45 protein-coding genes and 3 pseudogenes (1 of these 48 running past the window's edge) are annotated in these 56,565 nt (G+C 72.7%); 27 read left to right on the forward strand and 21 right to left on the reverse strand.

Going from position 1 to position 56,565, the window contains the following annotated elements; translation table 11 throughout:
• Positions 1 to 106 precede the first annotated feature (106 nt).
• Positions 107 to 538, reverse strand: a complete 432-nt coding sequence (locus AB0J21_RS25725; RefSeq protein WP_363148473.1) for a MarR family transcriptional regulator — start codon at positions 536 to 538, stop codon at positions 107 to 109.
• A gap of 222 nt (positions 539 to 760) precedes the next feature.
• Here AB0J21_RS25725 and AB0J21_RS25730 point away from each other — a divergent pair, with 222 nt between their 5' ends.
• Positions 761 to 1,594: a lysozyme gene (locus tag AB0J21_RS25730; RefSeq protein ID WP_363148474.1), complete on the forward strand. Its 834-nt coding sequence runs from the start codon at positions 761 to 763 to the stop codon at positions 1,592 to 1,594.
• A gap of 142 nt (positions 1,595 to 1,736) precedes the next feature.
• Here the strand turns inward: AB0J21_RS25730 and lon are convergent, their stop codons facing one another.
• On the reverse strand, positions 1,737 to 4,157 hold the full coding sequence (lon, locus tag AB0J21_RS25735) for an endopeptidase La (protein ID WP_363148475.1): 2,421 nt from the start codon (positions 4,155 to 4,157) through the stop codon (positions 1,737 to 1,739).
• 153 nt (positions 4,158 to 4,310) lie between these two features.
• Here lon and AB0J21_RS25740 point away from each other — a divergent pair, with 153 nt between their 5' ends.
• The gene (locus tag AB0J21_RS25740; protein WP_363148476.1) at positions 4,311 to 5,126 is read left to right on the forward strand and encodes a nucleotidyltransferase domain-containing protein; all 816 of its coding nucleotides are present in this window, start codon (positions 4,311 to 4,313) and stop codon (positions 5,124 to 5,126) included.
• Between the two features lie 247 nt (positions 5,127 to 5,373).
• Here AB0J21_RS25740 and AB0J21_RS25745 read toward each other — a convergent pair whose 3' ends face one another.
• Complete coding sequence (locus AB0J21_RS25745) at positions 5,374 to 6,150, reverse strand: class II aldolase/adducin family protein (RefSeq protein WP_363148547.1); 777 nt, start codon at positions 6,148 to 6,150, stop codon at positions 5,374 to 5,376.
• A gap of 486 nt (positions 6,151 to 6,636) precedes the next feature.
• Between AB0J21_RS25745 and AB0J21_RS25750 the strand changes: the two genes are divergently transcribed.
• The 9 genes from AB0J21_RS25750 to AB0J21_RS25790 all read left to right on the forward strand — a co-directional run bounded on the left by AB0J21_RS25750 (position 6,637) and on the right by AB0J21_RS25790 (position 18,106).
• Entirely contained in the window at positions 6,637 to 7,215 is a 579-nt protein-coding gene (locus AB0J21_RS25750; RefSeq protein ID WP_363148477.1) for an RNA polymerase sigma factor, read from the forward strand.
• Positions 7,212 to 8,210, forward strand: a complete 999-nt coding sequence (locus AB0J21_RS25755) for a zf-HC2 domain-containing protein (RefSeq protein WP_363148478.1) — start codon at positions 7,212 to 7,214, stop codon at positions 8,208 to 8,210. Before AB0J21_RS25750 ends, AB0J21_RS25755 begins: the two co-directional genes overlap by 4 nt.
• Positions 8,211 to 8,361: 151 nt before the next feature.
• Positions 8,362 to 9,141 carry an ABC transporter ATP-binding protein gene (locus AB0J21_RS25760; protein ID WP_363148479.1) on the forward strand — a complete coding sequence of 260 codons (780 nt, stop codon included), beginning with the start codon at positions 8,362 to 8,364 and terminating at the stop codon, positions 9,139 to 9,141.
• Positions 9,138 to 10,481, forward strand: coding sequence for a hypothetical protein (locus AB0J21_RS25765; protein ID WP_363148480.1), 1,344 nt, complete (start codon positions 9,138 to 9,140; stop codon positions 10,479 to 10,481). Before AB0J21_RS25760 ends, AB0J21_RS25765 begins: the two co-directional genes overlap by 4 nt.
• Positions 10,478 to 11,146: a hypothetical protein gene (locus tag AB0J21_RS25770; RefSeq protein WP_363148481.1), complete on the forward strand. Its 669-nt coding sequence runs from the start codon at positions 10,478 to 10,480 to the stop codon at positions 11,144 to 11,146. The genes AB0J21_RS25765 and AB0J21_RS25770 overlap by 4 nt, the downstream gene beginning before the upstream one ends.
• 131 nt (positions 11,147 to 11,277) lie before the next feature.
• Entirely contained in the window at positions 11,278 to 11,961 is a 684-nt protein-coding gene (locus AB0J21_RS25775) for a spermidine synthase (protein ID WP_363148482.1), read from the forward strand.
• Positions 11,962 to 12,135: 174 nt separating this feature from the next.
• Positions 12,136 to 12,873, forward strand: coding sequence for a response regulator transcription factor (locus tag AB0J21_RS25780; RefSeq protein WP_363148483.1), 738 nt, complete (start codon positions 12,136 to 12,138; stop codon positions 12,871 to 12,873).
• Positions 12,874 to 12,913: 40 nt separating this feature from the next.
• Entirely contained in the window at positions 12,914 to 14,005 is a 1,092-nt protein-coding gene (locus AB0J21_RS25785) for a HAMP domain-containing sensor histidine kinase (RefSeq protein WP_363148484.1), read from the forward strand.
• A gap of 267 nt (positions 14,006 to 14,272) precedes the next feature.
• The gene (locus AB0J21_RS25790) at positions 14,273 to 18,106 is read left to right on the forward strand and encodes a multifunctional oxoglutarate decarboxylase/oxoglutarate dehydrogenase thiamine pyrophosphate-binding subunit/dihydrolipoyllysine-residue succinyltransferase subunit (RefSeq protein ID WP_363148485.1); all 3,834 of its coding nucleotides are present in this window, start codon (positions 14,273 to 14,275) and stop codon (positions 18,104 to 18,106) included.
• A gap of 275 nt (positions 18,107 to 18,381) precedes the next feature.
• Here AB0J21_RS25790 and AB0J21_RS25795 read toward each other — a convergent pair whose 3' ends face one another.
• From AB0J21_RS25795 to AB0J21_RS25830, 8 genes are all read right to left on the reverse strand, one after another.
• Positions 18,382 to 18,786, reverse strand: coding sequence for a CU044_2847 family protein (locus tag AB0J21_RS25795; RefSeq protein WP_363148486.1), 405 nt, complete (start codon positions 18,784 to 18,786; stop codon positions 18,382 to 18,384).
• A gap of 136 nt (positions 18,787 to 18,922) precedes the next feature.
• Complete coding sequence (gene fxsT / locus AB0J21_RS25800; RefSeq protein ID WP_363148487.1) at positions 18,923 to 21,931, reverse strand: FxSxx-COOH system tetratricopeptide repeat protein; 3,009 nt, start codon at positions 21,929 to 21,931, stop codon at positions 18,923 to 18,925.
• A gap of 291 nt (positions 21,932 to 22,222) precedes the next feature.
• The gene (locus tag AB0J21_RS25805) at positions 22,223 to 23,626 is read right to left on the reverse strand and encodes an HEXXH motif-containing putative peptide modification protein (RefSeq protein ID WP_363148488.1); all 1,404 of its coding nucleotides are present in this window, start codon (positions 23,624 to 23,626) and stop codon (positions 22,223 to 22,225) included.
• Positions 23,623 to 24,816, reverse strand: a complete 1,194-nt coding sequence (locus AB0J21_RS25810; protein WP_363148548.1) for an FxsB family cyclophane-forming radical SAM/SPASM peptide maturase — start codon at positions 24,814 to 24,816, stop codon at positions 23,623 to 23,625. Before AB0J21_RS25810 ends, AB0J21_RS25805 begins: the two co-directional genes overlap by 4 nt.
• A gap of 310 nt (positions 24,817 to 25,126) precedes the next feature.
• Positions 25,127 to 25,330, reverse strand: a complete 204-nt coding sequence (fxsA, locus tag AB0J21_RS25815) for an FxSxx-COOH cyclophane-containing RiPP peptide (RefSeq protein ID WP_363148489.1) — start codon at positions 25,328 to 25,330, stop codon at positions 25,127 to 25,129.
• Between the two features lie 133 nt (positions 25,331 to 25,463).
• Positions 25,464 to 28,889: an SAV_2336 N-terminal domain-related protein gene (locus tag AB0J21_RS25820; RefSeq protein ID WP_363148490.1), complete on the reverse strand. Its 3,426-nt coding sequence runs from the start codon at positions 28,887 to 28,889 to the stop codon at positions 25,464 to 25,466.
• Positions 28,890 to 28,895: 6 nt separating this feature from the next.
• The gene (locus AB0J21_RS25825; RefSeq protein ID WP_363148491.1) at positions 28,896 to 30,029 is read right to left on the reverse strand and encodes a MoxR family ATPase; all 1,134 of its coding nucleotides are present in this window, start codon (positions 30,027 to 30,029) and stop codon (positions 28,896 to 28,898) included.
• A gap of 258 nt (positions 30,030 to 30,287) precedes the next feature.
• Complete coding sequence (locus AB0J21_RS25830; RefSeq protein ID WP_363148492.1) at positions 30,288 to 32,846, reverse strand: trypsin-like peptidase domain-containing protein; 2,559 nt, start codon at positions 32,844 to 32,846, stop codon at positions 30,288 to 30,290.
• 489 nt (positions 32,847 to 33,335) lie between these two features.
• Between AB0J21_RS25830 and AB0J21_RS25835 the strand changes: the two genes are divergently transcribed.
• A complete protein-coding gene (locus AB0J21_RS25835) occupies positions 33,336 to 33,518 on the forward strand; it encodes a DUF6104 family protein (RefSeq protein ID WP_363148493.1) in 183 nt (60 codons plus the stop codon).
• Between the two features lie 146 nt (positions 33,519 to 33,664).
• On the opposite strand, the gene AB0J21_RS25840 is transcribed toward AB0J21_RS25835, so the two are convergent.
• Positions 33,665 to 34,621, reverse strand: coding sequence for a hypothetical protein (locus AB0J21_RS25840; protein WP_363148494.1), 957 nt, complete (start codon positions 34,619 to 34,621; stop codon positions 33,665 to 33,667).
• Positions 34,622 to 34,870: 249 nt separating this feature from the next.
• On the opposite strand from AB0J21_RS25840, the gene AB0J21_RS25845 reads away from it, so the two are divergent.
• Entirely contained in the window at positions 34,871 to 35,776 is a 906-nt protein-coding gene (locus tag AB0J21_RS25845) for a DUF4097 family beta strand repeat-containing protein (protein ID WP_363148495.1), read from the forward strand.
• A 1-nt stretch (position 35,777) separates the two neighbouring features.
• Positions 35,778 to 36,908: a helix-turn-helix transcriptional regulator gene (locus AB0J21_RS25850; protein WP_363148496.1), complete on the forward strand. Its 1,131-nt coding sequence runs from the start codon at positions 35,778 to 35,780 to the stop codon at positions 36,906 to 36,908.
• A 332-nt stretch (positions 36,909 to 37,240) separates the two neighbouring features.
• Here AB0J21_RS25850 and AB0J21_RS25855 read toward each other — a convergent pair whose 3' ends face one another.
• The 4 genes and pseudogenes from AB0J21_RS25855 to AB0J21_RS25870 form a co-directional block, all read right to left on the reverse strand.
• Positions 37,241 to 37,849 carry a Clp protease N-terminal domain-containing protein gene (locus tag AB0J21_RS25855; RefSeq protein ID WP_363148497.1) on the reverse strand — a complete coding sequence of 203 codons (609 nt, stop codon included), beginning with the start codon at positions 37,847 to 37,849 and terminating at the stop codon, positions 37,241 to 37,243.
• Positions 37,849 to 38,058, reverse strand: a complete 210-nt coding sequence (locus tag AB0J21_RS25860; RefSeq protein ID WP_363148498.1) for a helix-turn-helix domain-containing protein — start codon at positions 38,056 to 38,058, stop codon at positions 37,849 to 37,851. The genes AB0J21_RS25855 and AB0J21_RS25860 overlap by 1 nt, the downstream gene beginning before the upstream one ends.
• Before the next feature lie 70 nt (positions 38,059 to 38,128).
• The gene (locus AB0J21_RS25865; RefSeq protein ID WP_363148499.1) at positions 38,129 to 39,091 is read right to left on the reverse strand and encodes a zinc-binding dehydrogenase; all 963 of its coding nucleotides are present in this window, start codon (positions 39,089 to 39,091) and stop codon (positions 38,129 to 38,131) included.
• 163 nt (positions 39,092 to 39,254) lie between these two features.
• Positions 39,255 to 40,400 (reverse strand): annotated as a pseudogene (locus AB0J21_RS25870) (NADP-dependent malic enzyme); the annotation flags it as partial.
• Positions 40,401 to 41,256: 856 nt separating this feature from the next.
• On the opposite strand from AB0J21_RS25870, the gene AB0J21_RS25875 reads away from it, so the two are divergent.
• The 3 genes from AB0J21_RS25875 (at position 41,257) to AB0J21_RS25885 (ending at position 44,291) form a co-directional block, all read left to right on the forward strand.
• On the forward strand, positions 41,257 to 42,228 hold the full coding sequence (locus AB0J21_RS25875) for an ABC transporter substrate-binding protein (protein ID WP_363148500.1): 972 nt from the start codon (positions 41,257 to 41,259) through the stop codon (positions 42,226 to 42,228).
• Positions 42,229 to 42,552: 324 nt separating this feature from the next.
• The gene (locus AB0J21_RS25880; RefSeq protein ID WP_363148501.1) at positions 42,553 to 43,491 is read left to right on the forward strand and encodes an amino acid ABC transporter permease; all 939 of its coding nucleotides are present in this window, start codon (positions 42,553 to 42,555) and stop codon (positions 43,489 to 43,491) included.
• A 47-nt stretch (positions 43,492 to 43,538) separates the two neighbouring features.
• A complete protein-coding gene (locus tag AB0J21_RS25885) occupies positions 43,539 to 44,291 on the forward strand; it encodes an amino acid ABC transporter ATP-binding protein (RefSeq protein ID WP_363148549.1) in 753 nt (250 codons plus the stop codon).
• A 207-nt stretch (positions 44,292 to 44,498) separates the two neighbouring features.
• Here the strand turns inward: AB0J21_RS25885 and AB0J21_RS25890 are convergent, their stop codons facing one another.
• Complete coding sequence (locus tag AB0J21_RS25890; RefSeq protein WP_363148502.1) at positions 44,499 to 45,269, reverse strand: class I SAM-dependent methyltransferase; 771 nt, start codon at positions 45,267 to 45,269, stop codon at positions 44,499 to 44,501.
• Positions 45,270 to 45,432: 163 nt separating this feature from the next.
• Here AB0J21_RS25890 and AB0J21_RS25895 point away from each other — a divergent pair, with 163 nt between their 5' ends.
• On the forward strand, positions 45,433 to 46,119 hold the full coding sequence (locus tag AB0J21_RS25895) for a CGNR zinc finger domain-containing protein (RefSeq protein WP_363148503.1): 687 nt from the start codon (positions 45,433 to 45,435) through the stop codon (positions 46,117 to 46,119).
• Positions 46,120 to 46,241: 122 nt separating this feature from the next.
• On the opposite strand, the pseudogene sodX reads toward AB0J21_RS25895, so the two are convergent.
• A pseudogene (gene sodX / locus AB0J21_RS25900) lies at positions 46,242 to 46,571 on the reverse strand (nickel-type superoxide dismutase maturation protease); the annotation flags it as partial.
• Between the two features lie 167 nt (positions 46,572 to 46,738).
• Here sodX and sodN point away from each other — a divergent pair.
• Positions 46,739 to 47,134, forward strand: coding sequence for a superoxide dismutase, Ni (sodN, locus tag AB0J21_RS25905; RefSeq protein WP_363148504.1), 396 nt, complete (start codon positions 46,739 to 46,741; stop codon positions 47,132 to 47,134).
• A gap of 7 nt (positions 47,135 to 47,141) precedes the next feature.
• On the opposite strand, the pseudogene AB0J21_RS25910 reads toward sodN, so the two are convergent.
• Positions 47,142 to 48,012 (reverse strand): annotated as a pseudogene (locus AB0J21_RS25910) (site-specific integrase); the annotation flags it as partial.
• Between the two features lie 70 nt (positions 48,013 to 48,082).
• Here AB0J21_RS25910 and AB0J21_RS25915 point away from each other — a divergent pair.
• Positions 48,083 to 49,111: a hypothetical protein gene (locus tag AB0J21_RS25915; protein ID WP_363148505.1), complete on the forward strand. Its 1,029-nt coding sequence runs from the start codon at positions 48,083 to 48,085 to the stop codon at positions 49,109 to 49,111.
• Positions 49,112 to 49,433: 322 nt separating this feature from the next.
• Positions 49,434 to 49,973, forward strand: a complete 540-nt coding sequence (locus AB0J21_RS25920; protein ID WP_030730888.1) for an NUDIX domain-containing protein — start codon at positions 49,434 to 49,436, stop codon at positions 49,971 to 49,973.
• Positions 49,974 to 49,977: 4 nt separating this feature from the next.
• On the opposite strand, the gene AB0J21_RS25925 is transcribed toward AB0J21_RS25920, so the two are convergent.
• Positions 49,978 to 51,288, reverse strand: a complete 1,311-nt coding sequence (locus AB0J21_RS25925; protein WP_363148506.1) for a helix-turn-helix domain-containing protein — start codon at positions 51,286 to 51,288, stop codon at positions 49,978 to 49,980.
• A 149-nt stretch (positions 51,289 to 51,437) separates the two neighbouring features.
• On the opposite strand from AB0J21_RS25925, the gene AB0J21_RS25930 reads away from it, so the two are divergent.
• The 6 genes from AB0J21_RS25930 to AB0J21_RS25955 all read left to right on the forward strand — a co-directional run bounded on the left by AB0J21_RS25930 (position 51,438) and on the right by AB0J21_RS25955 (position 54,714).
• Positions 51,438 to 51,890 carry an ATP-binding protein gene (locus AB0J21_RS25930; protein WP_363148507.1) on the forward strand — a complete coding sequence of 151 codons (453 nt, stop codon included), beginning with the start codon at positions 51,438 to 51,440 and terminating at the stop codon, positions 51,888 to 51,890.
• Positions 51,878 to 52,804: a radical SAM protein gene (locus tag AB0J21_RS25935; RefSeq protein WP_363148508.1), complete on the forward strand. Its 927-nt coding sequence runs from the start codon at positions 51,878 to 51,880 to the stop codon at positions 52,802 to 52,804. Before AB0J21_RS25930 ends, AB0J21_RS25935 begins: the two co-directional genes overlap by 13 nt.
• Complete coding sequence (locus AB0J21_RS25940) at positions 52,801 to 52,989, forward strand: hypothetical protein (RefSeq protein WP_363148509.1); 189 nt, start codon at positions 52,801 to 52,803, stop codon at positions 52,987 to 52,989. The genes AB0J21_RS25935 and AB0J21_RS25940 overlap by 4 nt, the downstream gene beginning before the upstream one ends.
• Positions 52,990 to 52,992: 3 nt before the next feature.
• A complete protein-coding gene (locus tag AB0J21_RS25945) occupies positions 52,993 to 53,130 on the forward strand; it encodes a hypothetical protein (RefSeq protein ID WP_167398098.1) in 138 nt (45 codons plus the stop codon).
• A gap of 77 nt (positions 53,131 to 53,207) precedes the next feature.
• Positions 53,208 to 54,017 carry an aminoglycoside phosphotransferase gene (locus AB0J21_RS25950; protein WP_363148510.1) on the forward strand — a complete coding sequence of 270 codons (810 nt, stop codon included), beginning with the start codon at positions 53,208 to 53,210 and terminating at the stop codon, positions 54,015 to 54,017.
• A gap of 169 nt (positions 54,018 to 54,186) precedes the next feature.
• Positions 54,187 to 54,714 carry an NUDIX domain-containing protein gene (locus AB0J21_RS25955; protein ID WP_363148511.1) on the forward strand — a complete coding sequence of 176 codons (528 nt, stop codon included), beginning with the start codon at positions 54,187 to 54,189 and terminating at the stop codon, positions 54,712 to 54,714.
• Between the two features lie 43 nt (positions 54,715 to 54,757).
• Here AB0J21_RS25955 and AB0J21_RS25960 read toward each other — a convergent pair whose 3' ends face one another.
• Positions 54,758 to 56,565, reverse strand: partial view of a GDSL-type esterase/lipase family protein gene (locus AB0J21_RS25960; protein ID WP_363148512.1) — the end only. Its footprint extends 2,248 nt past the window's final position; only the last 1,808 of its 4,056 coding nucleotides appear in the window; its start codon lies beyond the right edge, outside the window; it ends in the stop codon at positions 54,758 to 54,760.

Here is a 56,565-nt window from a genome sequence, read left to right on the forward strand (position 1 = left end):
GGTGACCGATCCCGCTGGCCGGTCTTCGCGTTGAGCCTCCACAGAAGCCGGGCGAGCCCGTCAGCCGGTCTCCGCGTTGAGCCTCCACAGAAGCCGGGCGAGCCCGTCAGCCGGTCTCCGCGTTGAGCCTCCGCAGAAGCCGGGCGAGCTCGGCGACCTCCCCTCGGTCCCAGTCCGCGAGCTGGCGGACGTAGCGGGCCCGCCGTGCCTCCCGGACCGCCCGGAAACGGCCCCGCCCCTCCTCCGTCAGCCGCAGGAGCCAGGCGCGGCCGTCGGCGGGGTCGGGTTCCCGGGTGACCAGGCCCAGGACCTCCAGCGCGTGCAGTTGCCGGCTCATCGTCGCTTTGCCGACACCGATGTAGCCCGCGAGTTCGGTGGCCCGCTGGGGGCCGGACTCGTCGAGCCGGACGAGCAGCCCGTAGGCCGCCGGTTCCAGATCCGGGTGCACCTCTCTGGCCATCTCCCCGGACGTGGCCCGCGCACGACGCAGGAACAGGGTCAGCTCGCGTTCGAGCGAGAGGAATTCGAGATCGCTCATCAGGGCCTTCCGGTCCGGGCAGGCTGAAAAACGCCGTTCCCCATTCGGTGGAACCGCAGCTTGGACAGTATTTCGCAGGACTGGACCAGTGGTGGCGAGAAGCTGCCCTACCCACCTGCGCTTCTACTCGCGTAGCGTGCGCCGCTGACATGGACACGGCGCCCAACCCGGCCGTGTCGCGCCATCAGGTTCCCCCCACTCAGGACCTCACGGAGGCACGCTATGCACGTGCACAGAACCGGATCGGCCCGTCGCTCGCGACTCAGAGCGGCCGGAAGCCTGCTCGCAGCCCTGTCCCTTCTCCTCGCCCTGCCGGTTGCCGCTCAGGCCGCCGACGAGGGCTCCGTGCCCGAACGTGGCAACGCCTACCTCGGTATGGGGGTCGCCTCCCACGACGGGGTCGACTCCCTGCCTCGCGACAACCGCGCCGCCCAGACCGAGGGCGTGGACGTCTCCAGCCACCAGGGAAGCGTCAACTGGACCTCGCTGTGGAACAGCGGCGTCAAGTGGGCGTACGCAAAAGCAACCGAAGGAACGTCCTACACCAACCCCTCCTTCGCCCAGCAGTACAACGGTTCGTACAACGTCGGCATGATCCGGGGGGCGTACCACTTCGCCACTCCGGACACGTCGAGCGGCGCCGCCCAGGCCAACTACTTCGCGGACCACGGGGGCGGCTGGTCCAAGGACGGCAAGACCCTGCCGGGCGTCCTCGACATCGAGTGGAACCCGTACGGCGCCCAGTGCTACGGGAAGTCCGCCTCCGCGATGGTCAGCTGGATCCGCGACTTCGTGAACACCTACCGGGCCAGGACCGGCCGGGACGCCGTCATCTACACGGCGACCAGCTGGTGGCAGAGCTGCACCGGCAACTCCTCCGCCTTCGGTTCCACCAACCCGCTGTGGGTGGCCCGGTACGCCTCCGCGGCCGGCGCGCTTCCGGCCGGCTGGGGCTTCTACACGATCTGGCAGTACACCTCGACCGGCCCGGTCGTGGGGGACCACAACAAGTTCAACGGGGCCCTGGACCGCGTCCAGGCCCTCGCCAACGGCTGACGCCCCACCACGACCCGCCTCCCGCACGGCCCTCACGGCCCTCAGGCCCGGCGCCCCGCATCGCGCGGGACGCCGGGCCGTCGGTTCCGGGTCGGCGGTCGTGGCTCCGCGCGTGGGCCCGGAGCCACGACCGCCCCCGTCCTCAGGCCGCCGCGGGAACCGGCACCTGTGCCGTGGTGCCGGCCGGGGTGAGAGCGATCTCCAGGACCTGGCGGACGTCCGTGACGGGGTGGACCTCCAGCTTCTCCAGGACCTCGGCGGGCACCTCGTCCAGATCGGGCTCGTTGCGCTTGGGGATGACGACGGTGGTGATCCCCGCGCGCTGGGCGGCCAGCAGCTTCTGCTTGAGGCCGCCGATGGGCAGGACCCGGCCGGTGAGGGAGACCTCCCCGGTCATCGCGACGTCCGTGCGCACGAGCCGTCCGCTGAGCAGTGAGGCGAGCGCGGTGGTCATCGTGATGCCGGCGCTCGGCCCGTCCTTCGGTACCGCCCCGGCCGGGAAGTGGATGTGCACGCCCCGGTCCTTCAGGTCACCGACCGGCAGCTCCAGTTCGGCGCCGTGCGAACGGAGGAAGGACAGCGCGATCTGCGCGGACTCCTTCATGACGTCCCCGAGCTGTCCGGTCAGGGTCAGCCCCGAGCCACCGGTCTCCGCGTCGGCGAGGGATGCCTCGACGAACAGGACGTCGCCGCCCGCCCCGGTGACCGCGAGGCCGGTCGCCACCCCGGGTACGGAGGTACGCCGTTCGGCCGGGTCCTGTGCCGACTCGGGGACGAAGTGCGGCCGCCCGATCAGCTCGCGCAGCTCGGTGCCGGTGACGGTGAAGGGGAGTTCCCGCTCGCCCAGTTCGTGCTGGGCGGCCACCTTGCGCAGCAGCCGGGCCACCGAGCGCTCCAGATTGCGGACCCCGGCCTCGCGGGTGTACTCCCCGGCCAGCTTGCGCAGCGCCGACTCGTCCACGGTCAGCTCGCCGGGCTCCAGGCCCGCGCGCTCCAGCTGACGCGGGAGCAGGTGGTCCCGGGCGATGACGACCTTCTCGTCCTCGGTGTAGCCGTCGAGCCGGACGAGTTCCATCCGGTCGAGCAGTGCCTCCGGGATCGCTTCGAGGACGTTGGCCGTGGCGAGGAAGACGACGTCGCTGAGGTCGAGCTCCACCTCCAGGTAGTGGTCGCGGAAGGTGTGGTTCTGGGCGGGGTCGAGGACTTCGAGCAGCGCGGCGGCCGGATCGCCCCGGAAGTCGGAGCCGACCTTGTCGATCTCGTCCAGCAGGACGACCGGGTTCATCGATCCGGCCTCCTTGACGGCCCGCACGATGCGGCCCGGCATGGCCCCGACGTAGGTGCGGCGGTGGCCCCGGATCTCGGCCTCGTCCCGCACCCCGCCCAGGGCGACGCGGACGAACTCGCGGCCCATGGCGTGGGCCACGGACTCGCCGAGGCTGGTCTTGCCGACGCCGGGCGGGCCGACGAGCGCGAGCACCGCGCCCCCGCGCCGGCCGCCGACCACGCCGAGGCCCCGGTCGGCACGCCGCTTGCGTACCGCGAGGTACTCGGTGATGCGGTCCTTCACGTCGGCGAGGCCCGCGTGCTCGGCGTCCAGCACCTCGCGGGCGCCCGCGATGTCGTAGGCGTCCTCGCTGCGCTCGTTCCACGGCATGCCGAGGACGGTGTCGAGCCAGGTCCTGATCCAGGAACCCTCGGGGCTCTGATCGCTGGAGCGCTCCAGCTTCTCGACCTCCTTGAGGGCCGCCTCGCGGACCTTCTCGGGCAGGTCGGCGGCCTCGACCCGGGCCCGGTAGTCGTCCGACTCGTCCTCGCCGTCCTGTCCGCTCAGCTCGCGCAGTTCCTTGCGGACCGCCTCCAGCTGACGGCGCAGCAGAAACTCGCGCTGCTGCTTGTCGACGCCTTCCTGGACGTCCTTCGCGATGGCCTCGGCCACGTCCTGCTCGGCGAGGTGCTCGCGCAACTGGAGGGTGGCGAGCTTGAGCCGGGAGACCGGGTCGGCGGTCTCCAGGAGTTCGATCTTCTGAGCGGTCGTGAGGAACGGGGAGTACCCCGAGTTGTCGGCGAGCGCGCCGACGCCCTCGATCTGCTGGACGCGGTCCACGACCTGCCAGGCACCGCGCTTCTTGAGCCATTCGGTGGCGAGCGCCTTGTACTCGGTGACGAGTTCGCTCACCGCGCCGGGCAGTGGTTCGGGGACGGCCTCCTCGACCTTGGTTCCCTCGACCCACAGGGCCGCGCCGGGCCCGGTGGTGCCGGCGCCGATGCGGACCCGGCCGCGCCCCTTGATGAGTGCGCCGGGATCGCCGTCGGCGAGCCGGCCGACCTGTTCGACGGTGCCGAGCACGCCGGTGCCCGCGTAGTTGCCGTCGACGCGCGGCACGAGCAGCACCTCGGGCTTGCCCGCCGCGCCACCGGACCGCGCGGCGGCCTGCGCGGCCTCGACCGCGGCGCGCACCTCGCTGTCCGAGAGGTCGAGCGGCACGACCATGCCGGGCAGGACGACCTCGTCATCCAGCGGCAGCACGGGCAGGGTGAGCGGTGCGGACGTCAAAGCCATGATCTCCCCTTCGGCATTCAAGTTGAGCTGTATCGACTCAATGCATGGGGAGTGCCGGATGTTCCCGTACGCGTGTTCGCTCTGAGCGATCATGGGGAAAAGGAGGCCGGGGCCGCCCGTTCACGGCCCCGGCGCATCCCTCACAGTTGTCGCATGGAACCCACTGGTATCGCTCCTGACGGCACGTTTCTGCGCGAGGGGTCCCCGGACCGCGTACGGCCGGAGTTCGCCCCGGTGGTGGCGGCGGCGCGGCAGCGGATCGCGGGGGCCTTCGGTGACCGGCTGCACGGCGCCTACCTGTACGGGAGCGTGCCGCGCGGCACGGCCCGGCCGGGGCGTTCGGATCTCGACCTGCTGATCGCGCTGCGTTCCCGGCCCACCGAGGAGGACCGCCACGCGGTGCACGCGCTGGAGTCCGGGCTCGACGCGGAGTTCCCCGAGGTGGACGGGGTCGGCGCGCTGCTGTGGGACGAGGCCACCCTGCTGAGCGAGCTGGAGCGCTGGGACATGGGCTTCTTCGTGGCGGTCCTGTGCACCCCGCTGCTCGGCGAGGACCTCGCCGGGCGGTTGCCGGCGTACCGGCCGGGCACGCTCCTGGCCCGCGAGCTGAACGGCGATCTCGACGCGGCCCTGTCCCGCTGGCTGGCGCGGGCCGCCGCCTCGCGCGCCGCCGGGGACGAACGGGACCTGCGCGCCCTGGCCAGGGTGGCCGGCCGCAAGCTCGTGCGCACCGGTTTCACGCTGGTCATGCCGGAGTGGGGCGGCTGGACGAGCGACCTCCAGGAGATGGCGGAGGTGTTCGGGACGTACTACCCGGAGCGGGGCGGACAGATGCGCGCGGCCTCCCGGTCCGCCCGGCGTCCCAACCCGGACACGCTGCCGCTGCTCCTCGACGACCTCGGGCCTTGGCTCGCCGGGGAGTACGCGCGCGTGCACGGGGTGAAGGCGCCGCGGCCCTACCCGAGCTGAGCGGCGCGTGGGCCGCCTCCGGCCGCGAGCCCCCGCCCACCGACAGCGCGCCTTCCCGCGGGCGGGGCCGCGCGGCGGCGCGCCGTCCCCTCCCCCGCGTCTCCTCCCTCCGCTCGTTCCCCTCGGTGTCCGGCCTCGCGCCTCGCCGTAGTTACCTCAGCCCTCGTACCTCGCGGTGTTCCCCTCAGCTCTCGCCGCGGTGGCTCCGCGCGTCTCGGGCCCTCGCGCGGTCCGCTGTCGCCGCGGCTCAGTCCTTGTAGTCCGGTGCCACGCGGTCGAGGAGCCGCAGCAACGCGGCCCAGGCCAGGTCGTTGGCCTGGTCGTCGGCGAGGTCGGAGTCGGCCTCGCCGTTCATCTGGCGGGAGGTGTACGCGCACACCTCCTCGGGCGGCAGGACGAGGGCGGTACCTCCGGCCTGGGCGGTGACCTGGATCTCGCAGGCCTTGTCGAGGTAGTACATGCGCAGGAAGGCACGCGCGGCCGTGTCACCGATGGTCAGCAGGCCGTGGTTGCGGAGCACGAGCGCATGGTGGTCGCCGAGGTCGGTGACGAGTCGCTGCTGCTCCGCGAGGTTGAGGGCCTGGCCCTCGTAGTCGTGGTAGGCGAGGCGGCCGTAGAACTCCATGGACATCTGGTTGAGCGGAAGCAGTCCCCCCTTCTGCGCGGCGACGGCGCAGCCCGCTTTGGTGTGGGTGTGCAGCACGCACCGCGCGTCCTCACGGGCCCGGTGAACGGCGCTGTGGATGACGAATCCGGCGGGGTTGACGGGGTACGGGCTCGGCTCGACCGCGTTGCCGTCCAGGTCGATCTTGACGAGGCTGGAGGCGGTGATCTCCTCGAACATCAGCCCGTACGGGTTGATGAGGAAGTGGTGATCGGGCCCGGGGAGGCGCAGCGAGATGTGCGTGTAGATGAGGTCGGTCATCCGGAAGTGCGCGACGAGCCGGTAGACGGCCGCCAGTTCGCGGCGCAGCGCCTGCTCGTCGGCCTCGGGGGCCGAGGCGGATGCGGAGGCGGAAGTCAGCGTGGGGGCGGAGGTCACGGGCGTACTCCTCGGTGCGGAGAGTGGAGATGTGGTGCGCCCCTCCAGGCTGGGGGCTGCGGGCGACCGGGGACAAGGGCACGCGCCGAATCCGCACGCGGAGCACCGGCCGCTCCGAGGCGCCCCGCCCCGGTCCGGCCCCTCGCGCCTCGTCGCCGCTTCCGCGAGGTCCCCGGCCGTCTCAGCCGATCCCCGTCGCCTTGCGACCGACGTGCGGCCTGCTTCCGGCTTGCTCCGACCTGCTCTGGCTTGCTTCCGGCTGCTTCCGGCTGCTTCCGGCTGCTTCCGGCTGCTTCCGGCTGCTTCCGGCGCGAACGTGAACCGGAAACGGTTTCGCGCATGTACCGGAAGCGGTGCCGCGCATGTACCGGAAGCGGTGCCGCGCATGTACCGGAAGCGGTGCCGCGCATGTACCGGAAGCGGTGCCGGGCGTGAACCGGAAGCGGTGCCGCGAGCGATAAGGAGTACGTGAGACTTTTCCGGCCCTTGAGGGGCGAACGTGACGACGGCGCGTTGCTGCGGGCCGTCTCCGCAGGGCAGCACGAGGCCCTGGGCACGTTCTACGACCGCCACTCCGGGTGGCTGCACGCCCGGTTGAACCGGCGCTGCGGGGACCCGGAGCTGGTCCGCGAGGTCGTGCAGGACACCTTTGTGACGGTGTGGCGTTCCGCAGGAGGCTTCCGCGGCCGCGAGGCCGGCGGCTGGTTGTGGACGATCGCCGCGCGCCGCCTCGTGGACGCGCTGCGCGTCCAGGAGCGAGCGGAGCGCCCACTCGACCTGCCCGTCCCCGAGGTCCCCTCGGCCGAGCAGCACGTCCTGGCCGGCCTGGAGTACGGGGACGTGGGCGGGGCCCTGAAACGGCTCTCGCCCGAACTGGCCGCCGTCCTGCGGGCGACCGTGGTCGACGGCCTGACCACCCGAGAGGCGGCGCGGCTGCTCGGCATTCCTGAAGGCACCGTCAAGACCCGGGCGGCGCGCGCCCGCCGCGAGCTGCGCGCGGCACTCGAACCGTCCACGCGGCAGGGCGTCGCAGGAGGCACGGCATGAACTTCTCCCGGCACACGGACCCACAGACCGCCGCCCACTACGCGCGGGGGGCGCTGCCCGAAGCGCGGTGCGCCACTCTGGAGAGCCACGTCGAGTCCTGCGGGCGCTGCGCCGCCGCCGTCTCCCGCGCGGTGCGGGAAACAGCGGCCGGGCAGGTCCTCGACTCCGTGCGGGAGAGCGTGCTGCTCTCCGTCACGGGCACTGGGGCCACCACTGAGGCCCCTGCCACCAGGGCGCGGGCCACCGCGGCGCAGGCCCCGGGAGTGCGAACTCCCGGGGCGCGCGCGCCCCTCCCTCGTCCCCGGACCGCCGGGGAGCGGTTCGGGGCGACAGCCCGCGGCCGGTTCGCCGAGGCCGTGCGCCCCGGGGCCGGCGGCGCGCGGTGGCCGGCCACGCTGCGCGCCCTGTGTACGGCGCTGAGCCCCGGCTGGTGGGCGGCCGTGCTCCTCGTGGTGGCGGGGACCCTGGTCCTGGGCCTGGGCGCCGGTTCCGGTGGGGCCCGGCCGCTGCTCCTCGCGGTGGCCCCGGTCCTGCCGCTCGCGGGCGTGGCCCTCGCCTACGGCCCGTACGCCGACCCGCTGCACGAACTGGCCCTGGCCGCGCCGCGTGGTGGCCTGCGACTCCTGCTGCTGCGCACGGCGGCGCTGAGCGCGGTCTGCCTCCCGCTGCTGACCGCGGTGGGCGCCCTCCTCCCCGGCGTGCCGGGGGCGCCCGGGCCGGGGGCCTGGCTGCTGCCCTCGCTCGCCCTGACGCTGACGACCCTCGCGGCCGGTTCCTACGTGGGCTGCCGGGCGGCGGCCGCCGGTTGCGCTGCGGGCTGGGCGGTCGCGGTCGCCCTGCCGACCGGGAGGCCCGGCCCCTCCACCGCCATACAGCTGGCGGAGCGGCTCTCCCTGCTGCTGGACGGACCGGCGGCACAGACGGGCTGGGCCCTGGGGGCCGTGCTGTGCGCCGCGCTCCTCACCCTGCGCCGCACCGCCTACGACCACATCTGATCCCCCCGCCTTCACCCACCCCCGCCTCACCCCGCTCCATCCCTCCGCCTGACGCACCGGACGGACGCACCCGGCTGACGTGCCCGACCGGCGTCTGCGGCTGACGACACATCCGACTGACGACACATCCGACTGACGTACGGGAGTACGCGTGAGCACTCTGTCCCTGTCCGGACTGACCGTCCGGCACCGCGGGCGTACCGCACTCGACGCCCTGGACCTGGAGCTCGGCCCCGGGGTGCACGGGCTGCTCGGGCCGAACGGCGCCGGCAAGACCTCCTTGCTCAGGGTCCTGGCCACCGTCTCCGAGCCGGCGGCCGGCACCGTGGAACTGCTCGGCCACGACCTCGCCGACCGGCACGGACGTGTCGAGGTGAGGCGCCGTCTGGGCTATCTGCCGCAGGACTTCGGCTACTACCCGGGCTTCACCGTCCGGGAGTTCGTCGCCTACCTGGCCTGGCTCAAGGAGGTGCCCGCCGCCGGTGTCCCCGAAGCGGTCGAGCGAGCCCTGTCCAGGGTCGGCCTCGCTGCCCGCGCGGACGACAAACTCCGGCACCTGTCCGGCGGGATGCTGCGCCGGGCGGGCATCGCGCAGGCTCTCGTGAACGAGCCGGAGTTGCTGCTGCTCGACGAGCCCACGGCGGGTCTCGACCCGGAACAGCGGGTCGAGTTCCGGGCCCTGCTGCGCGAGCTGGGCGCCACCGCGACGATCGTCGTCTCCACCCACCTCGTGGAGGACGTGGCGGGCGCCTGTACCGAGGTGACCTTGCTGGAGGAGGGCCGGCTCGCCTACCGGGGCACCCCGCAGGACCTCGTACGGCTGGGTGCGAGCACGTCAGCGGCCGGCCAGGACGCGAGCGCCCTGGAGCGGGGCTACACAGCGGCTCTCGCGGCTCACCGCTCGGGCACGTGGGCCGGGGCCGTCCGATGAGCACCCTCACCCCGGCCCGCCCGGAGGCCGCCGCCCCTGCCGCCCCTCGGGCAGGTGCCCTGCGCGCACAACTGCGGCACGGCCTCGGACGCTGGGCGGGAGCGCTCCTCGCCGCGACCCTGCTGACCTTCCTGGCCTCCAACGCCGATTCCTGGCAAGGGCTGTGGAGCGAGACGCAGTTCAAGCTGCACGGCGCGACCGTCCTTCTCGGGGGCCCGGTGGCGCTCGGCGCGGGCTGCTGGTCCGGCGGGTTCGACCGCCGTCGCGGGACCACCGAACTGCTCAGAAGCGCGGCCCGTTCCCCGCTGTGGCGCTTCCTGATGACCGCGTTGCCCCTCGCGGCCTGGGCGGTCGCCGGGTACGCGGTGGCCACGGCCGCCGTCCTGCTCGCCTCCTGGCCGTACACCTCGGCGGGCCGCCCTTCCGTCTCCGTCCTGCTGGGCGACGCGGCGTACCTCGTGGCGGCCACCGTGTCCGGGCAGCTCGCGGGGCGGCTGATTCCCTGGCGGCTCGCCGCACCGGTGCTCGGCGTCCTGCTCTACGCCCTGCTCGGTCTCTCCCCGTGGAAGTCCCCGCTCCTGCCGTCCTGGGGACTCTGGGACGAGGGCGACCGGGCCCCGTGGCAGACCTTCGTCATGGCTCTCTGGCTGCTCGCCCTGGCCGCGACGGCCGTCCTCGTGCACACCGCGCGGCGCCGGTACCTGTCCGTCCTCCCGCCGGCCGCCCTCGCTCTGGTCGCCGCGGCGACCCTGCTGGGGACCGGCTCCCCGACGCGTCCCGATCCGCTCACGACACGCGTCGTGTGCGACACGCGCATCCGTCCCGCGGTCTGCGTCGAGGCGGGCCACCCCGGCCTGCTCCCCGAAGTGGCCTCGGCCCTGCGCCCCTTGGCCGCGAAGCTGGAGGGCGTCGGCAACCTGCCCGCGCGCTGGTCGGAGAGGGGCGGGCGCCGGGGCGGCGAGACGGTCAGCCTCCCGCAACTCATGTACGGGCAGGAGATCGTCCGCAACAAGCTGGTCGACCCCGTGCGCTGGCGCCACGACGCCGCCTACTCCCTCATCGGGTCCGACCCGTGCGACGCACGCGTGGCCGACGTGCGGGCCGAGCGGGTCAGCGAGGCCGTGCTCGACTGGCTCGCCCCGCAACGCAACACCGCCCGCGAGCTGTTCGAGGAGCAGGCACGGGCCGAAGGCGACGAGAAGGAGCTCGCCTCCTACGCCGCCGACCGCGCGGCCCGGGAGCGTCTGCGCTCCATGGGTACCGAGGAGCGCCGCGCCTGGCTCACCCGGTACTTCGCCACCCGTGACAGCTGCGACCCGAAGGAGGTCCCGGACCTGTGAACGCCACCGTCCCCGCGCCCAGGAGAGCCGTTCCCCCTGCCTCGCGCCTCCCCGGGTCCCGGCTCCACGCCCGTGTCCACTCCCTCGCGCCCGCCGTCCTCGCGCTCTGCGCCGTCGCGTTCCTGTGTCTGTGGCTCGCCCACGCGCTGCGGCCGGGGGACCAGGCCGGGTTCAGTGACCCGTTCCGTACGGCGCCCCTCCTGGCGTTCGGTCCGCTGCTCGTGGGCGTCGTCACCACGGTGAGCCAGCACCGGCACGCGCCGGAGCTGGAGGGGACGGCGGTCCGCTCCCCGCTCCTGCTGCGGCTGGTTCCCCTCCTCGGGCTGCTCGTGGTGGGCACCGCCCTGCTGGTCCTCGCCGCGCTGGCGGGCCCCGCCGAGGGGCGCGACCTCCCCGCCCTGGTCCGCGCCACGGTGGGCGCCACCGGGCTCATGGCCGGCACCGCGACGCTGCTCGGGGCGCGGGCCGGCTGGCTGCCCGCCGCCGTGTACCTGCCGGCCGTCCACCTCGGCCACCCCGGTGTCCCGGACGGGCGGGCGGCACAGGTGTGGGCCTGGTCCACCTGCCCGGGGGACCAACTCCTGCCCTGGGTGACGGGCATCGTCCTGCTCGTCGGCGGCACCGCCCTGCACGCCCTGCTCGGCGCCCGCCCCGAACCCGCCTGACGCACCGAACCCGCCTGACGCGCGGAGCCACGGCGTCCGGCAGGGCACGCGGAACCCGTTTGTCCCGGCCCCGCCCGTCCCGCGAGGATGGGCGGGCCACCTGCCCCTCGCACCCAGGAAGGTCCGCCCACATGCTCAGGCCGTACGACGACGAGGCCCCGCTCGTACTCGACCGGCGGGAAGGCCCCTACGGAGAGGTCGTGCTGCGCCGGCACGGGGCGCTGCTCCAGATCATCGCCAACGGCACCTTCCTCATGGACACGTCCGACGGCCGCTCCGAACGACTTCTGGTCGACGTGGCCCTGAAGGCGCTCGGCGAGCGGCCCGACCCCGCCGTGCTGATCGGCGGTCTCGGGGTCGGCTTCTCGCTCACGCACGCGGCGGGCGAACCGCGTTGGGGCCGGATCGCCGTCGTGGAGCGGGAGGCCGCGATCATCGACTGGCACCGCGCGGGGCCGCTGTCCGGGCTGTCCGCCGAGGCCCTCGCCGATCCGCGTACCGAGCTGCTGCACACGGATCTGCTCGCGTACCTGCGGCACTCGCGGGACTCGTACGACGCGCTGTGCCTCGACATCGACAACGGGCCGGACTGGACGGTGGACACCGCCAACGACGGGCTCTACTCGCCGGCCGGGCTGGACTCCTGCCGCGAGCGGTTGCGGCCCGGCGGGGTGCTCGCGGTGTGGTCGGCGCAGCCTTCCCGGGCATTTGAGGACGCACTACGGAATTCCGGATTCCAGCAGGTCCGTACGGAAGAGATCCCGGTTGTCCGCGGTGTCCCCGACGTCGTGCACATCGGCGTACGGGCTGCGTAGCCGAGCCCCGCCCGCTGGCCGTACCCTCTGACGGACCGCGGATCTTCCACGGACGTCCCCGTCCCCGAGGCGGCGCGCGCTGTGCGGCACGCGCCCTCATGGCCGAGCACACGGGCGTACGGGCTCCGAGGCAGCCGCGGCCGTTGACGACACACGTACCTTCAGGGCGGGGCGATGGAGCAGACACAGACCTCCCACAGCGGCGGCACGCCGACGGCCGGGGCCCAACGACGGGTGCTGGTGGTGGAGGACGATCCGACGATCGTCGACGCCGTCTGTGCCCGGCTGCGGGCGGAGGGCTTCCTCGTGCAGACGGCGCTCGACGGGCCCTCGGCGGTCGACACGGCCGAGGCGTGGCAGCCGGACCTGCTGGTCCTCGACGTCATGCTGCCCGGCTTCGACGGGCTGGAGGTGTGCCGCCGCGTGCAGGCCCGCCGTCCCGTCCCGGTGCTCATGCTGACGGCACGCGACGACGAGACCGACATGCTCGTGGGCCTCGGCGTGGGCGCCGACGACTACATGACCAAGCCGTTCTCCATGCGGGAGCTGGCCGCGCGCGTCCACGTCCTGCTGCGCCGCATGGAGCGGGCGGCGCTGGCCGCCTCGACCCCGCGCACGGGCATCCTGCGGCTGGGCGAACTGGAGATCGACCACGCCCAGCGCCGGGTACGGGTGCGCGGCGAGGACGTGCACCTGACGCCGACCGAGTTCGACCTGCTGGTGTGCCTCGCGAGCACCCCGCGCGCGGTGCTCTCCCGTGAACAGCTGCTCGCGGAGGTCTGGGACTGGGCAGACGCCTCCGGCACCCGTACCGTCGACAGTCACATCAAGGCGCTGCGCCGCAAGATCGGCGCCGAGCGCATCCGTACCGTGCACGGTGTCGGGTACGCGCTGGAGACACCCACGCCGTGACCGGGCCGCCGGCCCGCGTGCAGACCCCGGGGGGACCCAAGTGAACAGGTCACAGGTCAGGCTCCGCCCGTTCCCGATCAAGGCGAAGCTCGGGACGCTGGTCGTCCTGTCGGTGTTCATCACGACGGGGCTGCTGATCGTCGCGCTGCGCACCGACACCGAGCTGCGCTTCATCACCGTCTTCTCGGTCATCGCGACGCTGCTGATCACGCAGTTCGTGGCGCACGGCCTCGCCTCCCCGCTCGCCGAGATGACGACGGTGGCGCGGGCGATATCGCACGGCGACTACACGCGGCGGGTCTCGGGCAGTGACCGGGGCGACGAACTCGGCTCGCTGGCCGAGACGATCAACCGCATGGCGGACGACCTGGAGGCCCAGGACCACCACCGCAAGGAACTGGTCGCGAACGTCTCGCACGAGCTGCGCACGCCCATCGCGGCGCTGCGCGCGGTCCTGGAGAACGTGGTCGACGGGGTGTCCGAGGCCGATCCGGAGACGATGCGCACGGCCCTGAAGCAGACGGAGCGGCTGGGCCGGCTGGTGGAGACGCTGCTGGACCTGTCCCGTCTCGACCACGGCGTGGTCCCGCTGAGGGCGCGCCGCTTCGAGGTGTGGCCGTATCTGTCGGGCGTCCTGAAGGAGGCGCAGCTCACAGGCGCGGCGGTCGCGCGGCGCAACCTCGTGTCGAACTCGGGCAGCCACAGCCGTACCGACGTCCATCTGCACCTGGACGTGTCGCCGCCGGAGCTGGCCGGGTACGCGGACGCGGAGCGGCTGCACCAGGTAGTGGCCAATCTCATCGACAACGCCGTCAAGCACAGTCCGCCGCACGGAAGAGTGACCGTGCGTGCGCGGGCGGGCGCGCAGCCGGAGTCGCTGGAGCTGGAGGTGCAGGACGAGGGGCCCGGCATCCCGCGCTCCGAGTGGCACCGGGTTTTCGAGCGGTTCAACCGGGGCGTGTCACCGAAGGCGCACGGTCCGGGCAGTGACGGCGGCACCGGTCTGGGCCTCGCGATCGCCCGCTGGGCGGTGGATCTGCACGGCGGACGTATCCGGGTGGCCGAATCCGCACGTGGTTGCCGTATTCACATCACTCTTCCGGGGCGAGCTCCGCAGGTCGACTTGACGTAGGCTTCACAGCAGCACGACAAGATCGAAGACCGAACAGATTGTCACCAGCCGGGAACGCCGACCACCAGGTCACGGACGCGGTCGGAGGACATCTCGCGCAGAGCAAAACCACGGTTGTTTCCCGCCAATCCAAGCGCCGAAACACGACGTCCGGTGTGACTTACGCGACGGATGCCCGGCCCGGCCTGCACCTGGGGTTGTCGGAGGCGTAGCCTTTATTCCCGCTGTCCATCACCTTGTGAGAAGCGGAAGAGGGCGGTTACCGCCGTGTCGCCACAGTCCCCCAGTAACTCGACGAGCATCTCGACCGACCCCGTCGGCCAAGACGGGCAGGGCAAGAACCCTGCAGCCGCCTTCGGCGCGAACGAGTGGCTGGTCGATGAGATCTACCAGCAGTACCTCCAGGACCCGAATTCGGTCGATCGCGCCTGGTGGGACTTCTTCGCCGACTACAAGCCGGGCAGTGCCGCGGCCAAGACCGGCACGGACGGCGCTCCTGCCGCCCCCGCCGCTCAGGCCGCCGCTCCTGCCGCCCCCGCGACGCCCGCCGCCCCGGCGCAGCCGAAGCCCGCCCAGGCCCCCGCGCCGGCACAGGCCCAGCAGGCGCCCGCCGCTCCGGCCGCGAAGCCGGCCGCCCAGGCCCCCGCCCCGGCGCAGCCGAAGCCGGCCGCGAAGAAGCCGACCCCGGCTCAGCAGCAGCCCTCCGCTCCCACCGCGGAGGCGCCCGCGGGCCCCGAGTTCATCACGCTGCGTGGCCCCTCGGCCGCCGTCGCGAAGAACATGGGCGCCTCGCTGGAGCTGCCGACGGCCACCTCGGTGCGCGCCGTCCCGGTGAAGCTGCTGTTCGACAACCGCATCGTCATCAACAACCACCTCAAGCGGGCCCGGGGCGGGAAGATCTCCTTCACGCACCTCATCGGCTACGCGATGGTGCAGGCGATCAAGGCCATGCCGTCGATGAACAACTCGTTCACGACGAAGGACGGCAAGCCGACCCTGGTCAAGCCGGAGCACGTCAACCTCGGTCTCGCGATCGACCTGGTGAAGCCGAACGGCGACCGTCAGCTCGTCGTCGCGGCCATCAAGAAGGCCGAGACGCTCAACTTCTTCGAGTTCTGGCAGGCGTACGAGGACATCGTCCGCCGCGCCCGGGACAACAAGCTGACGATGGACGACTTCTCCGGCGTCACCGCCTCGCTCACCAACCCCGGCGGCATCGGCACCGTGCACTCCGTGCCGCGTCTGATGCCCGGCCAGTCGGTGATCATGGGTGTCGGCGCGATGGAGTACCCGGCCGAGTACCAGGGCACCTCGCAGGACACCCTGAACCGGCTGGGCATCTCGAAGGTGATGACGCTCACCTCGACCTACGACCACCGGGTCATCCAGGGCGCCGCCTCCGGCGAGTTCCTGCGCATCGTCGCCAACCTGCTGCTGGGCCAGAACGAGTTCTACGACGAGGTCTTCAAGGCCCTGCGGATCCCGTACGAGCCGATCCGCTGGAACAAGGACATCGACGCCTCGCACGACGACGACGTCACGAAGGCCGCCCGGGTCTTCGAGCTGATCCACTCCTACCGGGTGCGCGGCCACGTCATGGCCGACACGGACCCGCTGGAGTACCACCAGCGCAAGCACCCCGACCTCGACATCACCGAGCACGGCCTCACCCTGTGGGACCTGGAGCGGGACTTCGCGGTCGGCGGTTTCGCCGGCAAGTCGATGATGAAGCTGCGCGACGTGCTGGGCGTCCTGCGCGACTCGTACTGCCGCACCATCGGCATCGAGTTCATGCACATCCAGGACCCGAAGCAGCGCAACTGGATCCAGGACCGGGTCGAGCGCGGGGTCACCACTGCGAAGCCGGAGCGCGAGGAGCAGCTGCGCATCCTGCGCCGGCTGAACGCCGCCGAGGCCTTCGAGACCTTCCTGCAGACCAAGTACGTGGGCCAGAAGCGCTTCTCGCTGGAGGGCGGCGAGTCCGTCATCCCGCTGCTGGACGCCGTGCTGGACTCGGCCGCCGAGGCCCGCCTCGACGAGGTCGTCATCGGGATGGCCCACCGCGGCCGTCTCAACGTGCTGGCCAACATCGTCGGCAAGTCGTACGCGCAGATCTTCCGCGAGTTCGAGGGCAACCTCGACCCGAAGTCGATGCACGGCTCCGGTGACGTCAAGTACCACCTGGGCGCCGAGGGCACCTTCACGGGCCTGGACGGCGAGCAGATCAAGGTCTCGCTGGCCGCGAACCCCTCCCACCTGGAGACGGTCGACCCGGTCATCGAGGGCATCTCGCGCGCCAAGCAGGACATCATCAACAAGGGCGGCACGGACTTCACCGTCCTGCCGGTGGCCCTGCACGGCGACGCGGCCTTCGCGGGCCAGGGCGTCGTCGCCGAGACGCTCAACATGTCGCAGCTGCGCGGCTACCGCACCGGCGGCACCGTGCACGTCGTGATCAACAACCAGGTGGGCTTCACCGCTCCCCCGGAGTCGGCGCGTTCCTCGATGTACGCGACCGACGTGGCCCGGATGATCGAGGCCCCGATCTTCCACGTCAACGGCGACGACCCCGAGGCCGTCGTCCGGGTGGCGCGGCTGGCCTTCGAGTTCCGTCAGGCGTTCAACAAGGACGTCGTGATCGACCTCATCTGCTACCGTCGCCGCGGCCACAACGAGTCCGACAACCCGGGCTTCACGCAGCCGCTGATGTACGACCTGATCGACAAGAAGCGTTCGGTGCGCAAGCTGTACACCGAGTCGCTGATCGGCCGGGGCGACATCACGCTGGAGGAGGCCGAGCAGGCGCTCCAGGACTTCCAGGGGCAGCTGGAGAAGGTCTTCACCGAGGTCCGCGAGGCGACGACGCAGCCGGGCGACCCGGAGGTCTCGCAGCCGCAGGCCGAGTTCCCGGTGGCCGTGGAGACGGCGATCTCCCAGGAGGTCGTGAAGCGGATCGCCGAGTCCCAGGTCAACATCCCCGACCGGGTCACCGTGCACCCGAGGCTGCTCCCGCAGCTCCAGCGGCGCGCGTCCCAGATCGAGGAGGGCACCGTCGACTGGGGCACCGGCGAGACCCTCGCCATCGGCTCCCTGCTGATGGAGGGCACTCCGGTGCGGCTGGCCGGCCAGGACTCGCGGCGCGGCACCTTCGGCCAGCGCCACGCGGTGCTGGTGGACCGGGAGACCGGCGAGGACTACACCCCGCTGCAGTACCTCTCGGACGAGCAGGCCCGGTTCAACGTCTACGACTCGCTGCTGAGCGAGTACGCGGCGATGGGCTTCGAGTACGGCTACTCGCTGGCCCGCCCCGAGGCGCTGGTCATGTGGGAGGCGCAGTTCGGTGACTTCATCAACGGCGCGCAGACCATCATCGACGAGTACATCACCGCGGCCGAGCAGAAGTGGGGCCAGACCTCCGGCGTCACCCTGCTGCTGCCGCACGGCTACGAGGGCCAGGGCCCGGACCACTCCTCGGCCCGGATCGAGCGCTTCCTGCAGCTGTGCGGGCAGGGCAACATGACGGTCGCGATGCCGACCCTCCCGTCGAACTACTTCCACCTCCTGCGGTGGCAGGTGCACAACCCGCACCACAAGCCGCTGGTCGTCTTCACCCCGAAGTCGATGCTGCGTCTGAAGGCGGCGTCCTCGAAGGCGGAGGAGTTCACCTCGGGCGGTTTCCGTCCCGTCATCGGCGACACGACGGTCGAGCCGGGCGCGGTCCGCAAGATCGTCCTGTGCTCCGGCAAGGTCTACTACGACCTGGAGGCGGAGCGCGTCAAGCGCGGGGCGAACGACACGGCGATCATCCGGGTCGAGCGGCTGTACCCGCTGCCGGGCGACGAGATCCAGGCGGAGATCGCGAAGTACCCGAACGCCGAGAAGTACCTGTGGGCCCAGGAGGAGCCGGCGAACCAGGGTGCCTGGCCGTTCATCGCGCTCAACCTGATCGACCACCTGGACCTCGCGGTCGGCGCGGACCTGCCGCACGGTGAGCGGCTGCGCCGCATCTCCCGCCCGCACTCCTCCTCGCCGGCCGTGGGTTCGGCGAAGCGGCACCAGGCGGAGCAGGCCCAGCTCGTGGCCGAGGTCTTCGAGGCCTGACCGGGAGCGTCGCACGCAGGGGCCCTCCCCGGCCGGCAACCACCGGCGGGGAGGGCCCTTTGGTATCTCCGGGAGCCGGGCACCCGAGCAGCGCGTGCCGGTGCCAGGCGTTCCGGAGCTCCCTCCGGCACGTTGGCAGGCAGAGCCGGGCAGAGCTCGCGGTCGGTCTTGAGGCCGCAAGCCGTACGACGGTCGATTACCTGGCCGTACTCCGTTGTCCGCTCAGCAGGCGGCTGTACGGGAGGCTCCCGCCCGTGGGTCCGGCCGCTGTCCGGTCATTCCTCCGCGCTCTGGCCCGGAGGCACGGGAGGCCGCTCGCCGGGCGACCAGCGAAAGGTGAGCTGGATCTGCGCCTCGGCGGTTGCCTTGGCGAGAGCCACGGTGCCCGCCTCGACGCGGATGGCCAGTTGCAGCTCCACCTCGTCGGGGCGCAGGCCGTCGGCGAGCGTGTCGAAGCGCTCGGCGGCCTGCCGGGCGCAGCGCTCGGCGAGATCGAGTGCCTGCCCGTAGGAGTTGCGGACCACCTCGCTCACCCGGCGTGGTCCGGTGCCGCGGGAGCGTACGTCCTCGAAGAGCTTGTCGCTCTCCGAGCCACGGGGAGCGGGCAGGACGGTGGCGTCGACGAAGATCGGGATTCCGTCGTCCAGCTCCGCCGCGCCGGGCCCTTCCGGCTCCTGCATAGCGCCCCCTCCGTCGTTCACGTCACCTCGTATGCGTCACACGGGGCTTCATCGCCTCACCCACGCCGGGGCGGCGCGTCCCCCGTTCGCAGGCGCCGCGTCCGGCAGCCGGGGCGAGGGGCATCCACCTGCCGGATCAAGTGGACTGCGGCTCGAAGTCCCAGAACGGCCGCTGCCGCGACCGTGCGGCGACCGTGTGCACGTGCTGGCCGCCGAGGGTGGCGGACAGGTCGCCCAGCGCCGCCTCCTCCTCCTTGTCGGCGCTCCCCCGCTTGCGCAGCGCACGCAGGTCCGCGGCGTGCGCGATCCGTGCGGACAGGGTCAGGGGGTGCGTCCGGCCCAGCGACTCGGTCGCCCGGCCGACCGTCGCACCCGACAGCTGGGCGGCGCCCTCGGCGTCACCGGTCACGTTGCGCATGGCCGAGGCGTTGATCTCGCAGCCGAGGGTCCAGGGATGGAACTCGCCGACGGCCGCGCTCATGGCGGTGAGGGCGCTCTCCGCCGTCTGGAGGGCCTGTCGGCGTTCGCCGACGTTGCGCAGGACCAGGGAGAGGTTGCTGCGGGTCCCCGCGGTGTACGGGTGGCCGGACCCGAGCATGCGCTCGTAGGCGACGTTGACGCGCTCCGCCATGCGGCGCGACTCGTCGATGTCCCCGTGTTCGCGCAGGTAGCAGCTCAGGCTGCTGAGGAACAGGACCGTCACCGGGTCCCGCTCGCCCAGCATCCGTTCCGAACGCTCGGCGACCGAGGTGAGCAGGGGGCCGGCCTGGTTCCGGTCCCCGTTGCGGTACCAGCACAACGCGAGGTTGTGTTCGGCCCGCAGCGTCTGCTGGTGGTCTTCGCCCATGACGATGCGGTGCTCGCGCACACTCGTGTCCTGGAGTGACTCGGCCTCCGCGTACCGGCCGACCAGCCGCAGGTCCGCGGAGTAGGAGATCTGCGAGGACAGCGACCACGGGTGCCTCGGCCGCAGCAGTCGCCGGCGGTCCTCCATGGTCCTGCGGTCGAGTTCCAGGGAGTCCTGGTAGCGGCCGAGCAGGCGGAGGGAGACGGCGTAGTTGTTCTGGGCGTTGAGGGTGCGGGAGTCCTCGGCGCCCACCAGGTCGCGGTAGGTGGTGAGGAGCCATTCCGACAGGGCGAGGGCCTCTTCGTAGCGGCCGAGGCCGCGCAGGTCGGCGGCGAGGCCGCCGGCGGCGCGCAGGTGGTCGAGGTCGGTCTCGCCCTTGGTGCGGCGCAGGTGGTCGACGGCGGCGCGCTCCACGGCCTCGGTGCTCGCGTAGTCGCCCACCGCGCGCAGCACGTTGGCGTAGTGGTGGGTGACGTCCCAGACCCGCGGGTGGTCCTCGCCGAGGGTCGTGCGCCAGGCCTTGAGGGCGCGTTCGCCCAGAGTGATGCCCGCGTCGTACTCGCCGGACAGGTACATGTAGCGCAGGCAGTTGAGGACCAGGTTCTGGACCTTGGGGTCGGTGCTGCCCAGGACGTCCGCGTACTTGAGGTGCGGGGCGATCTCCGCGTAGCGCGGCCACTGCCGGGTGTCGGTGGGGCGGCCGGGGTCGGCGACCGCGAGGGCGTGGCGGACGACGTCGACGAAGCCGTCGCGGTCGCGGTCTGAGATGTCGCTGTGCACGATCTGGTGGACCATTCGGTGCAGGTACAGGGATTCCCCGGACCAGGTGGCGTCCTCGGTGGCCCCTTCGTGGGACTCCAGGCGGACGACGGAGTACTGGCGGAGCTGGTTGACGGCGCGGTTCCAGCGCAGCGGGTCGTTGAGCAGCCCGGCGAGCTGTTCGGGCACCTCGCCCGACGGGATGTCCCGCAGGAGCCAGACCGGGATGAGGCCGGGCGCGAAGTAGGTGCACAGGCGCAGCAGGTCGATGGATTCCGGCACGGTGTCCCGCAGCCGGTTCAGCAGTATCGACCAGGCGGTCTGGAAGGCCACGGGGAAGTCGGCGGAGACCTTGACGATGGTGTTGTCGATGCCGCCGTCGAGCAGCCCGATGTACTCGCTCACCGGGAGGTCGGAGTCGTTGAGCCAGCCCGCCGTCTGGTCGAGCAGCAGCGGCATGTCGCCGAGGGCGTCGGCGAGCTGGGCGGCCTCGGCCTCGTCCAGGCGTGGGGCGCGGCGGCGTACGAAGGACACCGACTCGGCGCGCGAGTAGACCGGGACCTCCAGCAGGGCGCTGTTGTGCTGGCTCCACTCGACGTTGCGGGAGCTGATGAGGACGTGGCCGGTGCCCGTGGGCAGCAGGTCCCACAGTTCCTCGGGCTCGTCGGCGCCGTCGACGACGACGAGCCAGCGCGCGTAGGGGTCGCCGCGGCGCAGCGCGGCGAGGGCGGCGCGCAGCCGTTCGCCGTACTCGGGGCCGGTCTTGAGTCCGAGCGCGGTGGCGAGTTCGGCGAGGCTGCGCCGGTAGGTGCTGCGGTTCTGCGCGCTGATCCACCACACGACGTCGTACTCGGAGGAGAACCGGTAGACGTACTCGGCGGCGAGTTGGGTCTTGCCGACTCCGGACATGCCGAACAGGGTCAGTACCCCGGCGCCCTCCTCCGCCTCCTGGAGGATGTGGTACGCGTCGTTGAGGAGCGGTTCACGGCCGGTGAAGCGGGTGTTGCGGCGCGGGACGCCGCCCCAGATCTCCGGGGAGTCGAGCGGGAAGCGGGGGCCGGGGGCCGCGGCGGCCTTCGCGGGCAGCCGGTCGGTGGGCAGTCCGAGGCGCTCCAGGACGCGGCGTTCGGCCTCGCGGTCGCCGACGCCGGTGAGTTCGGCGGGGGCCAGGACGGAGGAGGCGGTGGGGACGGTGCCGCTGGCCACGGTGACCGCCGCGAAGCGTCCCGGGTCGGGGGCGACCACGGAGCGCAGGGCGGCGTTCCACTCGGCGTGCGAGCGGGGGCCCATCTGGAAGTACCAGTCGCTCAGGATCAGCAGGACCGGCCCGGGGGCCAGTTTCAGGTCGCTGAGGAGGTCCTCCAGGGACTCCTCGGCGGGGGCGTCCCAGCGCTGGAAGACGACGGTGTGGCCGCGTCGCCGCAGCCGGTCCCCGATCCAGGCGGCCCAGGGGCGGTTGAACCCCGCGAAACTGATGGTGACGGCCGCTTCCGCGGCGGACCTGCGGGGGGTGGCATCCGTTGTGCGCGTTTCCGACATTCAGCGCCCTCCCGGCACCACTCCAGTGTTCGCCCAGTCGCTCGCCCAGTCGGCGCGACCGTCGCTGCCCGCGATGCTCGCACCGCCACGGGGAACAATCAACTTACCGCGCGGGTGCGGTATTTAACGGATCATCAGAGGAAAGGGTGACGCCGGTCGCGGCCTTTTCCCCGCCGTTCCCCTCGCGCGTTCGCCCGCGTGTTCGCCCGTCGGCCCGCCGTCCGTCCGGCGGGCCGCGTCCGCGCTCCGGCGTACGCCCGTCCTCTCCCGGTTCGCCGCCCGGCCGGTTCCTCAGCCGCGGGTCCTGCGCTGCTGCCACAGCGCGCGTGCCGTGTCGACGTACGCGCGGGCGCGCGCGAGGTGGCCCGCGGGTGGTTCGACGCGGCTGAGGTGGAGGTAGGCGGAGACCATGCCGTCGGCCAGGACGCGCCCCTGTTCGGTCAGGTCCTCGGAGCCGACGAGTGCGGGCAGCGCGGCGCCGACCTGCTCGCGGCGCCGGGCGTGTTCGCCCCAGGCGTGGTCGCGTGCGGGCCCGTCCTCGGCCGCGAGGGCGTAGCACTGCCACCAGTCGGCGAGCGCGAGGTGGCTGTAGATGCCCTGGAGCAGACCGTCGAAGGGGCGCGGGTCGGGGCGCCACGGGGCGAAGTGGACGGCCTCCGCACTCGCGTGGTGCAGCGGGGTCAGTTCGCACAGCGCGGCCAGTTTGGCGTGCTGGAGTTCGTGCACGAGCAGCGCCGCGAACCCGGCCGGGCTGGGCGGGACGCTCGCGAGCACCACGCCGAACGCCTCCTTGCGGGTGCCGCTGCAACTGCCGGAGGGGTGGCCCTCGGTGGTCGCTCCGGGCGGGGTCTGGAGCGGTACGACGGAGCGCAGCAGCCGGACCGCCTCGCCGGTGCGGTGCGGTCCGCCCAGCGCGAGCAGCGCGGCGGTGCCCGACCACGCCTCGTACCAGCGTTTACGGGAGTGGTCGTCGAGGGTGACGGCGCGGCTGAGGCTGCTGTGCGCGGGGCCGGGCACCTGCCGGTAGGGGCTCATGTCGTCCAGCGGGACGAGGTCGGCCCCGGGGGTGAGCGGCGGCAGGGCGTAGGCGGGCAGCCACGCCGCGTCGGCCGACCACGCCCCGTACGAGGGCTGTGGGAAGACGGTGACGGGGCCGCCGCCGTCCGGGCTCAGGGTGAGCGCGGAACCGGTGAAGGCGGCGGTCACGGTGCGCGGCGCCGTGCCCTCGGTGCGCAGGGCCCCGAGGGAGGGCAGCGCGAGCAAGCCCTCGTACGCGGTGAGGCGCGCGGTGAAGGGCACCCCGGCGGATATCGCGGCGGTCGCGGCGAGGGTGGAGAAGTGGTCGAGCGCCTCGGTGAGTTCGGCGTCCTGCCCGGTCCGGGGGCCGGTGAGCGCCGCGAGGGCGTGGCGGATCAGCGGGCCGGTGAGGGGGCGCAGCAGGAGCGCGCGTACGCGTTCCCCGGCCCGGGGGCCCGCCTGCTCGGCGGTCTCCAGCAGGGCCCAGTCCTCGGCCATGCGCTGCCGGGCGCCGGGGCCGACGCGGGCGGCGGGGGCGTCCTGGACGGCGTCGAGCAGGGCGCGCAGCAGCAGGAGTCTGCGGGTGGACTGGTCGTGGACGAGGTGGTCGAGGGCCCGGGGCCCTCCCTCGGTCCTCGCGAGTTCGCGCAGGACGGGTGCGGGAACCGCTGTGGTCATGGGGTGCCTCCTTGCGCGGTGGCGGGGCCGGGCGGCTCGCCCGGCCGGTGGCGGCCGGCCGCCCGGTCCAGGGCCGCCGCCACGTGGCGGATGAATTTCTGGAGGTCGGCGCAGTACACCGAGGGGTTCGCGAATCCGTGGCCGGCCCGCCAGCGGTGGGCGTAGTGCCCGCCCCCGCACACGGTGAGCAGCGGGCAGGCACGGCAGGTCGCGGAGAGTGCCGCCGGTCCTCGTTGACGGGCGGCGACCCCGGGATGGCGCAGGGCCTCGTCGAAGCTGTGGTGGCGTACGTCGAGTCCGGTGGCGGCGGCCCCGTCGTACGCCGATTTGAGGGAGTCGACCTGTTCGATGGAGCCGTCGGTCTCCACGACGACGGCGGTGAACGGGTCGAGGCCCAGGGACTCGGTCCCGGCGGGCAGGCCGAGCAGGAGCGCGAGGCACTCCTCGAACAGACGCACCCGGGTGGCCCGGCGCGGGGCCCGCCACCACACGTCGAACACGGCACACAGCCAGTCCCCGTAGGGGGTGCGGCCGGGGTCCGCGGGGCGCAGGGGCGGCGGGCTGGTCCAGTTGCCGTGCGGCAGCAGCAGGTCGATCGCCGGGGGGCGCAGCGCGAGCAGCGAGGTGTAGACGTCGACGGGGTCGGTGCGCGGGTCGACGACGGTGAGGATGCCCGCGTAGGCCCCGGGCTGCTCCTCGGCGAGCAGCCGGGCGGCCCGGGAGGCGGCGGGCCAGGAGGGGCGGCCCGCGTGGTCGGTGCGCAGCGTGTTGTGCGCGGCGCGTCCGCCGTCGAGGCTCAGCCCCACCGTGATCCCGCCCTCGGCGAGGGCGGCGGCGCTGCCGCTGGTCAGCAGCGTTCCGTTGGTCTGGACGGTGGCGTGCACCGCGCAGCCGGCGGGGACGGCGGCGCGCACCTCGCGGGCGAGGGCGACGAGCGGGGCGGCTCCGGACAGGAGCGGTTCGCCGCCGTGGAGGACCAGGGACAGGGCGGGCAGCCGGTGCGTGGCGGCGTGCTCGGCGATCCGGGCGACGACGTGGGCGCGTACGGCGGGGGCGAGGGTGGCCGGGCGGCCGCGCCAGCTGTCGTCCGGTCCCTCGTAGAGGTAGCAGTAGCGGCAGGCGAGGTTGCAGCGGCTGTGCGTCTTGACGATGAACTGCCGGAAGGGGGACGGGGATTCGGGCGCGTACACCGCTGCCTGCCGGACCGTGGTGGTCCCGGCGCGGTGGCGGGCGCGCGTCCCCGGCGGCTGCGGGGAGCGGGCGGTGTCCGGCTGCGGGGGCGCGTCGTCCGGCACTGCGCCCCCCGTGTCCCCCGGTGTGGGTCCGGCTCCCTGTCGCCGCCCTGTGGGGGTATCTCCCGTCGGGCGCCGGGCGGCAAACCTCCCGGCGGATCCTTGTCCGGTTCGCTCCGGGCACCGGCCGAAAGGGCCGCCCGGCGCACGGTGGTGGTGCGGGAGTGCCCGCGCGGCGGGCGCGCGGGCGCAGCGGTGCGGCGGCCGGTCACATCGCGTTGTTGAACCCCCACAGCATTTCGCTGGACTCCCCGGCGCGCGAGCGCAGTTCGCCCAGGACCTCGCCGAGGACGGGGTGGTCGAGCTCGCGCAGGGCGCGCAGGTCGAGTGCGGTCAGGTCGGGCAGCGGCGGCGGTACGGCGGGGGCCTGCGGCCCGGCGTCGCGGTGCACCGTCGCGTCGTGTTCCGTCATGCGGTGTCCCTCGGTCGGTGTGCGGCGTGCGAAGGCGGTACGGCGGGACGGCGCTGTCCCGGGTACGGGCCGACGTCGCCCGGTGCCGCCGGGCGCGGGTGCGGCGGGCATCCGCCGTGCGGGCGGGCGCGGTTCAGTCGGGCGGGCCCGTCAGCCCGGTCAGGCGGCGGGCGGTGTCGGCCGGAGTGGGTTCCCCCAAGGGCTCCATGCCCGCGGGCAGCCGTTCCCACTCCTCGGCGGCGGCCCGGTAGGCGGTGCGGGCGGCGCGGGGGCGGCCCGCGGCCTCGTAGGTGATGCCGCGCCAGTGGTGTGCCTGGGCGGCGCGCGAGACGGCCTCGGCGCGCCGCCGGGGCGTGGGCGCCTCCTCCTGCGCGGTGCGGGCGGCCTGGGCGGCGAGGCGGAAGGCGTCGGCCGCGTCGTCGTAGTGCGCGGGGCGGCGCAGCGCGTCGGCGGCGTTGACGAGGACCTGGCCCCATTCGAGGCGGCAGGTCGCGGCGGCGATCGGTTCGCGGGCACCGCGCGCGGCGAGACCGAGATGGTGCTCGGCCTCGCGCAGGTCCACGCGGTCCTCGGTGAGCCGGTAGCGGGTCACGAGGGCGCGGCCGAGGAGCAGTTCCCTGCGGGGGGCGGCGCGGTGCGTCGACGCGGTCTCGGTGAGGCAGCCGCGCAGCACCTGCACGGCGCGGTTGACGCGGTCGAGCCGCTCGGCGAACGAGCCGTCCGGCAGCCGGGCCCGGTCCAGGAGAGTGCTACCCCGTTCGAACAGGAGCTGGGAGTGGGCGGCGGTGTCGCGGGGCACCCCGGGCAGCGCCGCCTCGAAGCGGCTCGCGGCGCGGTCGAGTTCCTGCGCGGCGCCGGTCTCCCGGTACCGGGCGACGTGCAGCCGTCCGGAGCGGGTCAGCAGATCGCTGCGGCGGCGGCCGTGGGCCTGGGGCAGGGCCTCGTGGAGCAGCGTCTCGGCCTGCGCGTGGGCCTCGGGGCCGGAGCGCAGAGTCGCGTCGAGGAGGTCGAGCAGGACGGCGGGCCGTTCGCCCTCCGGCAGGGCTTTGGAGCCTTCGGCGCGGGCGGTGTCGTCCTCGTCGAGGGCGGCGCGCAGGGAGCGGGCGGCCCGGTCGGCGTGGTCGCGGATCTCGGCCTCGTCCTCGGCGGCCGTGGACAGCCGCAGCAGGAGCCTGCCGTGGGCGAGGCTGAGCGGGGCGGGCCTGCGTCCGTCGGGGCGGGCGTCGGCGAGCGCCTCCAGCATGCCGACGCCGCTCTGGAGGAGTTCGCCGTCCCGGGCCAGCCGCCACTGCGACTCCAGGACGGCGACGCGTTCCAGGGTGAGGGACAGCGCCTCGTCGGGGCTGAGGGCGGGGGCGGCGCACGCGGCGGCGTACTCGCGTTCGGCGCGGCGCAGGGTCTCGCGGGCCGCGGCGCGGTCGCCGGAGCGGGTGCTCTCCTCGGCCACGGCGCTCAGGACCTGGGCGAGGACGGCGCGGTGGGCGGGTTCGCGCCCGGCGGTGACGGCCCGCTCGGCGGTGTCCCTGGCTTCGGCGAGCAGCGCCTCGCCGCCCTGGACGCGCCACAGCCGCAGCAGCGTACGGGCGCACGCGGCGAGCAGCTCGGGATCGGCGGCGGTCCGTTGCCGGACGGCGCTGCGCAGGAGCTGGGCGGCGTCCATGAGGGACTGGACCATGCCGTGTTCCTCGTACTCCGCGACGAGGCTCCGGGCGGCGGTGGTGGCCGGGTGCGGGCTTCCGGGGCCGGTCGCGGCGGTGGAGCCGCCGGGCAGCGGGGACACGGGCATGAACCGCCTCAGGACGTCGGCGGCGACCTCGGCGAAGGGCTGGGGCACGGTGGCCGGGTCGCCTTCGGCCGTCCGGTCGCCCTCGGGGCCGCCTCGCTCGCCGCGCCGGCGGGTGCCGGCGCTCTCGTCCCAGTCGGCGGGCGGCCGGCCGGCCGCGCCGCTGTCGAGCTGGGCGTGGGCGAGCGCGGGGAAGTTGGGCCCGCCCTTGCCGAAGTGCTGCTCGACGTACTCCGAGCAGTGCTTGAGCACGAGCAGGGCCTCGTCGCGGCCGAGCGGGCCGAGCAGCGCCTGGCGCACGCCGGGCTCGAACTCGTACCACTGGCCGGTGTCGGGGGCCGCCTTGCTACGGGTGAGCAGGCCGCTGAGCAGGATCTCGGCGAGTTCCGAGGGGCCGGAGTCGGGCAGCATCGTGCGCTGGACGAGCTGCATGACGGGCAGGTTGAGGGGGGCCGCCGCGAGGTGCGTGGCGAGCCGTCCGGCGGCGGGCGAGGAGGCGGCGCGGAAGCGGCTGACGAGTTGCAGGGCGGACAGCGGCCGGGGAGCGCCCGGGGTGCCCGCGGGCGGCTGGTCGGCGCGGACCCAGCCGATGGCGCCGGTCACCGAACGCGCCCCGCCGCCCGACATGAGCCGGGCCCAGGAGGCGAGCGCCGCCGGTACCGGCGGGACCACGGGCACGGGCAGCGCGCCGGGGGCGGGGGGCCTGGGGCCGCCGGGTGCGACCTGGACGCGCCCGAAGGGCCCGCGGGTGAGGTCCCCGAACACGACGGGCAGCCGGGTGCGGTTCCACAGGCGCTGCGGGAGCGGCTGGAGGACGACGACGGGGCCGCTGCCCGCGAGCCGGTGCAGGACCCGGTGGCCGCGGCCGCTGCGCCACAGCGGGCCGGCGCAGTCGCTGACCAGGACGGTCATGGTGCGGCCCGTGGGGTCGGCGAGGTGTTCGGGCGAGTAGAACGGCCCGGACCGCGGGTCGGGTGCGGAACCGACGACGGGCGAGCCGCCGGGGCCCTCGTGCAGGAAGTACCTGACGACGTTCTTGAAGGCGCCCAACTGGCCGAAGACCCGGGCGAGTTCCTCGAACATGCGGTCCCACACGCGCATCGAGGGCGAGGCGTCGAGGACGAGGTGGAGGGCGGCGTCCCTGCGGGCGACACGGCGGTACACGGGCAGGATCAGCCCGCCCGCGCGGGCGCTCAGGTCGGCGGTGGCCGTCTCGTCGAGGACGGTGCGCAGCCGGGTGCCCGCCGTGCGGTAGCCCTGGAGGGGGCGCAGGGCGCGCTGGAGGGCGAGCGAGGAGCCGAAGGCGGGGGCGGCGGGCACGCCGACGGGCAGCCCGCGCAGCCGGTCCGCGGGCCCGTGGCGCCCGTTCGCGGTGCCGGTGGCCGAGGCGCCGGTGTCCTGCGGTTCCAGGTAGAGCGCGACGGTACCGGCCTCGTCGGCCTCGTCCAGGGCGTCCGGCCGTCGGGTGCCGCCGTCCGGCTCCGCCTCGGGCGCGGCCGGGCCGGGGGGCGTCGTCCCGGGCGGCACGGGCCCGTCCCCGGAACTCTCACCGGCCCCGTTCGCGGCCTCGGTGCCCTGCGCGGCGCGGGGCGCGTCCCCGGCTTCGGTCTCGGGCCCCCGGAGGGTGTTCGCGAGCCACAGGGCGTCGCCGAGGTTCTCCGCGTCGGGGTCGAGTCCCGCGCCGCGCAGGGCGAGCACGAGCGCGGACACGGGGTCGGCGGGCCGGGGCCCGGCCGGCCTGTGGCCGGGCCCGGTCCGGGCGGGGGCTTCGGACATGTCGGGTCACCTCGGCCGGTCGAGTCGCTGGATGAGGAGGTCGGCGAGCCGCTCCCGGTCGAGGCCGGGGGCGGCGCCGGTGAGGTGAATGGCGTTCAGCAGCTGGTCGGCGGCGAGCAGTTCGGTGCGCGAGCGTTCGAGGAAGCGGGTGATGAGGTCGTCGGCGGTGCGTTCCTGGTCGCGGCCGAGGTGGGCGCGGACGAAGTTGGCGAGCCGTTCGTGGTCGGGGCGGCCCAGTTCGAGGTGGATGCAGCGGCGCATCAGCGGGGCCGGGAAGTCGCGTTCCTCGTTGCTCGTGAGGACGACGAAGGGGAAGGCGCCGCAGCGCACCTTCCCGTCCCTGACCTCGACCTTGCGTCCGTCCGAGGTCAGCACCTTCGCCGTGCGGTCGGGCAGCCGGTCGGCGATGCGCTCCAGCTCGGGGAGGGAGAACTCGCCCTCCTCCAGGATGTTCAGGAGGTCGTTGGGCAGGTCGATGTCGCTCTTGTCGAGTTCGTCGACGAGCAGCACGCGGGGCGTCGGGGAGGGCAGCAGGGCGGTGCCCAGCGGGCCGAGCCGGATGTAGTCGCCGATGCTCTCGACCGATCCGGGGCCGCCGGCCGCGGCCCCGGCGGCGTGCGCGGCGATCTGCACGTCCTGGAGGCGGGCGATGGCGTCGTAGTGGTAGAGCCCGTCCTGGAGCGTGGTGCGCGAGACGATCGGCCAGCGCAGGACCTCGCCGAGGCCCAGTTCGTCGGCGACGGAGTGCGCGAGGGAGCTCTTGCCGACCCCCGGGCCGCCGGTCACCAGGAGCGGACGGCGCAGGTACAGCGCGGCGTTGATGACCTCCAGCTCCTCCGCGCCGGGGCGCAGCGAGGCGGCCTGGTCGCGGTAGGCGCCCAGGCGGCGGCTCTCGGCCTCACCGGTCGCCGCCCGTCCGTCGGCGTGTTCCGGGACACGGGCGCCGGGTCCGGGTCCGTCGGCGCCCGGTCCGTCCGTCCCGTGCCCGGCGCCCTCCTGTACGCGGCGCCGGAAGTCGCGCCAGGGCGGCGGCGCGGGGAGGCGTCCTATGCCGTCGTGCCGTTCTCCCGCCCCCCGGTAGATGAGCCATTCCCCGGACACACCGGCGTCGTTGCCGCCGGCCACACTGGTTTCGCTCATTTGTCGGCTTCCCTCGTCGCTCGTCTCCCGGCTGCGCGGGCAGGTCGCTGATCGTCGGTCTTCCGTCCCCGTTCGGCCTTCGCCCTCCCGGGACACGGCGGCGTGCTCAGGGGCCAGGGGCCCGGTGGAGCGGCGGCCCGAAGGCCCGCACCCGGCCGGTACCGCGGCCGTCGAGCTGTCCGTCCTGCCGCGCCCCTCCCCGGCCCGGGCCTCCCGCGGCAAACGGTAGCGAGCGGGGTGGCACCGCGTCAGGGGCTTTCACAGGGCGGGCAGCATCTCGTTGAGGGCGCGCGGGGGGTCATACAGCAGAGCGAGGCCCTGCGTCCAGAAGACGCCGCCGACACCGGCGGCGACATCGGCCCGCCACCGGTGCACGAGGTACGGAAGGTGCCCGGCGCTGTGGGCGGCGCCCAGCGCGCCCGGGGCCTGCCCGTGGAAGCCGGCGCAGACGTCGCCGTACGCGTGCCCGGGCCGCTCGGCGCCGCCCGGGTCCCCCCTCCTGCGCCACACGACGACCCGGTAGCCCGCGTCGACGAGGCTCGACAGGCCCGTCACCGAGTCGGTGTGCTCCACGTGCCAGTAACGGCACAGCACCGGGACGTGGTTGTCCCGGGTGGCGGCGAGCTGACCGGGTCCGTCGAAGGGCACGGGGCGATCGTCCACGCAGTCGATGATCCCGGGGGCGATCCCCTCGTCCCTCGGCGCCGGGTGGAGGGCCTGCCAGCGGCGCGCGTCGTCCGCCTCCGCTCCGGCCTGCTCGGGCCAGGCCCGGTCGGCGCAGCGGACGACGACGGGCCGTTCCTCGCCGAGCGTCCTGCCCTCGTGGCCGATCCGCCAGCCGTCGACCTCCAGCCCCAGCAGGTCGCGGGGCAGGGCGACGTGCAGGACGGCGCTCGCGCCGGGTTCGTCGCAGCGCCGGAACGCCTCGGCCAGGGGCTCCGCGAGGGCGGTGGGCAGGTTCTCCAGCGGGACGCCCCACTGGTCCTCGCCCAGCGGGCGCACCAGGGGCTCGGCCGGGTACGCGCCCTCGGGGCCGCCCGGGTCCGGGGCGCCCGCTCCGGGGGCCTCCTCGGGCGCGGGCTCCTCCAGGCACAGCTGCCAGTCGTAGGTGCCGGCCTGCCAGCCGCGCGGGAACAGCCGCAGCAGCACCGCCCGGCGCGCCGCGCGCGGCGCGCGCACCGGCCTGGGGCGGGACAGCGACCGGCGCCGGTGTTCCAGGGCCCGCCGCCGTTCCCCGCGCTCGGCGGGGGCCAGCTCCTCGGTCTTCGCCCAGGCCCAGGCCCACAGGGCGCGTTCGGCGCGCGAGCTGTCGCGGGCGGCGGCCGGCCGGTCGGCGCCGAGGACGGCGTCGACGTAGCGGAGGTAGAGGCCGAGCTGCTGGTGCGCGGTGCCCTCGCGTCCGTGCAGCGTCCCGAGCCCGTCGCGCCAGCCGCGCGGCGCGAACCACTGCTCCTCGGTGCCGAGTTGTCCCTCGGAGACGGTGTGCAGTACCTCGGCGAGGGCGGCGACGCTGGCGGGCGGCGGGATGTCGGCGAGCAGTCCGAGCAGCTTGACCCGTTCGGCGGGCTGGAGGTCGAGGCTGGAGGCGGGGCGCAGGTGCCGCTGCACGTCGGTCCACGTCCACTGCGCCACCCCCTGACGGTCGCTCTGGTGCCGGTCGTGCTCGGAGCACAGCGTCTGGTAGAGGTCCTCGGTCCCGCCGCGGGCCCACGGGTCGGCGAGGCTCTGCGCCCACGGCCCGAAGCTCTCGGGGGCGCCGTTCACGGTCACCGCCTCGCCGGCCCCGTCCAGGATGTCCGTTCCGGCGTCGGGGCCCGCCGCCTGCGCGCCGGCGGCCCCGGCCTGCGGCGGTTCGGGCGGGTACGGTCCGGTGGCCGCCGGGACCGCCCCGACGGCCTCCCGTCCGGCTTCCGCGCCGCGGCCGGGCAGCGGTCGCGCACCGGGGGCCCGGCGCGCCTCGGGCACGGCGCGGACATCGGCGTCGGGCGTGGTCCGCCCGAGGGGGTACGTCCGTGCGCCGCGGGGCTGTCCGGGGCCGGGCCGGTCGCGGTCCGCGCCGTCCTGCGGCTTGCGGGGAAGGTGGAGGCCGGGGACCGGCAGACCGCGGCGCAGGTGGGCGATGTCGACGGCGGAGCCGCTGTTCCCGGCCACGAGGCGGGACTTGACGACGGCGACGACCTCCCCGCGCACGAGGTCGACGACGGGGCTCCCCGAGGCGCCCGCGATGAAGCTGTCACCGCCCAGCCGCAGCAGCCCTCCCGTGCTTCCGCCGCCGCTCCAGCCCATCCCCCCGGTCACGGTGGCCCTGCCGTCGATCCGGTCGAGGACCCCGCCGTTGTTGACCCAGCCGGTGTGGAACAGGCCGCGGCCGTCGGCCCAGGTGACGGCGGGCCGGTCGGACAGGAAGACGCTCGCGTGCGCGCTCGGCTCCAGCAGCCGGACCAGGGCGAGGTCGGGTACGGGCCAGCCCGCGGACGGCACCCCGTCGACCTCGGGGAGGACGGCGGCGACCTCGGCGCGCAGGGCGACGGGGGCGGCGTCGGGGGCGGGCGCGTGGACGACGGTCACCTGTTCCCCCTTCCCGAAGTACCGGCCGCTGTCCTCGTGGTAGAGGACGTGCGCGCAGGTGAGGACCCAGTTGGGCGCGGCGAAGAAGCCGCTTCCCAGGAAGCTCTCGACCTCGCCGAACGGGTCAGTGGGGCTATACCCGGCCCACGGCAGGTGGATGCGGACGGTGGCCGCCTTCGTCAGATTCTCCAGAGCCCGCCAGGCGTCCGGGTTCTCGGCCGGCCCCGCGTCGGGCGACGCCATGATCATGTGCTCTCCCCCGTGCCGGCCCGCGCGCGGGCGCGGGGTGTGCGTGCGCCGGGCGTGGCGGCGCGCGGCAGGGGCCCGCCCGGGCGGACGCGGGGAACGGCCCCGCCCTGCCGGGTACGGCGCACGGTCGCGTCCTCCCGGGTACGGCGAACGGTCTCAGCCTGCCGGGACGGGGCAGGAGCCCCGCCGCTCCCGGTCCTCCGGGGTCGCGGCGGCGTACGGGCCGCGGACGCGGCTCCTCCGGCGTGCGTCCCCGTCGTCCTCGCGCCCCGGAGGAGCGCCCCCCTGGCTCCGTGCCGTGGATCACCCATGACGTACCCCGTCTCCCCCGCCTCCCCCGTGCGGTGCGCGGGGCAGAGCAGCGTAGTCCTTCTTGCGTGGTGCCCGCGAGAGGCCGCGTCGCGTACGCCCCGCCTATCCTTCTCTCCCGGGCCCCTGACCGCCGCCCGCACCTCCCGTACCACCTCATCATTGGATGGAGCACGACCCATGTATTTCACCGACCGCGGCATCGAGGAGCTGGAGAGGCGGCGGGGCGAGGAAGAGGTGAGCCTCGCGTGGCTGTCCGAGCAGTTGCGCACGTTCGTCGACCTCAACCCCGATTTCGAGGTCCCGGTGGAGCGGCTGGCCACGTGGCTCGCCCGCCTCGACGACGAGGACGAGGACGACTGACCGGCGAGGCGCACCCGCCCGGGGCCGGACCCCGCGCATCGGGGACGGATGTTCTCGCCGGGGGGACGCCCTCGGCCCGCCGTCCGGTTCCCCGCGCCCCGGGGTCCCTCGTACGAGTACCGCCCGACACCGGGTGGACCGCCCGGTCAGCTCCGCGCGCGCATCCGGTCGTAGACGAGGGCGAAGACCCCGTGCGTGACGAGCAGGGCACCCGCGCAGGTCCACCCGTGGTCGCGGCGCCGCAGTCCCCGGCCGAGCAGGGGGAGCCCTGCGGCGCACTGGGCGGCGGCGAGCGCGCGGGCCCCGGGGCCGCGCAGCCAGGGCCCGAACGCGCCGTTCTCGACGGCCTCCAGTTCGGCCCGTACGGCGTCGCGCCAGCCGGACCACGAGACGCGTTCCACCGCGGGCAGGACGCCCGCGACCGATCGCAGCCGGTCGGCGCTCTCCCCGGGGGAGAGCCCCGCGGGCAGGGCCAGCCCGGCCCGGGTCAGCACGGCGAGCAGTCCGCGCAGCCGGCCGCGGGCGTCGGCCGCGGGGTCCGGCTCGGTCAGCGGTTGCAGCGCCTGAAGGTCCAGGACGGGGTCGAGGCCCAGGCGCAGCACGAGGCTGCGCAGGCCCTCGCGCTCACCCGCCGGGGTGCCGTCGGCGAGCCACTCGTAGCCGACGGTGCGGCGGAAGCCCGAGGCGAGGACGTAACCGCAGCGGGACGCGTCCCACCACAGCGCGAGGACCGGCCAGGAGGCGCCCACGGCCAGCGCTCCGGCCCAGCCGGTGACGACGCGGTCGACCGGTTCGCCGCCGTGCAGCCAGGGTTTGCCCTCCGGGACGAGGACGCTCCAGGCCGGGCCTTCGGAGCGGGCGCCGGGTTCGGCGGGCGCGCCGTCCCCGGTCGCCGCGCACAGCAGCATCGGCTCGCGCAGCAGGTGGGCGACCGGGGCCACGGCCTCGGGTTCGGCCCGGCACAGCAGGAGGGCCCCGGCGGCGAGGGCCGCGTCGGTGAGGTTTCCGGCCGTGCCCGCGTCGCCGCCGCTTCCGCCCGTCGCGCCACGGGCAGAAGCCCCGTCTCCCGCGTCACCGGCGGACTTACCAGAGGACATCGCCATGTCGTCCACGCTAGGCGGGTTCGCGCTGGTCGGCGCGCGTACGAGGGCCTTACGGGTCGGCGTCGGGGCACGGGCACCCAGGGGCCTCGCACCGCGGTACGGCGGACCGCGCGGGCTCCCGACAGCGGACTCCCGACAGTCTTGACTTCCCGTGTTCGCGTTATATCGTGTCTCTCGGAGGGTGTGTGCTGGAACGCGATATGGCGCGTACCGCCGCACATCGGGGAGCACTCACGCCGGGAGGCACTCATGGCCCAGTGGTCTGTCACGGAGCCGCGCAAGCTCACGTTCGGGGAGCCGGTCGAGACGGTGCGGGTACGCATCGTCGGCGGGGCCGTCAACATCGTGGGCGCCGACGCCCTCGACGGCCCGGAGGGCGAGGCGGCCCGCCTGCACGTCTCGGAGATCGAGGGCCCGCCCCTGATCGTCGAGCACGAGGGCTCGACCCTGACGGTGACCTACGAGGACCTCCAGTGGAAGAACCTCCTGAAGTGGCTGGACCGCAGGACCCGGCAGCGCCGCAGGGCCGTGGTCTCCCTCGTCGTCCCGGCCGGGGCGCACGTCGAGGTCGGCGTGGTGACCGCCTCGGCGACGGTCTCCGGCGTGCGCGGGGGCGCGGCCGTCAAGGCGGTGACCGGCGACACGACACTGGCCCGGACGGAGGGCGAGGTCAGCGCCGAGACGGTGTCCGGCAGCATCGAGGTCCAGTCGGTGACCGGCCCCCTGCGCTTCGCCTCGGTCTCGGGCGGCCTGACCCTCGTCGACGGGGGCGGCCCCTCGGTGCGGGCCGAGTCGGTCAGCGGGGACATGATCCTGGACCTGGACCCGGGCGGGGCGCCGACCGACATCAAGCTCACCAGCGTCTCCGGGGAGATCGCGATCCGCCTGCCGCACCCGGCGGACGCCGAGGTCGAGGTGAACACCACGAGCGGTTCCCTCTCCAACGCCTTCGAGGACCTGCGGGTGAGCGGCATGTGGGGCAGCAAGCGGATCACCGGCCGGCTGGGGTCCGGGGCGGGCAGCCTCAAGGCGACCACGGTCTCCGGCTCCCTGGCGCTCCTGCGCCGCCCGTCCCCCCGTACCGGCCCGGCGGACACCCCCGGCCCCACCGACACGACCGACCCGACCGACCCGACCGACAAGAAGGTGCTCTGAGATGCCGCCCGTCTTCGCCCACGGCCGCCTGCGCCTGTACCTGCTGAAGCTGCTCGACGAGGCGCCCCGGCACGGCTACGAGGTGATCCGGCTGCTGGAGGAGCGTTTCCAGGGGCTGTACGCGCCCTCGGCCGGCACGGTCTACCCGAGGCTCGCGAAGCTGGAGTCCGAGGGGCTGGTGACCCACACGACCGAGGGCGGCCGCAAGGTCTACTCGATCACCGAGGCCGGACGCGCCGAACTCGCCGACCGGGGTGGGGAGCTGGCCGATCTGGAGCTGGAGATCCGGGAGTCGGTCGCCGAACTGGCCGCCGAGATCCGGGACGACGTGCGCGGAGCGGCAGGTGATCTGCGCCGCGAGATGCGGGCCGCCGCCTCCCAGGTACGCGCGGGGGCCGGGGCGGACCAGGGCCGGGGCCCGAGCGCCGACGAGAAGGACGCGTGGCGGACGGCCAGGGAGGAGCTGCGCCGCGCGAAGCAGGAGTGGAAGGAGCAGGCCAGGCGGGCGAAGGACGAGAGCCGCCGGGCCCGCGAGGAGGCCCAGCGCGCACGCCGCCAGGCGAAGGAGGCGCAGGACAGCGCGCGCCTCCAGGCCGAGGAGGCGCAGGAGCGTCTGCGGCGGGTGGCGCGTCAGGTCCAGGAGCAGGTGAGCCGGGGCGACTGGCCGACCGGTCTGCGCGAGGGCCTGAGCGAACTGAGCCGGGAGTTCGGCCGCTTCGAGAAGGGACAGGGCGGCGGCCTCGGCGCCTGGACGGACTGGGCCACGGGCCGTCCCGCGCCCCGCACGGCGCACTCGCCTTCCCCCGAGTCCCCCACCGCACCCGACCAGGGCCCGGCCGGGACCTCCGCCGACGCCCCAGCGCCGAACCTGAGGAAGGACACCCCGGCCGAGAGGGACACCGCGGCTCCTGGGGACGGCGGTCCGTTCGGCGAGGTGCCGGAGTGGGCGCGGCAGACGGCGTCGGACGATCCGGCGCGGGACCTGGAACGACTCCTGGACCGCTTCCGTGACGACGTCAGGGACGCGGCCCGCGACCACGGGGTGACCGAGGACCAGCTCCAGGAGGTGCGGCACCGTCTCGGCACGACGGCGGCGCACATCGGGGCCCTGCTGAGGGGGGCCGCCCGCTGAGGGACATCCCCTTCGGCCCCTTGGGCCACGGCGCCCTGTGGCGCACGACGTTGATGGTGGCGTCGAGACCCCCGACGGGGCCGGCCGTCCCGGCCGACCTGGCCGTCCCGGTCACCCCCGTCCCACCGGCCCCACCGGCCTCCACGGCCGGGGCGACCCTCCCGCCCCCGCCACGGCCACCCGAGGTGGCGACGACCCGCCCACCGGGACGGCGCGGCTCCCGCCCGAGGGGCCCGTTCGCGGGTGCCGGAGCGGCCGGGAACGCGCAGAGGAGCACGGAAGGCCGCTGAGGGGAGAGCGCGGAACTCACCGGGACACATCCCGGCGCGACCTCATCCGGCCCGCCGCTCCCCCTCCTCCCCCTCCTCGGCCCCACCCGTTCCGGCGGCCCCGTACAGCACGCGCCGTACGGCCTCGCCGGTCACCCCGTGACCGGCGAGGGCCTCCGGGACGGGGCCGGAGAGGGTCAGGAGGCCGAGCAGGAGGTGTTCGTCCCCGATGGCCCGCTCGTGGCCGGTCAGGGCCTCGCGCAGCGCACGTTCGAGCACGCTCCTCGCGTCCCGGGAGAAGGGCAGCCGCCGGCCGCCGAGCAGACCGCGGCCCGGCCGGGCGGCGCCGCCCGCGAGCGCGCCCTCCCCGTGGGCGTCCTCGACTCGGGAGACGATCGTGGCGAGGTCGATCCCGAGCCCGGCCAGGGCCTCCTCGTCCTCACGGGAGAGACCGCCGCGCCTGCGGGCCCGGTCCAGGTCCTCGTACAGCGCCTGCCTGCGCTCCCCCTCCAGGCCGAGCGCCGTCAGGGCGAAGGAGGCCCGGGTGCCCTCGCGTTCGAGGAGGGCGAGCAGCAGGTGCTCCTCGGTCACCGCGGGGGCTCCGGCCCGCCGGGCCCGGTCCGCGGCCTCCCGGACGACGGTCCGCGCGGTCTCGCTGAAACGCTCGAACATCACTGCCTCCCGTGCTTCTTGTGTACGGCCTGCCTGCTGACGCCGAGTTCGGCGGCGATCTCCTGCCAGGACCAGCCCTGGGCACGCGCGCCGCGCACCTGGACCGACTCCAGCTGTTCCAGCAGTCGGCGCAGCGCGGCGACAGCGCGCAGTCCGACCCTCGGATCGCGGTCGCCCGCCCGTTCGGCGAGTTCCGTCGCTTCGGTCATACGCGTCAATGTAGGTTGACACCGGGAGGGGCGTCAACCCACATTGACAAGCGAGGGAGGTGGCCGGGCCCTACACGGCCAGCACGATCTTGCCGAACTGGTCGCCCTCCGCGAGGCGTTCGAATCCCTCGCGGGCGCGGTCCAGGGGCAGGACGCGGTCGATGACGGGCCGGACCCCGGTCGTCTCGCAGAAGGACAGCAGGGAGGCGAGTTCCTCCTTCGTGCCCATCGTGGAGCCGACGACCTTCAGCTCCAGGAAGAAGATCCGGGTGAGTTCGGCGTACGCGGGACGGTCCCCGCTCGTCGCCCCGGAGATGACCAGAGTCCCGCCCGGCCGCAGTGACTTGACGGAGTGGGACCAGGTGGCGGCGCCCACGGTCTCGATGACGGCGTCGACGCGGTGCGGGAGCCTGGCCCCCGGCTCGAAGGCGTCGGCGGCGCCGAGCTCCACGGCCCGGGCGCGGCGTCCGGCGTCCCGGCTGGTGGCGTAGACGCGCAGCCCGGCGGCCCGGCCGAGCACGATCGCGGCGGTGGCCACGCCGCCGCCCGCGCCCTGGACGAGCACCGAGTCCCCGGGCTGTACGCCCGCGTTGGTGAAGAGCATGCGGTACGCGGTGAGCCAGGCGGTGGGCAGGCAGGCCGCCTCCTCGAAGCTCAGCCCGGCCGGTTTGGGCAGCAGGTTCCAGGTCGGCACCGTGACCTGCTCGGCGAAGGTGCCCTGGTACTTCTCGGTGAGCAGGGTGCGGCGCTCCTCGGGGCCGACCCCGTGTCCGCTCTGGCCGATCACGGAGTGCACGACGACCTCGTTACCGTGCTCGTCGGTCCCGGCCGCGTCGCAGCCCAGGATCATCGGGAGGTGCTTCTCGCCGAGCCCGACCCCGCGCAGCGACCACAGGTCGTGGTGGTTGAGCGAGGCGGCCCGGACGGTCACGGTGGACCAGCCCTCGCGGGCCACGGGGGCGGGGCGTTCCCCGAGTTCGAGGCCGCTGAGCGGCCGTTCGGCGTCGATTCTGGCGGCGTAGGCAGCGAACATGGCCCGACCCTAGGGCGGCCGCCCGGCCACTGGAACCGCGTACGCCTGTGACCCGCCGCACGGCGCCCGGACGGGGACCGGGCCTGCTCGGGGGGCGCCCCCGGTCACCTGTCGGGTGACCGGCGGCGCCCCGCCGCGTGAGCCGGCCGCACGCGGCCCCGGATCAGGCCCGGCGGGCGACGCCCTCCTCGCGCGCGGCGCGGGCCACGGCCTCGGTGACGGCGGGGGCGACGCGTTCGTCGAAGGGGGACGGGATGACGTAGTCGGCGGCGAGTTCGTCACCGACGACGTCGGCGAGCGCCTCGGCCGCCGCGATCTTCATGCCCTCGGTGATGTCCGAGGCCCGCACCCGCAGGGCCCCGGCGAAGATGCCGGGGAAGGCGAGCACGTTGTTGATCTGGTTGGGGTAGTCGCTGCGGCCGGTGGCGACGACGGCCGCGTACTTGTGCGCGATGTCCGGGGCGACCTCCGGGTCCGGGTTGGCCATGGCGAAGACGAAGGCGCCCTTGGCCATGGAGGCGACCGCCGCCTCGGGGACGGTGCCGCCGGAGACGCCGATGAACACGTCGGCCCCGTCCAGCGCCGTCTCCAGGGAGCCGGAGATGCCCGCCGCGTTGGTGAGTTCGGCCAGTTCGCGCTTGACCGGGGTGAGGTCCTCGCGGTCGGTGCTGAGGACGCCCTTGCGGTCGGCGACCGCGACGTCGCCGATCCCGGCGGCCAGCAGGAACTTGGCGATGGCCGCTCCGGCCGCCCCGGCGCCGGAGATCACGGCGCGCAGTTCCTTCAGCTCCCGGCCGGTCAGCCGGGCCGCGTTGCGCAGGGCGGCGAGCGTCACGACGGCGGTGCCGTGCTGGTCGTCATGGAAGACGGGGATGTCGAGCCGCTCCTTGAGCCGCCGTTCGATCTCGAAGCAGCGCGGGGCGGAGATGTCCTCCAGGTTGATGCCGCCGAAGGAGGGCGCGAGCCGGGCGACGGTCTCCACGATCTCGTCGGCGTCCGTCGTGTCGAGCGCGAGCGGCACCGCGTCGACGCCGCCGAACTGCTTGAAGAGGATCGCCTTGCCCTCCATCACGGGGAGCGAGGCGGCCGGGCCGATGTCGCCGAGCCCGAGGACGGCCGTACCGTCCGTGACGACGGCCACGACCTGGGAGGTCCAGGTGTACTCGTGGGCGAGTTCCGGCCGTTCGGCGATCGCGGAGCACACCGCGGCGACCCCGGGGGTGTAGGCGAGGGACAGATCGTCCCGGTCCTTGACCGGGACCGTCGACCGGATCTCCATCTTCCCGCCCCGGTGGAGGGCGAAGGCGGGATGGGCGGGCGGTTGTGGAGCGGCCTCCCGGGTGGTGCCCCCGGTGGTGTCCGGCTGCCCCTGGGACCCGGGAGCAACGGGACCGGTGTCCTGCCGGTCCTGCGGAATGACGTTGTCGACTGCCACGAGATTGACCCCTTTGCACATGCGTCGATGGAGGGTGACCACTCCCTGGTCCAGGGGTGGGCGGGCACCGCGTACGCCGCTCGCGGCGCGGGCCCCCGGTCGGGGAATCCCGGCTTCCGCAGGTGGGAGGCCACAAGTCGGGCACGTACGCGCGGACGCGCCGCACGCGCGTCCTGAGCCCCGGATGCGGGGTGTAGCCGTCTTTTCTACCGGATCGCCCCCGTCGCGCACGAGCCGGATTCACGACGGCCGCGTCACGCCGTCGACCGGAAACCGTTCGCCGGTCGCCACGCCCTCCCCACCGGTACCGGGAGAGCCGCCGGGAACACCGCGCGGCAGGCGTCACCTGCGCCGATCGCGCCCACCACCAGCGCAGTTCACCCCGTCCGGGCAAACAACGCGATGGCCGGACAAGTCATACGAAAGAAGTCCGCATGGCGAGATGGCAAGCGCGGCGAGGGCCTGGAGAGAGCGCGAGCGGAACCCGGCGCCAAGAATGACCGGAACAACACTGGACAGGGCGTCCGGGCCAACTGGACGCATCTCCGCGCTTGTTACGAGACGGGCCGAACGGTCATCCCTCCCGTTATCCGATTTTGACATGGGGGAGGCCGTGCATCGTGGCGTCCGAATGGCAAGATGCCGTAACCACACAGGGTCGCGACACCCGAAGACGCGTACGAAGTGACCCTTGTCGGCACTTTCCTGACCACGCCGGAGGCACCCCACCATGACCGCAACCACCCCGCGCCGCTTCCCCGCCGTGAAATCCCGGGCGACCGCGGTCGGCGCGCTCGCGGTCGCGGGCGCCCTGCTGCTCGCCGGCTGCGGCGACCAGACCAAGGACGACAGCAAGCCGGCGGCCTCCGGCAAGGGGGACTCCAAGGTCTCCTCGGCCCCGCTGGCCGGCAAACTGCCCCAGGAGATCCGCGACAAGGGCGTGCTCAAGGTCGGTTCGGACATCGCCTACCCGCCGGTGGAGTACAAGGACAAGTCGGGCAAGGTCGTCGGGATCGACCCCGACCTCGGCGTGGCGCTCGGCAAGCAGCTCGGTGTGAGGTTCGAGTTCGAGAACGGCACTTTCGACACGCTGCTGACGGGTCTGCGCTCGAAGCGCTACGACATCGCCATGTCGGCCATGACCGACACCGCCGACCGGCAGAACGGCGTGGACGGCGACACCGGCAAGAAGGTCGGCGAGGGCGTCGACTTCGTCGACTACTTCACGGCCGGTGTCTCGATCTACACGCCGAAGGGGAAGACCCAGGGGATCAAGACCTGGGACGACCTGTGCGGCAAGAAGATGGTCGTCCAGCGCGGCACCGTCTCGCACGACCTCGCCAAGGCCCAGGCGAAGAAGTGCCCGGCCGGAAAGAAGCTGGCGATCGAGCCCTTCGACAACGACCAGGAGGCGCAGACCCGGCTGCGGGGCGGCGGCGGGGCCGCGGGCTCCTCGGACTTCCCGGTCGCGGCCTGGGCCGTGAAGACCTCGGGCGGCGGCAAGGACTTCGAACTGGTCGGTGAGCAGGTCGAGGCCGCCCCGTACGGGATCGCCGTCGCGAAGTCCAACACGCAGGTGCGGGACGCGATCAAGGCCGCGCTGGACGCGATCATCGAGAACGGCGAGTACGACAAGATCATCGCCAAGTGGGGCGTCGAGGACGGAAAGGTCACCGAGGCCAAGGTCAACGGCGGCAAGTGACCGGGGGCCCGTGCGCCCCGGCCGGTGCCACCACCGGCCGGGGCGCGCGGGCGGACCGTCCGGCGTCCGCACCCCCAGCGGCCGGCGCCCCGGCTCCCGGGCCCCGGGACCCGGGCCACCCCCACCGGCCGATACCGACCGCCCGGTCCGGCGCGGCCCCCGCCGCCGTGAGGCCCGCACCCCCGCCGTGAGGCCCGGCCCGCCGCCGCGCGAAGGCCGGCGTCCCACGTCGCCCCGCCGTCGCAGGTACGGCCGTCCCCCACTCCCCACTCCTCCCCGGGTGACGCACGTCCCCGAGGACGTCGAAAGGCAGAGGCAGCATCCGTGTCGTCTGACATCACCACCGAGGCGGGCCCGAAGGACGCGCCCCCTCCGGGCCCCGAGGCCATCCGCGCCGTCCCCGTAAGGCACTTCGGGCGCTACATAGCCGCGGTAGTCGCCCTCGCCGTCCTGGCGTCCATCGTGTACGCCTTCTCCCAGGGGAAGATCAACTGGGGCGCCGTCCCCGACTACTTCTTCGACGACCGCATCCTCACCGGCATGGGCAAGACCCTGCTGCTGACGGTGATCTCCATGCTGATCGGCGTCGTCGGCGGCATCCTGCTGGCCGTGATGCGGCTGTCGAAGAACCCGGTGACCTCGTCCATCGCGTGGTTCTACATCTGGTTCTTCCGGGGCACCCCGGTCCTGGTCCAGCTCATGGTGTGGTTCAACCTGGGCCTGGTCTTCGAATACATCAACCTGGGGCCGATCTACAAGGACTACTGGTCCTCGTTCATGACCCCGCTGCTGACCGCGCTGCTCGGGCTCGGCCTCAACGAGGCCGCGTACATGGCGGAGATCTGCCGCGCCGGTCTGCTCTCGGTGGACGAGGGCCAGACGGAGGCCTCGCAGGCGCTCGGCATGAGCCACGCCAAGACGCTGCGCCGCATCGTCATCCCGCAGGCCATGCGCGTCATCGTGCCGCCCACCGGCAACGAGGTCATCAACATGCTCAAGACGACCTCGCTCGTCGCGGCGGTGCAGTACCCCGAACTGCTGCGCGCCGCCCAGGACATCGGGCAGGTGTCCGGCTCCCCCGTCGAGATGCTGTTCGTCGCCGCCGCCTGGTACCTGATCCTCACCTCCGCGCTGAGCGTGGGCCAGTACTACGTCGAGCGGTACTACGCGCGCGGCTCCAGCCGGGCGCTGCCCGCGACCCCGTTCCAGAAGATCAAGGCCAACGTACTGTCGCTGGGCCGTCCGTCGGGAGGCATGGCATGAGTGAGCTCACGAAGCGGTCCGGGACCGCGGACGCGGCGGGCACCCCCATGGTCAAGGCCGAGGGCGTCCACAAGTCCTTCGGCAGCCTGGACGTCCTCAAGGGCATCGACCTGGAGGTGGCCAAGGGCGAGGTGTTCTGCCTCATCGGGCCCTCCGGTTCGGGCAAGTCGACCTTCCTGCGGTGCATCAACCACCTGGAGAAGGTCAACGCGGGCCGGCTGTACGTCGAGGGCGAGCTGGTGGGCTACCGGCAGCGCGGCAACAAGCTGTACGAGCTGAAGGACAGCGAGGTCGCCCTGCGCCGCCGGGACATCGGCATGGTCTTCCAGCGCTTCAACCTCTTCCCGCACAAGACCGCGCTGGAGAACGTCATCGAGGCCCCGACGCAGGTCAAGGGCGTCCCGAAGGCACAGGCGAGGGCGCGGGCCGGTGAGCTGCTGGAGCGGGTCGGTCTCGCCGACAAGGCGGGCAGCTACCCCTCGCAGCTCTCCGGTGGCCAGCAGCAGCGCGTCGCGATCGCGCGGGCGCTGGCGATGGACCCGAAGCTCATGCTGTTCGACGAGCCGACCTCGGCGCTCGACCCGGAACTGGTCGGCGACGTCCTCGACGTGATGCGCGACCTCGCCGAGTCCGGCATGACGATGATCGTGGTCACGCACGAGATGGGCTTCGCGCGCGAGGTCGGCGACTCGCTGGTCTTCATGGACGGCGGGGTGGTCGTCGAGTCCGGCAACCCGCGCGAGGTGCTGACCGACCCGCGGCACGAGCGGACCAGGGCCTTCCTGTCGAAGGTCCTGTGAGGAGGCCGGGGAGCGGGGTGCGGAGACCGGGAGTCCGGTGCTAAGTCCTGCGCGGAGACCGGTGAGTCCCGTGCGCAGTCCGGTACGGGGACCGGGGGCGGGTTCCGTCTCCCCGGCGCGGGACCACTGAGCGCGGGAGGGCCGCGGATGTGCGGGCGGGGCGGTACGGAACAGGTGGTGCCGTACCGCCCCGCCCGGCGTGCGGGGTCACTTCAGGGCGAGGACCAGCGCGTCGGAGGGCGAGGCCCACACGACGCGGGTCTCGCCGAAACCGGCCTCGCGCAGCGTCTCGGCGTGCCAGACGGCGGGCAGGCTGTCACCCTCGGCGTGCTCCCCGTACAGCGCGAACCGCTCGGCGGTGGGCCCGGCGAGCACCGGATCGGCGGCGGCGGTCTTCCACCAGTCCGCCCAGTCCAGCGCCCCTTCGGCGCGGGCCCGGTCCATGGCCGCGTGCCGGTGCGCGCGTTCGGCGGCGCCGATCCTCGGGCTGGTGGGGTCGGGCATGTGGTCGGCGTTCATGAAGGCCCCGCCCTGGCGCACGAGCGCGGGAAGCTGCCCGTAGAGGGTGCGCAGAGCAGCGCTCGGCAGCCAGTGCAGGGCGGTCGCGGTGAGGACGACGTCGTAGGTGTCGTACGGCAGCGCGCGCGTCCACTCGGGCCGCTTGAGGTCGGCGGTCACGAAGGAGACCCGTTCGTCCCCGGCGAAGGTGCCCCGGGCGATCGCGAGCAGCGCCGGGTCGAGGTCGACACCGGTGCTCCGCGCGTCCGGGAACCGGCGCAGCACCCGGTCCGTGATGCTTCCCGTCCCGCACGCGAGGTCCAGGACCCTGGGGGCGGGCCCGGCCAGCGCCTCCGTCATGTCGAGCATGACCCGGAACCGCTCCTCGCGGTCGGGCATGTACCACTCCTGCTGCCGGTCCCAGCTCTCCTGCCAGGCCCGCCAGTCCGTCGCGGCCCTCGTCGCGTCCGTCCCGCCCATGTCCGTCCTCCCGTAGCCGCACGCGCACGCCCCGGACCCGGGGCGCACGATCCACGAAGCCGTCGCCCCACGAAGCACAGCAATACGTAATACCCTCGGTACAAGTTCAGCCATTACCGCCGTGTGACATACGCACGATAGACCGCCCCGGTAAGGACAACAAGTGGAACTGGCCTCTTACTCGGACTACGCCGTACGCCTGGTCAACACCGAGGAGCCCGCACGCCGCAAGGACTCCCTGACCTCGGTCGAGGCGGTGCGGGAGCTGTTCGGCTCCAGCACGCAGGCCGCTCGCCGGGCCGGCGACGCGGACGTCACACGCTTCCGGGGCGTACGGGCCCGGCTGCGCGCCGTCTTCGAGGCCGCCGACCGGGGCGAGCAGGAACAGGCGGTGCACCTGCTCAACTCCCTGCTGCTGGAGTTCCCGGTCAGTCCGCAGATCTCGGGGCACGAGTATCTGGACGAGTCCGGGAACCCGCGCTGGCACATGCACCTCGCGGAGCACCCCTCGAACGCCACCGCCGGTTACGCGGCGATCGCCGCGATGGGCCTCGCCTTCCACCTCACCGAGTACGGGGTGGACCGGCTCGGGCTGTGCCAGGCGGCGCCCTGCCGCAACGCCTACCTGGACACCTCGACGAACCGTTCGCGCCGCTACTGCTCGGACCGCTGCGCGACCCGCGCCAACGTGGCCGCCTACCGCGCCCGCAAACGCCGCGAGGCCGAGGACCCGGGCGCGGACCCGGAGCGTACGGGGCGTACGGAGGACAGCCCCCAGCGCACGAGCGAGACGGCCGAGCCGAGCACCCCGCCCACGCCGCTGCCCGCGACCGGCCCGGCGGAGCGCTGAGCCGGCCCGTCCTCGCCTCCGGACCGCCCGAAGCCCTCCGGGGCCGCCTCGGGCGGTCCGCCGCCCGTGAGGGGCCCGGCGCCGGTCCCCACGGCCACCGGACGGTCCTCCTGGGCGCTCCCGCGCGGCCGGTACCGCCCGAGGACCCGCCCCAGGACCAGTTCCTGCGGCACGGTCCCGTAGTCGGTGCTGTCGCCCCCGGCGTACGGATTGTCCCCCCGCACCCACCAGCCGCCCGCCCTGCGCTCGACGGCGCGTTTGACGACGAGCAGGTCCTGCTGGAACGGATGGCGCAGGACCACCACGTCACCCGGCCGGACCCGGGCCCCGTAGCGGACCAGCAGCTGGTCCCCGTGCCGCAGCGTCGGCAGCATCGAGGGCCCGTGCACCTCCGCGACCCCGAAGGGCGCCCCGCTCTCCCCCGCACGCGCCCCCTCGCCCCGCTCAGGCATGGCGCACCTCCCCAGACTCCACACCGCTCAACACCGTTCCCAAACCTCCACCGGTCCCAGTCTCACCCGGGACTTTTGCCCTAAGCCCCCGGGGGCACCCGAGAAAAGCGGCTCTCCACGGAGTAATGTCCCACCTGAGAAGACGATCACGAGGAAGGACAGCTCACATGCTCTCCCGCCTGTTTGCCCCCAAGGTCACGGTCAGCGCCCACTGCGACCTGCCCTGCGGCGTGTACGACCCGGCGCAGGCCCGCATCGAGGCCGAGTCCGTCAAGGCCGTCCAGGAGAAGTACCAGGCCAACGAGGACGCCGACTTCCGCACTCGCGCCATCATCATCAAGGAGCAGCGCGCGGAGCTGGCCAAGCACCACGTCTCCGTACTGTGGAGCGACTACTTCAAGCCGCCGCACTTCGAGAAGTACCCGGAGCTGCACCAGCTGGTCAACGACACCCTGAAGGCGCTCTCCGCGGCCAAGGGCTCGAACGACCCGGCCACCGGCCAGAAGGCGCTCGACCTGATCGCCCAGATCGACAAGATCTTCTGGGAGACCAAGAAGGCCTGATTTACGGTTAGGCCGTCTGACCTGCGGTTTCGCTGGTCAGGCTTCCTACCGGTCCGCACCCGGTCCGCAGGCCGCCGAGAACGGCGTCCATCACGGACCGGGTGCGGTCTTCTTCGCCCGGCCACAGGTGCGCGTAGATCCGCAGCGTGATGACGGCGGGCGCGTGGCCGAGGACCATCTGCACCTGCTTGACGCTCGCGCCGCCCGCGATGAGCGCGGAGGCGTAGAAGTGCCGCAGGTCGTGCGTCACCATGCGCGGCAGCTCGACGGGCTTGCGTCCCCCCGCGCTTGGCCGCCTCGTTCTCCTCCGCCTGGAGCGCCCTATGGGCGCGGTTCCACTCGGTCTTCCAGCGGCGGTAGTTGAGCGGCTCCCCCTCCTCCATCGTGAACAGCCACTCCGGGGACGGACGTACGGCGAGATGCGCGAGGAGCGCGTCGGTGACGACTTCGCCGACCGGAACCGTCCGCCGGGACTTGGCGGTCTTCGGCGGACCGATCTTCCCCGACTGGAGCCGCTGTCGCTCCACGCGGATACTGCCCGCCTTGAGGTCGACATCCGCCACCCTGAGGCCGAGCAGCTCCCCTATCCGCAGACCCGATCCGGCGAGCGTGACGACGGCAGCGCGGATGTACGGCGGCATCACCCGCGCTATGGCCTCGACCTGGGCGACGGCGGGCGGGGTGACCTCCTCGTCCGGCATGGCCGGAAGGGTGATCCGGCGGCACGGACTGGAGGCGATGACCTTGTCGTCCACGGCGGCCGTCATGACGCGCACGAGGACGTCGTACACGTTCCGCACGCTGCCGGGGCCGAGCTGGTCGGACAGGCGCCTGAAGAGCACCTGGATGTCGTTACGGCGTATCGCCGCCAGTGAGCGCACCCCAGACGGCGATGAGAAGGCATGCCGATGGATCGCGGTCCGTCACGCCGACGACCACATCCACATCATGGCCACCACCGTCCGCGCCGACAGCCGCATACCTCGAACCCACCGGGGCGGACAGAGGGCACAAGCCGAATGCCGAAAGATCGAGAAGGAAATGGGGCTCCGTCAACTCAAGAAGGGAGACGCCACCGCGCCCAAGACTCCGACTGGTGCCGAGCGCGCCAAGGCGGAGCGCCAGGGCCGTGCAGTGACCACTCGCACCTGGCTGCGCGAACAAACCCACACCGCCGCTGCGGCGTCACGCAACGAGGAGGACTACTTCTCGATCTTGACCGATCCGGGCATCACGGTCCACACCCGCTTCGGTCCCGAAACCGGTGACGTCATCGGGTACAGCCTTTCAACCTCCGGTGACACTGCTGCCGGTGAGCCGGTTAAATTCGGCGGCTCCAAACTTTCACCTGACCTGTCGATCCACCGCCTGCGCGAACGCTTCACCTTGCAGCCAGACGCTCCGTTGACCGCGCCACCGGCCCATCCGTGGCGCCAGGCCGAACGCTCTCTGCGCACCGCACACGCTGCCCTCACAGACCCGAATGGTGACGTGCACCGGGCGCAGGGCGAAATTGCGGCATTCGGCGACTTCCTCCACACCGCCGCCCTGCACGTACCCCGTCCTCTGCGAGCTGAGATAGAGGCTGCGGCCAGCGCACTCAATCGCGCCAACCGGTCCATGATCCGCGCCGAGCACCGGGCGGGCCACGCCCTGCGCAAGGCAGGACAGGAACTTCTCTACGGAACCATCAGCGCGGGCGGCTTCGTCATCGCCGTACTTGCCGCTACCGTCCACTTGGCCCTCGCCGCCGCCCACTGGCACGAGCAGCGCGAGCACCACCAGCAGGCAGCCGCCGCCCAGCAGGCCCACGCCGGCCTCCGCAGCACCTACGAGGCACAGGCTGCACCCGTCCTGTCCGAACTGATCCGTCGTACCCCGCCCACCGAAACCGTCGCGCGCTACGAAGGCGTCCTGCGGGCGACTCTTCCGACCAAGTCGACCGAATCCTGGCCGACCCCGCGTGGCCCGCTCTGACCACCGCCTTGCGCCGTGCAGAGGCTGGCAGCCACTCGCCAGCCTCTGTTCTCACCGCAGCCGCTGAAGGACGTGAACTCGACACCGCCGACCACCCCGCCCAGGTGCTGATCTGGCGGCTCGACAACGCGTCAAGCCGACGACTCGCAGCCGCGAAGGCAAGCAGCACAATGGCTGTAGAGCCGAGCACGCCGACGGTCGTGCCTGCCGACTCCAAAGTTCCTCCCTCTCGTCGGCGTGGGCGATGATCCCCCAACCTGGCGGTCGGATTCTCGTCAAAGTGACATGCTGGATACTTCACTGAAACAAGGGAGTTGGGCTCATGCAGTGGACCGTCCATGGCGAGCGGCAGATCTACAACAACCCATGGGTGAATCTCTGGCTCGTCGACGTTCAGCAGCCTGACGGCCGGCGGTGGGAACACCATGTGGTCCGGATGCGGCACCTGGCCGTAGCCGCCGTGGTCGACGACCAGAAGCGCGTGCTGATGATGTGGCGGCACCGGTTCATCACCGACACCTGGGGCTGGGAGCTTCCGATGGGTCTCATCGAGGCCGACGAGACCCCGGAACAGGCTGCTGCCCGCGAGGCCGAGGAGGAGACCGGCTGGCGGGTGAAGGGCGTCAAGCCGCTCGTGTACGCGCAACCAGCGAACGGCATCACGGATTCCGAGCACTTCGTCTTTCGTGCCGAGCCCGCCTCGTATGCGGGCCCGCCGACCGAATTGAACGAGTCAGACCGAATCGAGTGGGTTCCGATCTCGGAGATCAGGGGCATGATCGACCGTCGCGAGATCGTCAGCAGTGGCAGCCTGGTCGGTCTGCTGTATCTGCTGCTGGACGAGGCGACCGGCGGCTCGTGAGGGGTCAGCCGAGGGCCTCACGCATGCGTTGCTCGAAGGCGAGGACGGGGGCTTCGCGTGCGTAGGGCAGCATTCGGCGGTGAAGTTCTTGGACGTGGCCGCTCACTCGTGGCGAGTCAACGGCTGCGGCGAGGTCGAGGGAGAGACCGGCGCTGGTGCATGCCTCGTCGAGTTTGCCCAGCTGGAGCTGGGCGCTGGCCAGCCAGTAGGCGTGGAAGGCCCGACCTCGCTGTTGGTCGGAATTTTCTCGACGCAAGCCCTCGGCGATGAGGGGTTCGGCGCGGGCTGGTTCGCCAAGGCGCGCGTAGGCGATGCCTGTGTCCACGAGGAGTTTCGTCTCGTCGAAGTACTGGACCCAGTCAGGCGCCTCGGCCTCATGTCCCCGTGAGCGTTCGTACTGCGCACGGGAGCGATCAACGGCCTGGTGGCAAGCCTGAGCATCTCGAAGGGCAGCGTGGGCGAACGCTTCACGCAAGTGCAGCATCGACATGACGAGCGGCTGTTCCCCGGCGGCGCGGGCGGCGTCCTGGGCACGGCATGCAAGGGCCACGGCATCGCTCGGGTTGCCGTCGTAGGTGGCCAGAAGGCTCATGCAGGACAGCACATTGGCCATGAAGAGGCTGTCACCTTGCGTGTGGGAAAGCTTGAGCGCCTGGGTGAAATAGGTGCGAGCAGTGCTGTACTGACGGGCATCGAAGTAGGCCCAGCCGCAGAGCCGTGCCAGCTCGGCCGCGACCCCTTGGAGGTCGTGCCGTAACGCAGCCTCGGCAGAATCGAGTAGACGGGCGACATAGCGCAGGTGCCCCACGACGGCCGGCCGCAGGGTCGCGCCGCCGTGTGCGTTGTCGCGCCGCCAGTAGTCCTGGACCGAGGAGCGCAGGGCCGTGAGGGTGGAGCGGGTTGCACGGCCGTCGACCAAGGCGAGAAGGTCATCCAATTCCTCTGCCGCTTCGGTGCGCTGAGGCTCGCGCGGTGCGGCAGGAAGTAGCTCGGGCGGCTTCTCCTCGGTGGTGGAGGAAGCAGGGATCTCCCAGGGGCGGTGGGCCAGGCCGAGCATCGCACCGGGGATGCGAAGGCCGTCGGCGACGCGTTCGATCACGTCGATGTGTGCCAATCCGCGTCGCCCCGCCATGATCTCGCCGACTCTGCTCGGCGTCATGTCGCACAGTGCGGCGACCCGCGACGGGTAGATCCCGGCCTTGACCTTGACCAGCCGGAAGATGCGGGCGAAGTCCCTGCCGCGACAGGCTTCCCGCCATTCCGCAGTGGCCAGCAGTCCGGCCGGCAGAGCCCGGTGATCCTGCGAGCGCGCCACTCATCCCCCTCACTCGCCCGTCCGGACGGGCTGCCATGGGACCGGCTGTCAAAGAGGTTACCCACGTTGGGTAACCACGGTGACCTGACTCTGTGATCGTCGGGGCAGTGAACTTGTGTCCCACAGCCCGCCCGCGACGAGGGGACGCGATGCACGCGATGACGACGTACGACCGACAGACCACCCCGTCGCGGTGGCAGATGCAGTTCAGCCCGGTGCGCAGGTGCGTGCCTCTGGCCCGCGCCCTCGTCTCCAAGACGCTCGCCAGCTGGGGATACGGCCAGGAGTGCATTGACCGGGTGGTCCTCGTCTGCGGAGAGCTCTCCGCCAATGCCGTCGAGCACGGCGGCAGACGAGGGCACCTCTTCGAAGTTCGACTGACGGTTGACGGTCCACACTGCCTGGTCGAGGTCTCCGATGCCGGCCGCACCCCTCCCCGCCCCACTCAGGCCGGGGAGGACGACGAAGGCGGCAGGGGCCTGCTTCTCGTCGCAGCGCTCTCTGAAGAAACCGGCCACCACGACCGCCACCCGCTCGGCAAGACCGTCTGGGCCCGCCTGATCCTCAGCAGCCCGAGCGAGGAGTCCGTATGCACGAGCTGATCGCTGCCCCGTACCTCGACCACCACCTCCTCGTACGGCCGGGCAACCCGAAGGCAGCACGTCTTCCCGCTCACCGGTACGACGAACTGCACACCGCATCGGGTACCTCAGCAGTGCCCGCGTGGCTGGCCGACGTGGCCCGTCAGGCTTGGAAGATCGATCTCAACGACCGACGCCTCGATGAAGCTGTGCTGGTTCGTTCCCGCTCTCCGTATGCATACGGGCGCGCCTCGTACGAGCTGAACCTCGGCTGCAACTACGACTGCGAACACTGCTACCTCGGCCTGAAGCAATTCGCCGGCCTGGAGTGGCCTGAGCGTGAGCGCCTGCTGCACGCCATCAGGGACTCGGGGGTGCTTTGGCTCCAGCTCACAGGCGGTGAGCCGATGATCGACAAGCTGTTCCCCGAGACGTACCGGCTGGCGTACGAGCTGGGCATGATGGTCGAGATCCTCACCAATGGCTCGCGTCTCGCCGCATCGAAGAACCTCGCCCTGCTGACCCGCTTGAGGCCGAACCGGATCACACTCAGCCTGTACGGGGCCACCGCAGAGTCCTACGACGGGCTGACCCGGCGCCGGGGCGCGTACCGCATGTTCGTCAAAGGACTGGATGCAGCCCACGAAGCTGGGCTACCCCTCGATCTCGCCTTGATCATCACGCGGCACAACGCCCATGAGGCGGACCAGATGCGCGCCTTCGCCGGTGGTACGACCTGCCGTACCGCGAGTACACCCACATGTCGCCGACCATCTACGGCGGCGCGGAAACCCTCGCAACCCAGGCCCCGGACCACCTCGCAGATCGCGAACCCTTCAACGGCTGCAACGCCGGCCACACCTTCTTCCACGTCGACCCGCACGGCATGGCGACTATCTGCAAGGTCGGCCGTGACGAAGCGATCCCCCTCATGACCACGGGAGTCGAGGGCCTGAGCCGCCTTGGCGGCATCGCCGACTCCCTGATGCTTCGCACCGGTGGCTGCGCCGGCTGCCAGCTCTCCGGCACCTGCCGGGTCTGCCGGCCGCTGGCCAAGGTCTACCAGGAGGCGAAGGCACCACTGGACAGGTACTGCCAACACGCGACTACAAGGAGCTGAACCATGACCGCCGTAGCAGTCGAGATCGCCCCCATCCGCCCGCCGTCCGAGCCTGATGCGGAGATCGTCCTCATCGACGACGTGGACGCCTTCGCTGCGGCCACCACGCCCGGCTGCGGGGACGACAACCCGTACAACTGACCATCCCTTCAGGGGCTTTCGGCGGCACCTCGCGCCGGAGGCCCCTGTTGGCGCGTAGATCTGGAAACCTGACGGCCATGCCCGCACCCTCCATCACCTTCGCCGGTCTTCCCTCTGGCGCTCGTACCGCCATCGAAGCCGAGATCGGCTCGATTCTCAGGATCGAAGACGTCAGCGCCGGTCTCAACAGCTCCCTCTCCGCGCTCGCACACACCGCCGGCGGAGTCGTCTTCCTCAAGGGCCTGCGCGCCGAGCACCGTTGGGTCTGGACACAGCAACGCGAGGCAGACATCAACCCGCACGTGACCCCGCTCGCCCCGCGCCTGCTCTTCCACGTCATCGCCGGCGGCTGGGATCTCCTCGGCTTTGAGGCCATCGACGGCCACCATGCCGACTACTCCCCAGGCTCCCCTGACTTGCCCAAAGTGACCGGGGCCCTCAAAGAGCTCGCCGCTCTTCCTTGCCCTGGCATCGAACTCCGGCTCGCTGAACAGCGCTTGGCTGGTTACATGGCCGACCCCGCCGATACGGAAGCGTTCGCAGGGGACGCGCTGCTCCACACGGACTGGAACAACCACAACGTTCTCATCACCCACGACCGCGCCCACCTCGTCGACTGGGGCTGGGCCACCCGCGGGGCCGCCTGGTTGGATCCCGCCCACTGGGTCATCTGGCTCATCGCGGCTGGTCACATGCCTGCTGCCGCAGAGGAGACGGTCGCGTTTCTTCCCGCCTGGGCATTGGCACCATCCCGAGCAGTGGACGCCTTCGCTGACGCCAGCGCGAACCTCTGGGAGGAGATCGCGGGCTCCGCTCCAGACGACTGGACAGTGAACTTGCTTAACGCCGCACGGCTCTGGCAACAGCATCGAAGCAATCGCTCCTGACGGACGCAGCCTGCGGATGGATCAACCGTGGCGCAGCGCCCCGCACGTTGATCTCGTGCTCCTGAGCACAGACAGGTCGGCGAACCTTCCGAACTGATCTCTTCTGCGGAAGTGCTACGGCGGCCCCTCGGAGCCCTCGCTCGACAATCAGTCCTATGAAGGGACCCCCATGCCCCAGCAGACCGGCGACCAGCCGAAGGCCCTCAAGCCGGCGCTCGAATCGATGACCCTGCTGGTCGCTGCGGTCATCGTTCACGACAGGGCCACCAACCGCGTCGTCCTCCTCCAGCGCGGCGAGAACGCCAAGTTCGCCCAGGGCCTGTGGGACCTGCCGGTCGGCAAGAGCGAACCGGGTGAGCCGGTCACGGAGACGGCGGTCCGCGAGCTGTACGAGGAGACGGGCCTCGCGGTGAGACCTGAGGCGCTGAGCGTCGCCCACATCATCCACGGCGCCCGGGGGGTCGAAGCCCCCAACGGCTTCCTCACGGTCGTCTTCGTCACGCACGAGTGGACCGGCGAACCGGAGAACCGCGAACCCGGTAAGCATGCCCAGGTCCGGTGGGTGGGGGCCGACGCCGTCCCCGGGAACTTCGTGGACACCACGTCAAGTGCCCTGCACCGGTACCTCGCGGGAGGCCGCCCGGAGATCTCCCTCAACGGCTGGGGCTCGTGCGCGCGCAGCGCCCGTTCCCGGTGAGCCGGGGCTCAGGGGGAACGGGCGCCGCGGCCGGGGCCGGGGGTCAGGAGTGGTAGTCGCGCAGGAACAGGGAAGGGGCGGGGTCGGTGCGTGAGGCGTTCACGCCGTTGGCGTCGGTGTAGTCGTTGCCCTCGTTGCCCGCCCAGTCCTGGACGGGGCCGCTCACGGTCTTCAGGTGCTGGAAGGCGCTCGCGTCGCCCGCGGCGGAGCCGAACTGGTAGATCCTGGACGTGTCGGCGTAGGGCCAGTAGGGCGTGTAGGGGCCTTCCGCGGTCGTCTGCTTGGTCAGGGTGTTGTGGAAGAGGACGTTCTGCGGGCCCGTGGAGCCGGACCAGCCGATTCCCTTGCTGCCGGCGGTCCAGTAGAGGGGCCACCAGGTGCCCTCGTCGGCGGTGCCGCCGCCCTCTCCGCCGCAGTTGCTGTCACACTCGCCGGAGGAGTGGTTGTACGGCACGTGCACGGTGTTGTTCTCGAACAGGTTGCGGTGTTCCCAGCCGCCGTGCAGGTTCAGGTCGGAGTCGAAGTCGTTGCCGAGGGCGACGTTGTCCGAGGCCGACCACTGGAAGGTGAAGTGCCGCAGGTTACGGCTGGTGTTGAAGGCGTAGAGGGAGTCCCAGACGCGGGAGCCCCGCAGGTAGCCGTTGCCGCCCTTGCCCTTGTTCCAGGAACCGTCGAAGACGTTGTGCTCGACCTGGATGTTCTTGGCCACCTCGGTGACGACCGGGTGGGAGCCGGTCATGTCGGAGTGGACGCCGCGCACCCAGGAGTTGGCGGCCCACTTGAAGACGATGCCGTGCATGGCGTACTCGGGTGCCATGTTGCCGTAGTTGTGCACCGCCTGGTCCGCCGTGAGCTGGTACGTGCCGCCGCGGAGTTTGGGCAGCCCGTTGATGTCCTCCGTGAAGGAGAAGTCCTCGAAGCCCACGTCGGTGATCATCTTCAGCGGGGTGACCTTGCTCGCGTACGGCTTTCCGGCGCCCACGCCCAGCGGCGGTGAGCCGTCCGAGGTGGAGTCCACCGGCACGTCGAACTCCAGGGGCTTGTCCACGGTGACGGTGCGGTGGGCGGCGTCCACGGAGGCGATCGTGAAGACCTGCTGGCGCATGTGCAGGTTCTCCAGCCGGCCGTCGTCGGCGGCCGCCCCCGCGACCTGCTGGGACTGGTAGAACTTCAGGCTGTTGGCCGCGCCCACCCACAGGTAGCCGCCGGGTTTGAAGGCGTCCATGTTCGCCTTGGCGTTGAGCTGGACCGTCCGGTCACCTTGGTGCGCCGCGTAGCCGGCGTCGTTGGTGGTGCCGCCCACTGCGACCCCGGACTCCCAGTGCTGGTTGACCGAACCCTCGAAGAGGTCGCGGCGGTTCTCCGGGATCGCGGAGGGGTAGCCGCAGATCTTGAGGTACTTCTCGGCGACCTCCCGGGTCTGGACCCGGAACAGTCCGCGTCCCGGCCAGATCCAGCCGCCCGTCCCGACGTTGTTGCCCGTCGTGAACGCGCACTTGTGCTGCATCGCCCCCTGGTCCCACTGCGCGCCGTTCGTGGTCAGCGTGTCGTAACGGGTGTCCTCGTCGGGCCGGAAGACGATCCGCGAGCCGTCGGACGTACCCGCGCCCTGGCCCCGGATGACGAGGTAGGAGGCGTCCACGGAGAGCTGTTTGCTCACGTTGAGCACGCCCTTGGGCAGCTCGATCACCGACAGTCGTCCGGGGCCCGCGCTCGGCGTGCAGGAGGTGCGGATCTCGTCGATGGCGCCCTGGAGGCCCGCCGTGTCGTCCTGCCCGTCGTCGGCCTTGACCTTGAACCGCTGCTCCAGCGCGGACGGGGTGAGGTGACAGGCCGGGTCGGGATTGCGGG

The organism is Streptomyces sp. NPDC049954 (genome assembly GCF_040656295.1).
In the GTDB taxonomy this organism is placed as follows: domain Bacteria; phylum Actinomycetota; class Actinomycetes; order Streptomycetales; family Streptomycetaceae; genus Streptomyces.

Bases quoted from the DNA above. Each gene is read 5' to 3' on its own strand.
- AB0J21_RS25725 (WP_363148473.1), bottom strand. From the start codon at position 538: ATGAGCGATCTCGAATTCCTCTCGCTCGAACGCGAGCTGACCCTGTTC.
- AB0J21_RS25730 (WP_363148474.1), top strand. From the start codon at position 761: ATGCACGTGCACAGAACCGGATCGGCCCGTCGCTCGCGACTCAGAGCG.
- lon (WP_363148475.1), bottom strand. From the start codon at position 4,157: ATGGCTTTGACGTCCGCACCGCTCACCCTGCCCGTGCTGCCGCTGGAT.
- AB0J21_RS25740 (WP_363148476.1), top strand. From the start codon at position 4,311: ATGGAACCCACTGGTATCGCTCCTGACGGCACGTTTCTGCGCGAGGGG.
- AB0J21_RS25755 (WP_363148478.1), top strand. From the start codon at position 7,212: ATGAACTTCTCCCGGCACACGGACCCACAGACCGCCGCCCACTACGCG.
- AB0J21_RS25765 (WP_363148480.1), top strand. From the start codon at position 9,138: ATGAGCACCCTCACCCCGGCCCGCCCGGAGGCCGCCGCCCCTGCCGCC.
- AB0J21_RS25775 (WP_363148482.1), top strand. From the start codon at position 11,278: ATGCTCAGGCCGTACGACGACGAGGCCCCGCTCGTACTCGACCGGCGG.
- AB0J21_RS25780 (WP_363148483.1), top strand. From the start codon at position 12,136: ATGGAGCAGACACAGACCTCCCACAGCGGCGGCACGCCGACGGCCGGG.
- AB0J21_RS25795 (WP_363148486.1), bottom strand. From the start codon at position 18,786: ATGCAGGAGCCGGAAGGGCCCGGCGCGGCGGAGCTGGACGACGGAATC.
- fxsT (WP_363148487.1), bottom strand. From the start codon at position 21,931: ATGTCGGAAACGCGCACAACGGATGCCACCCCCCGCAGGTCCGCCGCG.
- AB0J21_RS25805 (WP_363148488.1), bottom strand. From the start codon at position 23,626: ATGACCACAGCGGTTCCCGCACCCGTCCTGCGCGAACTCGCGAGGACC.
- fxsA (WP_363148489.1), bottom strand. From the start codon at position 25,330: ATGACGGAACACGACGCGACGGTGCACCGCGACGCCGGGCCGCAGGCC.
- AB0J21_RS25820 (WP_363148490.1), bottom strand. From the start codon at position 28,889: ATGTCCGAAGCCCCCGCCCGGACCGGGCCCGGCCACAGGCCGGCCGGG.
- AB0J21_RS25825 (WP_363148491.1), bottom strand. From the start codon at position 30,029: ATGAGCGAAACCAGTGTGGCCGGCGGCAACGACGCCGGTGTGTCCGGG.
- AB0J21_RS25830 (WP_363148492.1), bottom strand. From the start codon at position 32,846: ATGATCATGGCGTCGCCCGACGCGGGGCCGGCCGAGAACCCGGACGCC.
- AB0J21_RS25835 (WP_363148493.1), top strand. From the start codon at position 33,336: ATGTATTTCACCGACCGCGGCATCGAGGAGCTGGAGAGGCGGCGGGGC.
- AB0J21_RS25840 (WP_363148494.1), bottom strand. From the start codon at position 34,621: ATGGCGATGTCCTCTGGTAAGTCCGCCGGTGACGCGGGAGACGGGGCT.
- AB0J21_RS25845 (WP_363148495.1), top strand. From the start codon at position 34,871: ATGGCCCAGTGGTCTGTCACGGAGCCGCGCAAGCTCACGTTCGGGGAG.
- AB0J21_RS25850 (WP_363148496.1), top strand. From the start codon at position 35,778: ATGCCGCCCGTCTTCGCCCACGGCCGCCTGCGCCTGTACCTGCTGAAG.
- AB0J21_RS25855 (WP_363148497.1), bottom strand. From the start codon at position 37,849: ATGTTCGAGCGTTTCAGCGAGACCGCGCGGACCGTCGTCCGGGAGGCC.
- AB0J21_RS25860 (WP_363148498.1), bottom strand. From the start codon at position 38,058: ATGACCGAAGCGACGGAACTCGCCGAACGGGCGGGCGACCGCGATCCG.
- AB0J21_RS25865 (WP_363148499.1), bottom strand. From the start codon at position 39,091: ATGTTCGCTGCCTACGCCGCCAGAATCGACGCCGAACGGCCGCTCAGC.
- AB0J21_RS25875 (WP_363148500.1), top strand. From the start codon at position 41,257: ATGACCGCAACCACCCCGCGCCGCTTCCCCGCCGTGAAATCCCGGGCG.
- AB0J21_RS25885 (WP_363148549.1), top strand. From the start codon at position 43,539: ATGGTCAAGGCCGAGGGCGTCCACAAGTCCTTCGGCAGCCTGGACGTC.
- AB0J21_RS25890 (WP_363148502.1), bottom strand. From the start codon at position 45,269: ATGGGCGGGACGGACGCGACGAGGGCCGCGACGGACTGGCGGGCCTGG.
- sodN (WP_363148504.1), top strand. From the start codon at position 46,739: ATGCTCTCCCGCCTGTTTGCCCCCAAGGTCACGGTCAGCGCCCACTGC.
- AB0J21_RS25915 (WP_363148505.1), top strand. From the start codon at position 48,083: ATGGCCACCACCGTCCGCGCCGACAGCCGCATACCTCGAACCCACCGG.
- AB0J21_RS25920 (WP_030730888.1), top strand. From the start codon at position 49,434: ATGCAGTGGACCGTCCATGGCGAGCGGCAGATCTACAACAACCCATGG.
- AB0J21_RS25930 (WP_363148507.1), top strand. From the start codon at position 51,438: ATGCACGCGATGACGACGTACGACCGACAGACCACCCCGTCGCGGTGG.
- AB0J21_RS25935 (WP_363148508.1), top strand. From the start codon at position 51,878: ATGCACGAGCTGATCGCTGCCCCGTACCTCGACCACCACCTCCTCGTA.
- AB0J21_RS25940 (WP_363148509.1), top strand. From the start codon at position 52,801: ATGACCACGGGAGTCGAGGGCCTGAGCCGCCTTGGCGGCATCGCCGAC.
- AB0J21_RS25945 (WP_167398098.1), top strand. From the start codon at position 52,993: ATGACCGCCGTAGCAGTCGAGATCGCCCCCATCCGCCCGCCGTCCGAG.
- AB0J21_RS25950 (WP_363148510.1), top strand. From the start codon at position 53,208: ATGCCCGCACCCTCCATCACCTTCGCCGGTCTTCCCTCTGGCGCTCGT.
- AB0J21_RS25955 (WP_363148511.1), top strand. From the start codon at position 54,187: ATGCCCCAGCAGACCGGCGACCAGCCGAAGGCCCTCAAGCCGGCGCTC.